Raw genomic sequence first — 57,671 nt, 5'->3', positions numbered from 1 at the left:
TTCTGGCGTTGAATAAAGTGTTTCACCTTTTTCAAATTTAGACAGCGCTAGATTTTCAAACTGTTCCTGTAACTCAGCAGCAGATTTATTGCCAAAGGTCATAAATACAGCATTACTTGGATGGTAATGCGTTTTATAGAAGTTCACCAGCTCTTCATAAGTCAGGTCTGGAATATCTTTAGGATCGCCGCCTGAGTTGTAGTGATAAGTGGTGTCCGGGAATAAGTGATGCGCCAAAGTATGATAAAGCTGATCTGAAGGTGAGCTCATTGCCCCTTTCATTTCATTAAATACCACGCCTTTATATACCGGTTCGCCATTTTCCAGTTCAATACGAATACCTTCCTGAGCAAAATCCAGCGGATTCAGGTTCGCAGCGAAAGCCGCATCCATATACACTTCTAATAAGTTCTGGAAGTCCTTATCATTTTGAGTTGCGAATGGATAAGCCGTCCAGTCTGCCGCTGTAAAGGCATTCATAAAAGTATTAAGCGAACGGCGAATCATCAAGAAGAACGGATCACGTACCGGGAATTTTTCTGAGCCGCACAGTGCAGTATGTTCCAGAATGTGCGCTTCACCTTTCGAATCCATTGGCTGAGTGCGAAACGCAACAAGAAAAACATTTTCATCATGATTGGTCGCCAGATGATAATGGGTGGCGCCAGTCACTTTATGCTTATATTCAGACACTAAAATGTCTAAAGCTTCAACATGTTGTTGACGTACCAACTGAAACGCAGGATGTACAGTTTGAGAAATGGTTTCAGTGACATCTACAGTCATGCGATCTCCTAATGCTTAAATTAAAAAATTATTATTCGCATTATAGCTGTAGTTGTTTGAATTATTCACGCAGAAAACCGAGGATTTTGATCGAATTAAGTAAACCTGATCATCTGATTTTTAAATGATCAGGTTTGGCAATGATCTCTAGATCATATACTTGAAATAGTTATAACTCGGGTGGTTTTCAACAAAGACATAGTTCTGTTTTTGATAGAAACTGGCGGCCAGTTTGGTATCGGTCTGTAAACAAAGTGCTGAATAAAATGGTCGTGCCAACTGCTCCAGATAAGCTAGAAGCTGCTTACCTACACCATGTTGACGATATTTTGGATGCACATAGAAGCGACGTACCCGGCCAATTCTTTCTTCAATGCCGTTATCGCCCCATTGCTGGTTTAAGCCGCCACAGGCAATCAGTTTATTGCCATCATAGGCACAGGCCAGAAATTCATTATTTTGACTGAAACAGTTTTTTCCAGTGCGGTATTCTTCAATTAACTTATCAATCAGGTCATAACCTTCTTTACGCGCCAGTGTCGCTAAAGTGTCAATCTGATCAGGGAGCTGCTCGGCTGTTACAATCTTAATATCCATATACCCACACTGTTTTAGATGATTGTTCAAATGTCGCACCAGTATAACTGCTTGGTACTCTAATCTTATAAATAAAATCCAACCTTTAAATCAATGGCTGCACTCGCTACCGTTTAAAAATAAATCAATTCTTAGACCAAAGATTCAAGCTGAATAAGTTACAGTATTTTTTAAAGTATTCTGAAAATGTTTCAGTGAACTACAGCAAACCCGAGCAATCGTGTAAACTTAGCACTTTCATTTTTAATGTGATATTTGGATATGTCTACTGTTGACCTTTTTGCGATTGGCAATGCGCTGATTGACCAGGAATTTAAAGTTTCTGATGAGTTTTTAACTGCACATCACTTGCAAAAAGGCACCATGCAACTTGCGGATGGTGAAGCTCAGGCTACTCTGTATCAAAACTTAAAAGCAACTCAAACTTATAAAGGTCAGGCTTCAGGCGGTTCAGCAGCCAATACTACAGTTGCATTTGCAGCTTTGGGCGGCTCTGCATTCTATGCCTGCCGTGTCGGTAATGATGATTTGGGTCATATCTATCTGCATGGCTTAAACGAAGCGGGCATCAAAACTACAACCCAATCGATTAGTGAAGGCGTAACCGGCACCTGTATGGTTCTGGTCAGTCCAGATTCTGAACGTACCATGCATACCTATTTAGGTATTACTGCTGAACTGACAGATGAACAGATTGATTTCCAGCCTTTAACAACCGCTAAATGGCTCTATATCGAAGGCTATCTATCCACTTCAGAAACAGCGCGTCAGGCCGTAAAACAAGCACGTGAAATTGCCAAAGCCAATGGGGTTAAAATCGCATTCACTCTTTCTGACCCTGCGATGGTGCAATATGCCCGTGCCGGTCTGGATGAAATGATTGCAGATGGTGTAGATCTCTTGTTCTGCAACCAGCAAGAAGCATTGATGTATACCGAAACAGATACCATCGAAGCCGCTCTGGTTAAACTTAAAGAATTAAGTCAATACGTTGTCATTACAATGTCAGCTGAGGGTGCGCTTATTTCCAATAATGGTGAAACCTTTACTGTGCCGGGCCGTGCTGTAACTGCAGTGGATGCCAATGGGGCTGGCGATGCTTTCGCGGGTGCTTTTTTATATGCACTTAATGCGGGTCTTGGCTTAAAAACAGCAGCAGAACTGGCAATTTTGGTGTCTAGTCAAGTGGTAGCGCAATTTGGGCCACGACTGGCGGTTTCAGAATACACCGCATTATTAAAAGATGTTCTTAAGGAATGTGCTTAATGTTTAAAATTTGCATGACTGACGATATTCCAGAGCGTGAAGCACGCTCTTTTGAACTTCCGAATGGGGATACAATTTTTATTACCCAGCGTGATGGTTCGTTTTATGCTTACCAGAATATTTGTCCACATTTACAGGTAGAACTGGAATTTCTGGAAAACCAGTTTCTGGACCGTGATCAGGAGTTTATTGAATGCTCTACTCATGGCGCGCTGTTCGTTGTAGAAAGCGGTGAATGTATTTCTGGACCTTGCCAAGGTCAATCACTTGAAAAAGTTGATATTACCGTGCATTCTGATGGCGGAATTTATCTTTCAGAATAATAGCTAAAACGGATTTTGCCATGCCTGAGTTTTTACTTGACTATAACCTGATGCCATTTCATCTCAGTTTATTGTTCATCATTCTGCTTGGTATGGCAAAAACAGTTGCCTTCTATTTTAAGCTTAAACCCAGTCAACTCCTGAAACGCATTTCCCCATATGACTTTCAGAATGTTGAATGGCTAAATGTTAAATTTTCCAAAACCCTGATTGTTTTTTTCTTCTTGATGAATTTTAGCTTTGCCGGCTATTTGCTTCAGTTTCTGATCTATTCACAGGAATATCATTTCTTACCTGCCTATTACATCATTCTACCGGCATTGATCATTGCGATTTTCTTTACCGTATTTATGATTCATTGTCTGGATCAGGTCATTCCACCTAAATATAAAAAGAATGATGTAAACCTGTTAGGCCGTTTAGCCACAATTTCGAGCGGTAATGCCCGACCCGGGTTTTCTGCCCAAGCGCGAGTTCGGGATGAGTATGGTCAGTTGCACTATGTTCAGGTCGAACCTGAATTTGGCGAACTGGAATTTCAGTCTCAGATTATTTTAATCCGTCTTAGAAAATCGCATTATGTGGCCAAGAAGATCTGTAAATCCAACCGACTCTTTAGTTTGAATCTGGAAGAAGCTTAAAGAATTCAATAGAAAAAATCCCGGCTAAAAGTCGGGATTTTTTATTGGATAGATAGATTTATTTTTTAAACAAGCCTGAGACCATATTCAATACATTCTGAATATCATTATTGGCTTCCTGCTTGCTGGTTTGCTCACCTTGTGGTGTCAGTGAATCAATAATCTGCGGCAAGACCTGAGAAATGGCGCTATAGACATCCTGTTTAGGCACATGGGTCTGTTCTGCGACCTGTTCTACTTCCTGGTCATCAAACAGGTTTTGTACCTGCTGCGGATCAACATTGGCATTTTCACCCGGGCCAGTAGAGACCCAGTCATCGACCTGGCTATTTAAACCTTGTCCTTTGAGTTTGTCCAAGGCTCCTTGCAAACCGCCCTGTTTCTGAATCCAGGCCAAGACCAAGGGCAAGACAGCAATCAATAAAGTCTTTGTCGTTGAACTGCCACCCAGTCCAGAATTCGGTCGAGCGGAAGATTGGCTCCCACCTCCGAGCTGACTGAGTACAGAACCTAAAATTGCGCCTAGACCATTTTGCTTGTTTTGCTGTTGTGAGTTTTGATGCTGCTGATTTGAATTCTGGTTTTGCTGACTGGCATTATTGATATGACCCAATACTGATCCAAGAATATCTGCCAATCCCCCTTGCTGGGATGAACGCTGCTGGGATTGCGACTGGTTATTTCCCAAGGCTTGCTTGGCCAGCATTTCCACAATACTACTAAGATTGGTCATAACTCATTCCTGTATACGACTTCTCTACAGAATAGAGTCTTGGCTCCTATTTTCCATGCAGGATTTTGTTAATATTTGCAATACTGATATAAGACCTTATCAGCCCTCCAGTTTTACCAGCGATATTTATCCCAGTTTTCAGGGTTAGCCCAGAATTTAGAGTTAAACCAGTCTGGCACATGTTTATAAGTCAAAATATTGAATTGCCAGAGTGCAAAATCTGCCCCATGAACTGTCTTGTCAATCAGCTGGGTCAGACCTAAAGACCTGAGCAGTTTTTCATCCTGCAAGCGACTCACCACCACCAGACGTTTTGCAAATAAATCACGCATTTTAACCAGAATTTGACTCTTCTGCTGTTCTGACAATGCCAAAGTTTCAGGAGTATCCAGCATCGCTACTGCCAGGTCATAACGCTGTTGAAAAGGCAGATTTAAAACCTCAGATACGTTAAAATAGTGCCATTGAATAGATTGCTGAAATTGAGATTGGGTTAAATCTTGCCCGATACAAATAGCAGTATGAATTGACTGTTCCTTAGCGAAATCGTCTAGCATTGAAGTGATGACATTCTGTTCAGCCATGACTGCATCCTTATGATTTAAGTGAGTAATTTTTTATGGAACTTCAGGGCATTTGCCATAAAATGCACGTCGGTCTTACAGACCTTAGTGTAACTGATCAAAATACCCAGCGGGCAAATGTTGAATATAAATTAATATTAGATGGATCAGAAATTAACCTTCCATTCCAGTTAGGTCAGGAAATCGAGATTGAATGGACAGGAAATATCTATTGTGTTTCTTGCGGCAAAAAAACTTCTAAATCATTCTCACAAGGCCACTGTTTTAAATGTTTTAAAACTAAAGCTTCATGTGATATGTGCATCATGAAACCGGAAACCTGCCATTATCATTTAGGTACCTGCCGGGAAGATGAATTTGCACAGAATGTCTGCTTCCAGCCACATATTGTTTATCTGGCCAATTCCAGTGCCTTAAAAGTTGGAATTACCCGTATCAATCAAATGCCGACTCGTTGGCTGGATCAAGGTGCAACTCAAGCCCTTCCTATCATGAAAGTGGGTTCTCGCCGTCTTTCCGGTAAACTGGAAGTGATGTTTGGTACTCAGGTCGCAGATAAAACTGACTGGCGTAAATTACTCAAAGGCGAAGCGGAACCTTTAAATCTGATTGAGGTTCGCGATCAGCTGATTGAAGAATTTGCACCAAAAATCCAAACCATTCGTGAAGAGTTTAATCAGAATTTGCAGTTTAATGAGAATATTGAAGTACTGGACAAGGAATTACCGCGTGAGTTCATTTATCCGGTAGAGCAATATCCAGACAAAATCAAATCTCACAATCTGGATAAAACTCCAGTGATCCGAGGCAAATTACAAGGAATTAAAGGTCAATATCTGATTCTAGATACTGGCGTGATTAATATCCGAAAATATACAGGTTATGAGCTGATTTTTAGAGCGGAATAAAATAGCCGGATTTTAAAAGAAAGCTATATGCTCTCTTTTTTATTTTCGATATGATTTATTTCACTACTCAGAATAATAAAAAAACCAGCCCTCAGGCTGGTTTTTTTCAATCGAATCTTATTTGATTTTTGCGTGAGATTTTAAGTAACGCGTATAGTCATCAAATTCTTGTTGACCACGAAGCTGTTGATATAATTTCACCAGTTCACTACGTTGCTCTGCACTTAAAACATCGATCGGATTTTTCTTCACTTCAGAAACTGCCACAACAACCAATTCATTTGGCATATTTGCTGTCGTTACTGACCAGTGACCTGCTTTAGGCGCTGGTACGCTAAATGCTGCACGTTGTACATCACGCTTAAGCAGACCTTCTGCGCGTGTATAGATGCCTGCATCTTCAAATACCAGTTTACCTTTCGCAACTGATGCTGCAGGCTTGGTTTTAAACTCATTTAATGCAGTTTGCACTTCAGCTTTAGCCGCAGCAAATGCTTTATCTTGAATCAGTTTCGCTTTTACTGCTGGTTTAGCTTCTGCCAGTGTCTGCTCACCCGCTGCATGATAATTGCGAACTTTTACCCAAGCCACATCACCATTGGCTAACTGAATGCTTGACGATGCATTACGGTCGCCATTTTTCACGTCATCATTAAATAGTTTAGCTTTGACAGCTGCATTACTTAGCAATGGATCACGTGTCGCAAGGGTCACACCATTTGCTTTCTGGACCTGAACACCCTTCACTTCCTGAGCAACAACATCCAGCGAGTCCGCACTTACGACCATGTCATTCAGACTGTTTACCGTATCAGAGAATGCATTAGATTTTTTTGCTGCCAATACTTCTTCAGATAAACGTGCTTTTTGAGATTCAAAAGATGGAACTGCCACGTCAGGCAATTGGACTGAAATAATATGGTAGCCATAATCTGTTTTAACAGGCGCTGAAACTTGACCAGATTTTAAAGATGCAACAGTCTGATCAAAAGTAGTACCGAACACGCCTTTTTCATACACAGCAATAGCACCGCCTTTAGATTTAGATTCAGGATCTTCAGAGTATTGAGCTGCTGCTTGTGTAAAAGTGGTACCGGCTTTGATTTTAGCTGCAATTTCGTTTGCCAGTTTTTTGGCTTCAGCATCGCTACGACTATCAGCAGTCACCAGAATATGTTTAACCTCTGGTTTCACATTCTGCTTCTGGTCAGCCACAAATTTATTATAGGCTTCCTGCAATTCTGCATCACTAACCGCTACATTGGCAGTATCAATATTGCTTGCCTTGATCACCACATAATCCACATCAACGCTAGTTGGTTGCTTGAACTGGGATTTGTGCTTTTCATAATATGTTGCAATATCAGCTTCTGATACTTTTACTGCTTTTTTATAGCTGTCCAGATTCACGCTAGCGATATGAATATGACGCTGTTCAGTTTGCAGATCTGCAATTTGCTGCATTTCTACCGGACTGACCAGTGGATAATCCATAAAAGTAGAAGACAGCATTTTCAGTGCATGGTCTTTACGTAAACTTTCTACTAAAGCATTGTTGGTCATGCCAATTGATTTCAGATAATTTTCATATAAAGCATTGGAAAATTTGCCATTCTCCTGGAAAGAAGGCTGCTGTGAAATCATTTGTGCGATCTGCTGGTCACTCAGGCTAATTCCCAGTTTTTCTGCCTGTTGCAAAAGCAAGGTACGCGCAATTAGGGTATCCATCGCTTTTTGATCGATGAAGCTTTGATTTAATAAGGTTTCATCACCATTGGCATAACTTAAGTATTGTTGTTTGAATGATTTTGTCAGTGACTCTAATTCTTGTTTAGAGATATCAGTTCCATTGACTGATTTTGCTGCATCAGAATTCCCGCCGCTAAAATATCCTTCAATACCTACAAGCGCTAAAGGGGTTAAAAACAGAACGAGCAAGACCTTGCCCAACCAACCCTTAATAACTTTACGAAAAGATTCCATAAGTATTCCAATATTTTATTTGCAGAGGATTTTAACCGAAAAAACCCATTGAATGAATGTGTTAATCAAAACAATTAAATCTATCAATAAAAAACGCGCCAAAGAAGGCGCGTTTTAGGATTGAAGCAGCTTAAGCAACAGCGTCTTTTAAGCCTTTACCTGCTTTGAAGCTAGGTACTTTGCTTGCTTTAATTTCAAGAGTAGCCCCAGTTTGTGGGTTACGGCCAGTACGTGCAGCACGCTCTTTAACGCCGAAAGTACCGAAACCAACTAGAGTTACTGTATCACCCGCTTTTAAAGCTTCAGTAACAGAAGCAATTGTAGCATCTAAAGCTTTACCTGCGTCAGCCTTAGATAATCCCCCTTTCTCTGCAATTGCATCAATTAATTCTGATTTATTCATGAAAACTACGTCCTCTTAATATCGTTTATTTAAGGTCCAAGAATTTGTTTAAACTACCATAACGCCTTTATAGCAATGCTTTAGGTATAAACGCAATACTTATAAACCTCTTTTTTTTCAAAATATATGCGAAAAAAACATTGAATTATGAAGAAAGTCATTTTGTGTGTATTTTTTCCGATAATTCTTTCTGTATTTTTTCTTGCTGCAAGGTCAATTCATCAACCTTGGCATGCAACTGAAGAATTAAACGCTCCAGATGTTGTACATCCTTCAGTGTTACTAATCCTATACGATTCAAGGAATGATGAACAGAGTTGTCGATCAATTTTTCAACCTTATCTTTGGTATCTGTCACAGATTCACGTGCTTTTTCGGAGACTTTTTCCACAGTTTGATCTGCAATATCGACTGTTTTGGATTCCAGCTCTTCTCCGACCTTGACCAGCGAGTCAAACAGTTTATTGCCTTCTTCCTCCGCCCGGGAAAATGCCCCAAGGCCAGCTAACCAGATCTGCTTGGTATATTTGCGAAAGTCCAGCATCGAACGTCGCTCGGAAGCAGACTTTGACTTACTCTTCACTGGTTTTTCAATCAATTCCTGATCTGTATCTTGTGTCGTTTTTGTTTTATCCATGTACACGACTCCTGCTTATTCTCTATGCAAATATCATAAAATTATCTACAAAATCACCGCATAATAGCAAATTTAGGGCTTGATAGATTTGCTAAACTGTTCTACAAAGCACTTTATTTCAAGTCTAATTTGATTTAACCCTGAAATCTTTTACTCAGCAGGATGCTTTTTCATTTTAATTTTCAGGTAAGGATTGGTTGTATATATGAGTGAATCGCAACAAAGTCAAAATCAACCACATTTGTTGCTTACGATGACTTTGATCGTTTTAGAAACAATATTCACGTTTATTCTCAAACATGACCGTGTTGTTGCACTTCAGGCGAAGAAGTTTGTAGATGAGAATATCACAATAAAAATCAATAGTTATATTCCATATTTTGATTTCTATGTTCAGTTTACCAAAGACGGGCTGTTATTTGACTATAAAGCACCAGGCAGAGTTATTGATCTGGATGTTCGTACCACTTTAATGGATCTGATTAAAATTTTTATCTTTGGCAATCGCAGAAGCATTCGTGCGATGCGTATTGACGGCAATCAGGTTTTAAAAGACGAGTTCCGGGATTTACTGACTTTATTTGCCTTACCTAAAGTATTGTCCGACTGGAAACACTGGTTATCTGAACCACCAGCAGATGAGACCGATATTGTTTCATCAAGAAAACGTATTGCGCCTTTATTAAAGAAAATTGAAGATCAACGTTCTAAAATTAATAGCCTGCAAGTTGAAGTTAAACAGTATCGCAACCGCATTAAACGTATGGAACACCGTCAAAAGCAGATCAATATGGCCTTTAGTATAATCACAGTACTTTTGATTGGATTATTAGTATATAATTGGATCAGCGCGTAATTCTTTCAATTTCAGAAAATTAAATACGCTCGCCATTCACAAAAATAACTTGACTAATTTAGTCGGGATTCATAAAATCTACACATCTAGTCTAACCATGTGTATCGAATCATGCGCCTAACCACTCGCGGTCGCTACGCAGTGACTGCTCTACTTGATTTAGCTTTGCAGCCATCTGAACAAACGATCACGCTTGCTGAAATTGCAGCACGTCAAACTATTTCTGTTGCTTATCTCGAGCAGTTATTTGCGAAACTAAAACGTCATGGTCTAGTTTCGAGTATTCGCGGTGCCAATGGTGGATACCATTTAGCACGCAGTGCAGATGAAATTACTGTGTTAGCAATTATTGAAGCTGTAAACGAAACAGTTGATGCGACTCGCTGTGACCATAAAGGCAACTGCCAAAATGGCGCGATGTGCTTGACTCATGATTTATGGCAAGAACTCTCCCACCACATTGCCGATTATCTCGCAAAAATCACCCTTGCTGACCTTGTAGCCCGTGACAACGTACAAACTGTGTCATTACGCCAAAATTCAGCAAACATTGATTCAGCCCTTTTATCGGTTACAGGTATTTGACATGAAACGTCCGATTTATCTTGACTATGCAGCAACAACTCCGGTAGATCCTCAAGTTGCAGAACGTATGATGGAATGCTTAACTTTCGAAGGCACCTTCGGTAATGCAGCATCTCGTTCACATGCTTATGGCTGGCAAGCGGAAGAAAAAGTTGAATACGCCCGTGAACAAGTGGCGAATTTAGTAAAAGCTGATCCGCGTGAAATCGTATGGACTTCAGGTGCAACTGAATCTGACAACCTTGCATTGAAAGGTGTAGCTCAATTCTATGCATCTAAAGGCAAACACATCATTACTTCTAAAATTGAACATAAAGCAATTTTGGATACATGTCGTGAGCTAGAGTCTGAAGGTTTTGAGATTACTTATCTTGAGCCGCAACCAAAAACTGGCTTAATTACCCCAGAAATGGTTGAAGCAGCGATTCGTCCGGATACCATTCTTGTTTCCCTGATGATGGTAAACAACGAAATCGGCACGACAACTGATGTTGCTGCGATTGGTGAAATCACCCGTGCGAAAAAGATTTTCTTCCACGTTGATGCTGCACAGGCTGCGGGTAAAGTTGAAATCGATCTTTCTCAATTAAAAGTCGATTTGATGAGCTTCTCTGCACATAAAATCTATGGTCCCAAAGGTATTGGTGCCCTGTTCGTACGTCGTTCACCACGTGTACGTCTAAAAGCACAAATGCATGGTGGCGGTCATGAACGTGGTATGCGTTCAGGTACTCTTGCAACTCACCAGATCGTTGGTATGGGTGAAGCATTTGAACTTGCAGGTAAAAATTTACAGTCTGAACAAACTCGTTTACGTGTACTTCGTGACAAGCTTTGGAATGGCTTACAAGGTCTTGAACAGGTATTCCTGAACGGTCACCCAACTCAAAACGTTGCAAACTACTTAAACGTAAGTTTCAACTTTGTTGAAGGTGAATCATTGATGATGGCACTGAAAGATGCAGCGGTATCTTCAGGTTCAGCATGTACATCTGCAACACTTGAACCATCTTATGTACTTCGTGCATTAGGTCTTTCTGATGAGCTTGCACACAGTTCGATCCGCTTCAGCTTCGGTAAGTACACCACTGAAGAAGATATCGATCACGTTTTAAATATCACTAAAGCTGCTGTTGAGAAATTACGTGAACTTTCTCCGCTTTGGGATATGTACAAAGAAGGTATCGACCTTTCTACAGTTGAATGGGCTGAGCACTAATTTTTGACTTTGAGATAGTTGTATTTATACCGCTATCTCATTGATAAAAAAATTTTAATCCCCATATTTATATTAAGGCTGACCCCGAGTTTTGGAGAAGCAACATGGCTTATAGCGAAAAAGTAATTGATCATTACGAAAACCCACGTAACGTTGGTGTTTTAGACAAAAATGCAGAAAACGTTGGTACTGGTATGGTCGGTGCACCTGCTTGTGGTGACGTAATGCGTTTACAGATCCAGGTTAATGATGAAGGCGTGATTGAAGAAGCACGTTTTAAAACTTATGGTTGCGGTTCTGCAATTGCATCAAGTTCATTAGTGACTGAATGGTTAAAAGGTAAAACCCTAGACCAAGCACAAGCGATCAAAAACATTGATATCGCAAATGAATTGGCTCTTCCACCAGTAAAAGTGCACTGCTCTGTATTGGCTGAAGATGCAATTAAAGCGGCTGTTGAAGACTACCGTAACAAGAAGTCTAAAGCTTAATCATTCGTTTTTTGAAGAAAGATTCACGGAGTTTTCATGATCCACTTAACTGAAAATGCAGCAACTCATATTAGCAATTACCTCAAAAGTCGCGGTAAGGGTGAAGGCATTCGTGTTGGTGTGAAAACTTCAGGCTGTTCTGGTCTTGCTTATGTTCTTGAGTTTGTCGACGAAGTCGATACTCATGACCAGGTCTTTGAACAGTTTGGTGTTAAAGTTTTCGTAGACCCAAAAAGTCTGGTTTATCTCGAAGGTCTAGAAATGGACTACGTGAAAAATGGCTTGAACGAAGGCTTCGAATTTAATAACCCAAATAAAAAAGGCGAATGTGGTTGTGGTGAGTCATTCACTGTCTGATTGCAACAATTATTCTCTTTTTTCAGCATTAAAACAGTGTGAAATACACTGTTTTAATTGCATTTAGGCAGTTATTTTAATTGTAATCAAGCTTAATCATTTTTGCATATTAATCGCGGACTCTATCTCCCATGAATCATTTTGAGTTGTTCAATCTTCCTGTAGCACTCGATATTGATTTAGCCACTTTAAAAGCAGAATTTTTAAAGTTGCAGCAACAATATCACCCCGATAAAGCTGAAGATAAAGATCAGGCTTTGATTAAATCAAGCGAGATCAACCAAGCATTCAAGGCTTTGTCAGCGGTTGATAGCCGTGCAGCTTATTTACTGTCTTTAAAAAAACAGGACTATCATCTGGATCAGTCTATTAGCGATTTTGAATTTCTTCAGGATGCGCTGGAAATTCGCGAGCAATTAGATGAAGCCTCATCTGCTGAAGATCTTTCTTCTCTGAAAGTTGAAGTTCAGCAATGGATTGATGGTCTGGTTCGTGAGTTCAAAATCGACTATGAAGATGAAGACTGGGGTGAAGCTCGCGATACCGTGCGTAAACTGCGTTTCTTTGTTAAAGTCATGGCGGACATCGACAAAGCGGAAGACCGTTTCCTGGATGATGACAGCTTTGATCTTGATGATGAATTTTAATTTTTCTATTTAATTTTAACGTGCAAAGGATGTAACACTATGGCTCTCTTGCAGATTGCAGAACCAGGTCAATCAAGTGCACCACATGAACACCGCATTGCGATTGGTATCGATTTAGGCACCACCCACTCTTTGGTTGCCACGGTTCTTTCAGGTCAAGCCAAAGTACTCAAAGATGAACAAGGTCGTGTGTTACTTCCTTCTATCGTTCATTATGCAGCACAAAGCACTGAATATGGCGATGATGCCAAACCTTTTATTACCACCGATCCTAAAAATACGATTGTATCCGTAAAACGTTTTATGGGTCGCTCCCAAGCAGATATTAAATTCCAGCATCCTTATGCCTTGGTGGGCGAAGCGAATGAAATGCCGGCATTTGAAACTGCGCAAGGCCGTAAAACGCCAGTTGAGATTTCTGCGGAAATTTTAAAGCAGCTTAAAGAACGTGCTGAAGCCAGCTTAAAAAATGAGATTAATGGTACCGTGATTACGGTTCCTGCATATTTCGATGAAGCACAGCGTCAGGCAACACGCGATGCTGCGCAACTGGCTGGTTTAAACGTTCTGCGTTTACTGAATGAACCAACGGCTGCTGCGGTAGCTTATGGATTGGATCAGGAAACCAACTTGAGCACAGATCGCAACTATGTGATTTATGACCTGGGTGGCGGTACCTTTGACGTTTCAATTCTGCGTTTCTCTCAAGGTGTGTTCGAAGTATTAGCGACTGGCGGCCATACTGCCCTGGGTGGTGATGACCTGGATCGTCTGATTTTAAAATGGGCTAAAAAACAGCTTAATATCGAAACCCTAGATGATGCTGAATATGCGCATTTCATTACTGCTGCGCGTAAAGCTAAAGAAGCATTATCTGATGCTGACTCAGTTGAATTAAAGCTGCTTGACCAAAGCCTGACTTTAGATCGTCCAACCTTTGAAGAAATCATCAAGGTTGCCTTGGATAAAACCATCAGTGTATGTAAGCGTGTCATGCGTGATGCCAAACTGGAACTGGATGATATTCAAAACGTGGTTCTGGTAGGTGGTTCTACCCGCTCCTATGCCGTTCAGAAAGCAGTGCGTGAAGTGTTCAACCAAGAACCTCTATGTACCATCAATCCAGATGAAGTAGTTGCAATTGGTGCCTCGATTACTGCGAATCAATTGATTGGTAATTCAACCGACGGTTCATTATTATTAGACGTAACACCATTGTCTCTGGGTCTTGAAACCATGGGTGGTCTGGTAGAACGTCTGATTTCACGTAATACTGCGATTCCTGTGGCACGCCGTCAAGAATTTACCACCTATCAAGATGGTCAGACCGCGATGTTGATCCATGTAGTTCAAGGTGAACGTGATCTGGTAGAACATTGTCGTAGCTTAGGCCGTTTTGTACTGCATGGTATTCCTCCAATGACTGCAGGTCAAGCACGCATTGAAGTGACTTTCCAAGTGGATGCAGATGGCCTGTTAACCGTTTCTGCCAAAGAAATGACTTCAGGTGTGACTGCACAAATCGATATCAAACCATCTTATGGTCTGTCGAGTGAAGATACTGAACGTCTGCTGTTAGAAGGTTATCAGTTTGCTGAAGAAGATAAAAATCTTCGTCATCTGCAGGAAACCAAGGTGGAAGCACAACGTGAACTTGAAGCACTGGTTCAGGCACTGAAAGTAGATGCTCAATTGATGAATGAACAGCAATTGGCAGAACTGACTGTTGCGCAAGCACGACTTGAGTCCGAGCTACAAGGTACAGATATCAAAGCCATTGAATCTGCAGTAGAACAGCTTAAAATACATAGTGATGCATTTGCTGCTCTGCGCATGAATCAACATATTGATGCTGCCCTTAAAGGCACTAAACTCGACGATTGGTCAAACTCAAACTAATTTAAGGTAAAGACTATGCCACGTATTAAAGTTCTTCCACATGCGCAAATTTGCCCTGAAGGCGCTGAGTTTGAAGTTGAACAAGATGCCAATCTATGTGAAAGCATGCTGAAAAACGGAATCAAGATTGAACATGCGTGTGATATGTCATGTGCATGTACCACTTGCCACGTAATTGTCCGTCGCGGTTTCGACAGCCTTGAAGACATGAATGATGTCGAAGCTGACTTGCTCGATCGTGCTTGGGGTTTAGAACCCGACTCTCGTCTGTCTTGCCAAGTGAAGATTGTAGATGAAGATCTGGAAGTTGAAATTCCAAAATACACCATCAACCATGCTTCAGAAAATCATTAAGATTCAAAATCAAAAAACCACGCTTAGGCGTGGTTTTTTATGGTCTTTATTATTTATTTAAATCATAAAAATTAGATGACTTTTGATCGTTCAGCTGCTCGAAATGCTTCATCAGTAGATAAAGGCTCAATCACTTCATCTTCAAGTTTTAATTTCACAATTCCTTGAGAGTTGGTCAGTTGCTGCTGGGTTTGAATGCGTTTAATCATTTTCTCCAGTACATGCAATAACTCTGGATAATCATAGTTTTGCACTTCATCCAGATTTAACAGTAAATGGAAACCTTTATATTCATAATCAAACCAGCGCTGATATTCAACTTTCTGGAAGGCATATTTTTCCATCACTTGCCAAGTGCGAACCGGCGCCTTGATCCCTTTTAGGAAAATTGGCTCTTTAGGTGCACATAGATAGTCATTTTTGATCAGGTTATGGGTATCTTCAGAAATCAGGATTTCATCAACTTCCGCAGCACTTTGTAAGCGTGCAGCCAGATTGGCATCACGACCAACAATCGTATAGGCCATACGGTGATTGGCGCCATAGTTCCCCACGTGGCAATAACCGGTTGAAATCCCCATACGGATATGTAATGGCGGATAACCCATTCTGATCCAGCGTTCGCGTAACAATTTCATTTGCTGACGCATTGAAATTGCCATTTCCAGACAGTTTTTAGCATCCTGCTCTACGCCATCTGAATGCGGATCGCCAAAGAAGATCAGGATGGCATCACCCATAAACTTATCGACTGTTGCTTCATATTTCTTAGCGATTTCAGTCATATGACTTAAATAGTCATTCAGCAGGAAAGCCAAGTCATCCGGAATCAGAGTTTCAGAAAGCTCTGTAAATCCCTGAATATCCGAAAAGAAAATCGTGAGTTTTTTACGTTTGTATTCGATCTTAGCTTCAGATTCGCCTTTCATGATGGATTGCCATAATTGTACTGGCGCATAACGGCTGAGCTGATTGGCGAATTCCATATAACGGTTCATCTGGTCGAAATAATGGTTTTTCTTTTGGGTCATATATTGCATACGACCGCTTTGATAGAAATTTCCAACACCAAAATAAGTAATCAGACAGATGAAACCTAGTACGGTGAGTTCGGTACTGGTTGGACTGAAATAGCTGGTAAATCCAAAAATGCCAATGGTAGACAGATAAAAGATCATCGTGCCAATCAGGCCAGCCAGTGACACCATCATGAATGAAATCTTGTTATTAATGGCAGTATACAGCAATGTGACCACTGCCAGCAGGGACAACACCAGATCCAGATGCACAGCTGCAAGTACAACCGATACGATAATCACATCTAGAACAAAGAAGAAATTACGTTTTAAATTATAGTCGTATTTATAAATCATCCACCGGGATAATTTCGGTGTGATCACCAAGACCAGTGCCAGAAACAACGGAACGAAAATCTGGTAATTGGTATCCGGCTCCGTATAGTGATAGACGATCAGAACCAGAGACAGCATGATATATCCCATCATCCGATGGAAATATTCAAACTGTTTCGGTTCCTGATGAATCCAGTCGTCTAATTGCACTCAATTACTCTCTTAAAGTCCAGAATCCTGAATGGACCATAAAATGTATGTCAACGCTTAGTCCATACGCCAGTCAAATGGCATATCCCCTTGACCGCGTAAAGCCAGCATCAAGGTTTGACGCATATGTGCCAATACTTCACTGCTATAAGGAACTGCTGGAGTACCCCATACCGGCTTAGGCCATGCTACATCATTTTGATAACGCACCACATGATGAAAATGCAGTTGTGGCACCATATTGCCCAAAGCTGCGACATTCATTTTATCGGCACGGAATACACGCGCTAACTGGCTAGATAACCAGCTTGATTCACGTAAAAACTGTTCTTGGTCAGCTTGGCTCAATTCATATAATTCGGTAATGCCTGGTACACGCGGAACCAGAATCAACCATGGAAATTGCATATCATTCATCAAACGACATGTTGATAAAGGAAAGTCGCCTACAAAAAACGTATCTTGAGCAAGTTGTGGATGCAAACTAAACATATCTTTATAAATGATGCAAAATTAGAATGATGGCTAATACTACCATATACAATTGCGACTGAGTATTGTAAGCGGGCGCTTTAGGGCAATTTTGTATGAATTGTGAAGGACAAAACGGCAAACTATTAGCTTAAATAATTTCATATGAAAACAAGCTGATATTCACACTATATTTATAAAAATGAAATATAGCGTGAATATTCATATTCCATGAAATCTAAAAATATTAATTTAGCTCTTTTAATAGGCTATCCAGTAAATCGCTGATGAACTGGATTCGTTTTTGATAATCTTCCAGCATCACCATCACTTTTAATCGCTGGCCGCCTTCCATCCTGAAATATGTCGGATGTTTCTGCATCATCTGGATAATACTCATAGCCTGAACTGGCGTATCTGGCGCAAACTCGATATGGCCACCCTGCCCACCAATGTCAATTTTAGTGATGCCCAATTGCTCGGCTTTAAGACGTAGCTGATGCACAGCAAATAATTGTTTCACCGGTTGCGGCGGAATGCCAAAACGGTCAATCAGTTCCATACGGATATTATCGAGTTTTTCCTGAGTATCAGTATTACTGATGCGTTTGTAGAACAGCAAGCGCTGATGTACATCACCCAGATAATCGTCTGGAATCAGGGCTGGCATATGCAGGTTGATTTCCGCAGTTAAAGACAGTGGCGTATCAAAATTCGGCGTTTTACCTTTTTGAATGGCTTTGGTGGCTTTTTCCAGCATTTCCATATACAGGCTATAACCTATCGCCTGCATCGAACCACTTTGCTGTTCACCCAAGAGTTCACCTGCACCCCGGATTTCCAGATCTTCGGTTGCCAGCATAAAACCCGCGCCCAGATTTGAAGCCCGTTGAATCGCATCTAGGCGTTTTTCAGCATCGCCCTTTAAACCTTTTATCGATGGAACCAAGAGATAAGCATACGCCTGGTGATGGGAACGACCAACACGCCCCCGCAACTGGTGCAACTGGGCCAGACCGAGCTTATCCGCACGTTCAATAATGATGGTATTGGCACTCGGCACATCGATCCCGGTTTCAATAATAGTCGAGCACACCAGAACATTGTATTCCTTGTGATAGAACTGCTGCATGACCTGCTCCAGTTCACGTTCACGCATTTGCCCATGGGCAACAATGACACGCGCTTCTGGGACCAATTCACGCAAATTTTCTGCGGCGCGATCAATGGTATCCACTTCATTATGCAGGAAATAAACCTGACCACCACGCAGCAATTCACGCAGAATCGCTTCTTTAATGGTGTCATTGGTCTGTTCCTGCACAAAGGTTTTTACTGCCAGACGGCGTGCTGGTGGTGTCGCGATTATTGAAAGATCACGCATACCACTAAAAGCCATATTTAGGGTACGGGGAATTGGTGTTGCGGTCAGGGTCAACATATCTACATCAGCACGTAGCGCCTTAATACGTTCTTTGTCCCGCACCCCGAAACGGTGTTCTTCATCGACAATCATCAGGCCAAGATTGTTGAATTGGACATTTTCCTGCAAAATTTTATGCGTACCAATCACAATATCCACTTTGCCTTCTGCCAGGTCATCAATCGTTTTAGTATGTGCCTTAGAAGAACCGAAACGTGACAACACTTCAATGCGTACTGGCCAGTCCGCAAAGCGGTCTTTAAAGGATTCATAGTGCTGTTGTGCTAACAAAGTGGTTGGGACCAGAACTGCGACTTGACGGTTATTCTGCACCGCCACAAAAGCAGCACGCATTGCGACCTCAGTTTTCCCAAAGCCCACATCACCACAAACCAGACGATCCATTGGTTTGGCCTGCTGCATGTCATATAAAGTTGCTTCAATGGCATTGGCTTGATCTAACGTTTCTTCATAGGCAAAACCGCTGGCAAACTGCATATACAGGCTTTGATCCAGCTCAAAACTGATTCCGGGCTTGGATGAACGTCGTGCCTGTATATCTAGTAATTCGGCTGCGACATCGTGAATCTGTTCCAGTGCCTTACGTTTTGCTTTGCTCCAGGCATCTGTTCCGAGCTTATGTAGTGGTGCCAGATCAGGATCACCACCACTATAACGGCTGATCAGATGCAGGTTGGTCACGGGTACATAAACCTTGGCATCATCAGCATAATCCAGCTGCAGGAATTCATGATCCTGATCGTCAATGCTCAGGGTAATCAGGCCGGCATAACGTCCTACACCATAATCAATATGTACGACTGGCGCACCAATGGTCAGCTCAGTCAGACTGCGGATCAGGAATTCTTCGGAGACTTCCTGTTGACGCTTGCGACGGCGCTGCACCACGCGATGTTCATAGAGCTGGTTTTCCGAGATCACACTGATGCGATCCGTCAAGACCAGACCACGCTCTAAAGGTGCGCTGGTAATGGCAATCGCATGTAATGATGCGACAAAGGCATCAAAATTCTCGACGGTCGGGATATCCCCCAGACTTGGACGCAGTGCATCTTTTAGTGTTTCTCGGCGACCTGCACTTTCAGCCACGAGTAGAACAGGATGATTAGCTGCATCGATATATTTTTTGACTTCGGTAAAGGGCTTTTCACGTTTTGGATCAACAGGCAAGCGTGGTGGTAACTGGGTATCCAGATTAATCACGCCGGCTTTCTCATCAAAAGCTTCTTGTGCCGCAATGATGCGACTAAACTGATTTAGCTGTTCTAAAAGCTGATTGGTCGGACAGAACAGTGCTTCAGGCGGCAGAATCGGCTGATCAATATTATGGCGGCGATCTTCATAACGGCGAGTTACGTCCTGCCAGAACTGTTCTAAACTCTGCTCCAATGCCTTATCTGTAATGACAATGCCATTCTTTGGTAAATACGAAATCAAGGTACTTTGCCCTTGCATCGCTTCATGACTAAAGAATAAAGGCAGGTAGAACTCAATTCCAGGTGAAGCAATGCCATCCATCACATCCTGATAAATTGGATTTTTCTTTGGATTAGCTGTCGGGAAAAATTCTGAATAACGGTCACGGAAAGTAGCACGACCTTCCTTAAGGGGAAATTCTTGTGCGGGTAATACCGTAAATTGTTCTAGAGTTTGCGTAGTACGCTGGGTTTCCGGATCAAAAAATTTCAGGGTCTCAATTTCGTCATCGAACAGGTCAATCCGGATCGGTGCATCCTGACCTGAAGCATATATATCGATAATGCTACCGCGAACTGCAAATTCACCATGGTCATAAACGGTATCGACCAGATGATAACCAGCCTGAATCAGTTTTTTCTTTTGCTGTTCCAGATCTAGCTTTTGTCCAACTCGAATATCGAAGTGTTCACCCAGCACCCATGAAGTAGGTGCAACACGCTGTGCCAATGTAGAAGCTGCCAGCAACAATACGCCACTTTGAGGCATATTAGATAAAATTGCCAGACGTTCAGAAACGATATCCTGATGCGGTGACAGACGGTCATAAGGCAAAATTTCCCAATCTGGAAATATGGTTGGTTTAATCCCATAAAATTCCAGTTCGCTTTCCAGTTGACCCAAATGCTGGTTATTACGTGCAACAATAACAAATAGGCGCGATTGCTGCTGCTTGATAATTTCTTTCAGCAATAATGCAGTAGACGAGCCTTGCAGATTGCCTAGCCAGCGTTTCTCGCCTGCCTTGAGCTTGGGTAAATTAAGTTGGGAAATTTCTTGTTGGAACATGTATATAGCTTTAAAGTCTAAACAACATGAAGCTTATACTATCACGATGATCTGGTGCTATTTCGTTATTTTTATGCAGTCGTTACAGATTGACTGCACAGGATAAAATCAGCCTATGATTCATCTATTTTTTGTCGCGTAAAAAGTTACGATAATAGTCATTTAACTTTTTCACAATCATTTTAAATTGCAGCAAGTTTTCTTCAGTATTTCCTAATCTTGCATTAAAACGTTGATTGGCAATTTCCAGATCAATTTTTTCATTAATGATCATTGCAGTTGAATATAGCGATTTTAAATCATCAAATGTTTTCATACGTCGGTTAGACAAGTATTCCAGCCGCTCACCCAGCTCCTGATTTAAATTAATTCCCTCCACAATATAACCAGTCCCTTCTATATATTGGATATGATTCTCTTCCAAAAAAGCCTGAGCCGGATCAGGTTTGTTTGATTTAAATAAGTTACTGATTTTATCAAACATGCTATACACTCAATTCATCGTATGATCGATATAGTCTAGATGAAAATGCCCCAAACCCACAGACGGGATTTGAGGCAAATGGTTAAAATCAGCACGAATCTATATTCGGCTCATCTTTAAGCTTTCAGGATACCTGTTCCCATTGATTCATCATTGGGACTTCTGAAACCAAATTTTCAAAGGCAAAGATTTCATCCAGCTGAATTTCACTCAACAAACCCAGCTCCAGCACCACTTCGGGTACAGTTTTATTTTCACGAATACATTGCTTGCCAATTTCGTCGCAAGTGGCATGACCTAAAAGTGGCTCCAGTAAGGTGATAATCCCGATACTACGCATCACTGCATTTAAACAGTTCTGTTCGTTGGCCTGAATCCCGGCAATACATTTTTGTTGTAGGGTCTGCATACCTTGAGTTAATAATTGGATGGATTCATTTAAGGATACTGCAATGACAGGTTCCATGACATTGAGCTGTAATTGCCCTGCTTCTGCTGCCATCGTTATAGTCAAGTCATTGCCAATCACGCGAAACGCAATCTGATTGACTACTTCCGGAATAACCGGATTGACCTTGGCTGGCATGATAGAAGAACCTGCCTGCAATTCTGGCAAACGGATTTCCGCCAGACCGGTACGTGGGCCAGAACTCAAAAGACGCAAGTCATTACAGATCTTGGATAATTTAACAGCCAGACGTTTCAGACTGCTCGATAGAATAATAAACACACCACAATCGCTGGTCGCTTCGACATAATCTTCCGCGCCTTTTAAAGGTAGGCCAGTAATTTTCGCTAAAGTGTGTACTGCATGTTTGGCATAACCATCTGGAGTATTCACGCCGGTTCCAATGGCTGTCGCACCCAGATTCACTTCCAGCAACAACTGACGCATTTGCTCAATCAGCTTCAGGTCTTCCTTTAATAGAGTCGCGAAAGCACGGAATTCCTGTTCCAGGGTCATTGGAACCGCATCCTGTAACTGGGTACGCCCCATCTTGATCACATACTGAAACTCTGATGCCTTGCTATATAAAGTATCAATCAACGATTTTTGCACATGAAGCAGTTCATCCAGACGTGTATATGTCGCTAGACGTAGTGCCGTGGGATAGACATCATTGGTCGATTGCGAAGTATTCACATGATCATTCGGATGCAAGATATGGTAATCGCCTTTACGATGCCCGAGCAATTCTAGCGCCCGATTTGCAATGACCTCGTTTGCATTCATATTGATAGAAGTACCGGCTCCACCCTGATAAGGATCAAGCGGAAATGCTTCCTGCCAATCCTCAGGTTGATGAATCAACTCATCACAGGCTTGTTGAATAGCAGTACTTTGTTGTTCTGATATTTTCTGAAAATGTAAATTCGTTTGTGCTGCTGCTTTTTTAACTTGCGCCAGTGCGCGAATAAAGTGTGCTTGCTGGCCTACTGCCAGACCTGAAATCTGAAAATTCTCAATCGCACGCAAAGTATGAATACCATAATAGCTGTGCTGGGGAATCTGCTTCTTACCCAATAAATCCTGTTCAATTCGGCTTGATTCTATTTGCAACATATTGTCCATGTCATATTACTCTTAGCGATGATGCGCCATTCAGAATGGCATTACTGTACTATGAAGAGAGGCTCTAAAAACAAATAGAAGGGATTTAAGCAGGATTTGAAACAAAATATGACTAATTCGAGCTTGTTGTTAGTTTTGTAAATTTGTGTAATTAAAATACAAAATTTCAATGAATTTAACCGTTTATTAAAATTACCTATTTTTCTTCAAAACCATGTGTAACTTTGCATTTTACGACCCTCTACTAATTCTGCATTTTTATGAGAAAACCCTTAATTTACACAAAATATACATAAAAGCTGATCAACTGTTACAGAGTGTAATTTTTAAACCGTGTTTGAATCACTGCCCTGTAAACGCAGTTCAAAAAATCATCCCGGATGATGATGTTCAAAATTTAAGGATACTCTGCCTATGAGCTCGCTAAACCCGACACTGATTACTTTTATGTTTTATATCGTCGCCATGATTGGGATCGGTTTATACGCCTATCGTGCGACGTCCAATTTTGATGAATATATTCTGGGTGGGCGAAGTCTGGGCAGTGTAGTGACTGCACTATCCGCAGGTGCTTCCGATATGAGCGGCTGGTTGCTGATGGGTTTACCCGGAGCCATTTATCTGTCTGGCCTGTCTGAAGTCTGGATTGCGATTGGCCTGATTATTGGCGCCTGGCTGAACTGGTTACTGGTTGCTGGCCGTCTACGGGCGCATACCGAGTACCAGAACAATGCCCTGACCCTGCCGGATTATTTCACCAGCCGTTTTGCGGATAAGAAACGAATTTTACGCTTACTATCAGCCATTGTGATTTTGGTGTTCTTTGCAATTTACTGTGCTTCCGGCATGGTCGCAGGTGCACGTCTGTTCGAAAGCCTGTTTGGCTGGGATTACACCACGGCGCTCTGGCTTGGTGCAGTGGCTACGATTCTATATGTGTGTATTGGCGGCTTCCTGGCAATCAGTTGGACCGATACTTTCCAGGCAGGATTGATGATCTTTGCCCTGCTCATTACACCGATCATTACCTATTTGGCATTGGGTGATAATGCTCAACAAGTAGGTGCTCTATTAGAAACCGCCCGTCCACATGCATCCAATATGCTGGAAGGTCTGAGTTTTGTGGCAATTATTTCCAGCCTAGCTTGGGGCTTAGGCTATTTTGGTCAGCCACATATTCTGGTGCGCTTTATGGCGGCAGATTCGGTTAAAACCATTCCTGCTGCACGCCGGATCGGGATGGCCTGGATGATTCTGTGTCTGGTGGGTGCGATGTCTGCGGGCTATATCGGAATTGCTTATTTTGCGGCAAATCCTGACCTTCCTGCTGCTGCAATCGTGAACCAGAATCCTGAAACCGTGTTTATGGAACTGACTAAAATTCTGTTTAATCCCTGGATTGCAGGCATTATATTGGCGGCAATTCTGGCTGCGATTATGAGTACGTTAAGCTGTCAGTTGCTGGTTTGTTCGACCACCCTGACTGAAGATTTATACAAAGGCTTTCTGCGTAAAAATGCGTCGCAAAAAGAACTGATCTGGGTGGGTCGTGGCATGGTGATTGTGATTGCCTTGATTGCAATTTCCTTGGCCATTAATCCGAATAGTAAAGTTCTGGGTCTGGTAGCTTATGCGTGGGCTGGCTTTGGTGCTGCCTTTGGTCCACTGATCATTTTCTCATTGTTCTGGAAACGCATGACCCTCAATGGCGCGATTATCGGAATGGTAGTTGGTGCTGTAACCGTAATTGTCTGGAAAAATTATATGGGTGATACCGGTCTGTACGAGATCATCCCGGGCTTTATTCTGGCAGCGTTAAGTATTGTGATTGTGAGCCTATTGGATAAAGCGCCAAGTCACGATGTCGTTAATCGTTTTGAACTGGCGAAAGCTGAATATCAAAAAGAAATGGCTGAAATGAATAAATAATCTTTCTATTTCAAATTAAAAAGGGACTTTATGTCCCTTTTGTTTTGTCTGAATTTATACCTTAGCTTTAGCCGGCATTTTCAACTTGATCTGCTGGGTTTCCTTGATCACTTCCATGACCGGATAACTACGGGTTTCTTTTACCCCCGGTAATTGCCACAAAATATCACCGGAGATTTTTCGGAATTCATCCATATTGGCACAGCGAATTTTCACTACGAAATCAAAGCCGCCGCTAATCATATGACATTCCACAATATCCGGAATATGCTGCACTGCCTCGGAAAATTCTTCCAGCACATTCGGTGTGGTTTTATCCAGCAGGATTTCAACAAAGACCACAAAACCGTTATTCAGCATGATCGGATTAAGCCGCGCTTCATAACCGAGAATAAATCCCTCCTTGGTTAGTTTTTGTACACGCGCCAGTACCGCAGTTGGTGATAGATTCACCATTTCTGCCAGTTTAATATTGGAAATTTTCGATTCAGACTGCAGCAAATCAAGGATGCGAATATCTATTCGGTCAAGGCTTAAATAAGGGCTATTCATTAGAATTATTCTCTAAAAATGATACAAACTATAGTGAGATATTCGTCAATTATTTTGGGATTATAGATTAAAACTCATTCAACTCAAAGAACCGTTTGACGCAGTACAGGAAGTCACTATGTCCACCACCCTACGCCCAAATTCGCACTCGAATGCCATGCAGCAGTCGAATTATATTGCTGAATTTAAGGATAAAAATGAATATGAACAGCGCATTAATTCTGCATGGCGACGTGCAGAATCCGAGTGCGTGGAAACCCTGCTGGAACATAGTGAAATTTCCTCTGAACTGACGGACAAAATCCAAAACCTGGCTTTTGATCTGGCGCATTCCTTGCGTGAACGTAAAGGTTCAGGTGGCAAGGCCGGCATTGTACAAGGGCTATTACAGGAATTTTCGCTGTCTTCTCAGGAAGGTATCGCATTGATGTGTCTGGCAGAAGCTTTGCTGCGTATTCCGGATACGGCGACCCGCGACCTGCTGATTCGTGACAAGATCAATCAGGGCAACTGGAAAGAACATCTCGGGCAAAGCCAGCTGATGTTTGTCAATGCTGCGGCCTGGGGACTGATGCTGACCGGAAAGCTGATGGAAACCCCACAACAGAAAAGCCTGTCAAGTCTGTTAACTGGCCTTTTGGCACGCAGTGGCCGTGGCATTATCCGCAAGGCGGTCGATGTGGCGATGCGTATGATGGGTGAACAGTTTGTGACTGGCGAAACCATTGATGAAGCACTGAAAAATGCCGAACGTCTGGAAGAAAAAGGTTTCCAATATTCTTATGACATGCTGGGTGAAGCAGCACTAACCGATCCGGATGCAGAACGTTATTATCAGGATTATCAAAATGCAATTCATGCCATCGGTCAGGCATCAACAGATAAAGATGTTTATAATGGCCCGGGTATTTCCATTAAACTGTCTGCGCTGCATCCACGTTATCAACGCTCACAGATGGATCGTGTGAATGATGAACTGTATAGCAAAGTACTGAATCTGGCGGTTCTGGCGAAAAAGTACAATATCGGTCTGAATATCGATGCGGAAGAAACCGAGCGTCTGGAAATTTCCTTAGAGCTTTTAGAACGCCTGTGTTTTGAACCTGAACTCAATAACTGGAAAGGCATTGGTTTCGTGATTCAGGCTTACCAGAAACGCTGCTTCTATGTCGTGGATTACATCATTGATCTGGCTAAACGCAGCCAGAAACGCCTGATGATTCGTCTGGTGAAAGGCGCTTACTGGGATAGCGAAATCAAGAAAGCTCAAATTGAAGGCATGTCAGATTATCCGGTATTTACCCGTAAAGTGCATACTGACCTATCCTATATTGCCTGTGCACGAAAACTATTAGCAGAACCGGACTATATCTACCCGCAATTTGCGACGCATAATGCGCAGACTGTTGCCACTATTTACCAACTAGCCAATCCAGAACGTTATTATACCGGTCAATACGAATTCCAGTGTCTGCATGGCATGGGTGAACCACTATACGAAAATGTGGTAGGTGACAAAGCTGCTGGAAAACTCGGTGTTCCATGCCGGATCTATGCACCTGTCGGGAACCATGAAACTCTACTGGCTTATCTGGTGCGTCGTCTGTTAGAAAATGGCGCCAATACTTCATTCGTGAATCGCATTGCCGACAAAAATTTAAAAGTCGAAGACCTGATTGAGAATCCACGTCAAACCATTTTAAAAGCAGCCCAACAGGAAAATGCCTTAGGTGCTAAACATCCGAAAATCCCTTATCCAAAAGATTTATACGGTGCTCTGCGATCAAATTCGTCCGGATTGGACCTGGCCAATGATGCAAACCTGCAAGCCTTAAATGAAGTTGCAACAGACTTAGCGAATAGTCAATTCCAGGCTGCTGCAATGGGTACTGCTTTCTCAGAAATCGATAGTAGTCATCCAGTACAGATTATCAATCCAGCACAGCATCAGGACGTTGTTGGTACTGTCTATGAAGCCACCACTGAACAGGCAGAAATTGCCCTGACTCAGGCAGTGAATGCACAAAGTTTTTGGAGTAATCTGCCAAAGAATGAACGTGCTGCTTGCCTAAACAAAGCCGCCGACCTGATGCAACAACGTTTACTGCCACTGATGGTTCTACTGTCTCGTGAAGCCGGTAAAACCTATGCCAATGCGATTGCCGAAGTTCGTGAAGCGATTGACTTCCTACGCTACTATGCTGGCCAGATGCTGGACCTGTCTAATGATGTACATATTCAGCCTTTAGGAACTGTACTCTGCATTAGTCCTTGGAACTTCCCGTTAGCGATCTTTACCGGACAGATTTCGGCGGCATTGGTTGCTGGCAATACAGTCATCGCAAAACCTGCTGAACAGACTCCGTTGATTGCCGCTCAAGCTGTGCAGATTCTCTGGGAAGCGGGTATTCCACAAGATGTACTGCAATTATTACCGGGTCGTGGTGAAACCATTGGTGCTCAACTCAGCCAAGATTCACGCATCCAGGGCATCATGTTTACCGGTTCAACCGAAGTAGCGAAGATTCTGCAAAAAACTGTCGCAGCACGCCTGAATCAGTTTGGCGAAAGCGTCACTTTAATTGCCGAAACTGGTGGTCAGAATGCCATGATCGTAGATTCGTCTGCGCTCACCGAACAGGTTGTGCTGGATGTAGTTAACTCAGCCTTTGACAGTGCTGGTCAGCGCTGTTCTGCCCTGCGTGTGCTCTGCGTACAGGAAGATAATCTAGATACCGTACGTAAGATGCTAAAAGGTGCAATGCAGCAATTGCGAGTCGGTAATCCGGTTCTACTCAAAATGGATATCGGTCCTGTGATTGATGCCGAAGCACAGCAAAACATCCAGGAACATATTGAGCAGATGCGCAGTAAAGGTCATAAAGTTCATCAACTCATGTTTAATCAGGATGCTTTTGATCTAGCTCAAGGTACCTTCATCCCACCAACTTTGATTGAACTGCCGAATTTGAATGATCTTGAACGTGAAGTCTTTGGTCCAGTGCTGCATCTGATTAGCTGTAAAGCCGGTGAGCTGCCACAACTTCTAGATCAGATCAATAGTAAAGGTTATGGCCTAACCATGGGCCTACATACCCGGATTGATGAAACCATGCAAACCGTGATTTCAAAAGCGCATGTCGGGAACTTGTATATCAACCGCAATATTGTCGGTGCTGTGGTGGGTGTACAACCCTTCGGTGGTGAAGGTCTGTCTGGGACTGGTCCTAAAGCTGGCGGTCCACTTTATATCTACCGTTTAATGCATCAGGTGTCTGAGAAGAAACTGGCTCAGCCTTATGCCATGCAGCCTGCCCAAGCTTCCTTTGGAAATCCGGTGTTAGAGGACTTTAAGGCCTGGGTAAACAAGACTTTCCCAAGAGTTTCTTTGCAAGCTCCTGCTCAGATTACAACGGTACATAGCTTTAGCCTACAAGGTCCAACGGGTGAAGAAAACCAGTACTTGATCTTGCCGCGTGAGAGTGTGTTATCACTAGCAGAAAATGATATGGATCAGATTCAGCAAATCTTGTCAATTTTATCGGTCGGTAGCCGTCCGGCTGTACTGGCAGACAATACTTTTATACTCAAGTATCTGCAAAGTATGCCCGCGAGTGTGGTGAAGGCCATTAAAGTTATCAAGGATATTGAATCAGGTGATTTTGAAGCTGTACTGCATCATGGCAAGACCTCTGCATTGATGGATTTGCAGCAACGTATTGCAAGACGACAAGGAGCTATTGTAGGTATCACGCATTTAAGCTCAGGAAATTATGAGATTCCAGTGGAGCGTTTCGTGATTGAACGTGCAATCAGTATCAATACCGCAGCTGCAGGTGGTAATGCCAGTCTCATGACCATGTCAGGTCTGTAAAAAGCTTTAGTACTGAGATTATTTTAATCCCTTTCCTCTTATGGCCAAATCTCTCCCCTTTGAAGATTTGGCCTTTTTTTAACTGCTTTTCCAGCCTGTTTCCCTGAATAGTCTTAGGCAGAACAGCAAATTTTTGCTACCATCTTGGCTTTCAAAATATTTGCGATTTTTTACTGCATATGACCTCATCTTATCAGCAACAACTGGATGCCAAAGTTGAACGCATTAGCGCACAATTTGCCGAATATCAACCACCTGCCCTTGAAGTATTTGAGTCACCTGAACAGTACTATCGCATGCGTGCTGAATTCCGGATCTGGCATACTGAAGATGACCTGTTCTATGCCATGTTTGAGCGTGATGAGAACAATAATAAAAAAGTGATCCGTATTAATGAATTCCCTGTGGCTGACCGCAGTATTAATGACTTAATGCCGCAATTACTAGAAGCCTTCAAAGCCGATGCAACGCTGGGTCACCGCCTATTTGAAGTGCATTTCCTGGCAACACTAAAAGGTGAAGTACTGGTTTCCCTGATCTATCACCGCAAGCTGGATGAAAGCTGGGAACCTGCAGCTAAAGCAATAGCTGAAAAATTAAAGATCAAGCTGATTGGTCGTAGCCGTGGCCAGAAATTTGTCTTGAGCGATGAGTTTGTCGTAGAAGAACTCAGTGTATTTGACCGCAAATATCAGTACAAACAGATCGAAAGCAGCTTTACTCAACCCAATGCGCAAGTCTGCCAGAAAATGCTGGAATGGGCATGTAATGCCGCGCAGCAGTCTGATAAAGACCTGTTAGAGCTTTACTGTGGCAATGGTAACTTTACCCTGCCATTGTCTACCCGTTTCCGTCGTGCATTGGCAACTGAATTGGCCAAGTCATCTGTGTATGCGGCTGAATGGAATATCGAGCAGAACGGTATCGACAATATTCAGGTAGCACGTCTATCTGCGGAAGAATTTACACAAGCTTTTAATGGTGATCGTACTTTCCGCCGTCTACAAGAAGCCAATATTGACCTGTCGACTTATGACTTCGATACGGTATTCGTCGATCCCCCACGTGCAGGGATCGATGATGAAACATTGAAACTGCTACAGCGCTTTGAACGAATCATCTACATTTCTTGCAATCCGGACACATTACATGACAATCTGAAACAACTGTCCCAAACCCATAAAATTACCAAGTTTGCCCTATTCGATCAGTTCCCTTATACCCATCATGTAGAGTCCGGAGTACTGCTGGAAAAACGCTAAAAATATTGTTTCAATTTATTTTTTTGTTACATAAATGGAGCTTTTGTTAGCTCCATTTTTTATACATAAAATTAGTAACTTATCCATGAATTATCTTGTTTCAATCAAATAATATCGTTCAAAATCTCTTCTACAATCGAAAATTTAAAATACTGACTGCTGCTTTTATCACATAGGGCCTATTGCTTTATTTATTAAATTGGATATATTTCACCCTATGTTAGGTTGTGTATGAAGGCTCTATGAGTTTCTGGCAGAAGTTGTTTTCAGATGAACAACAAAATGAACACAAGAACCAGATTGCTTGTGTTGAAAATGATTGCTCTTGCAAGACAAATGAACAGCTCCTTGAAGCACTGTCTAAAGCAACTGATGAAGATATCATTATCGGAATCAAAAAAGTTCTAGCTTCTCGCGGTTACAGCCGTAAAGAACTCAATGAACTTCAGCACCTGCCGCTGCAATAAGCAGCTTAGGTCTTGATAAAAAGCATTTGCATACGCAAATGCTTTTTTTATATCTATCATTTGGATTTTTGCCTACCCCTCTTTGCTTTCAATCAAATTGAACCTACTCCTTATATCTAAACCTAAGTGTCTATGTGTCTATATCTTTACTTCTTTTCAAATATGCAGATAAATGACTTTTCATATTTGCTTAGGCTATTTAGACATTATAATTTTAGATTTGCCTTAATCAGTTCACATACAACATTTATAAGGTTTGAGAAATTTAAAGATGACTGTCTAGACAACGAATTCTGGATAGAATTAAGCCCTAAAACATCGATTAATTCACAAAAAAACAGTACACTTGCTGTTTAAAATACACTTGTTATTAAATGGCTTAATCTTTACATGCAGCGAACTAAACGGTTTCCCATAGGTGCGCATCTTATGGTTAAACATTTCGGTTATACTCATCACGGGATTTATGCCGGGCGTGGTCGTGTCATCCACTATTCCGGTTTTGCACATTTATTTAAGAAGCATCCAATTGAAATCACCTCAATTGAGAAATTCAGCAACGGCAAACTGATTCAGATCCAGTATTATGCCTCAGCAAAATATAAAGGCCGTAAAGTCGTGCGTCGTATGCGTTCCAGAATGCATGAAAATAACTATCACCTGATTATTAATAATTGTGAACATCTCTGTACTTGGGCAATCACTGGTATAGAAAGCAGCCCACAAGTCATTCAGATGATGAATCGCCTAACGACGATCGGTTATATCAGCTCCATGATGAGCTTTATGAATAGCCTTTTCCTGACCTTGACGACCACCTGTTTCGCTCTAGCCCTCTATATCAAGAAAAAGCTTCGTGACAAGGCCAAACAACGTTTAGAGCAATATCGTGAGCTACATGAGCAGGTCAAAAACAATAGCCCAGATCTTGGCAATCATTTAAAACATCGTTAAGGTTTTAGTTTTTTGCTATTAAAGTTTTTAAGATAGCTATTTAAAAATAATTTAAAAATAAGATAACTTTCATTTGATTTATTTAATGATTAGCCTTTCAATAAAATCAGTTTAAACCTAAGTTAAATAAGCTTTTTGGACTTTAATCGCTTCAGGTAGTTCTTGTCCTAAAGAACTCAGGGTTTCACGTTCGATCAATCTCACAATAGAGTCTAAAGGCAGATCATTATCCTGAAGCCCAAAAGGCTCTTCCAGTTCCGCACTCAGCTCATCTAACCCTAACAGCATATAAGCAATCAGGCCGACTAGAATCGGAGTCCATAAACCAAGACTGGCTTCCAGACTAAATGGCAGGATAAAACAGAAAGAATAAACAGCACGATGCAACAGCACCGAATAGGAAAATGGTAACGGCGTCGACAGGATCCGGTCACAACCCGCCTGTATATCGCCTAAAGCCACTGTATGCTGATTCAGGTTGTTATAAATAATATCTGTGATTTTGCCCTGTTTATAGAGCAGAACCAAATCTTTCTGGATCTGTTCCAGTACCCATTGTGATGCATTGATATGCGTGGGCAATTGTTCATATGTAGCAGCTTCAAAACCAGTGTGGGCCTGGTAATGCTGAATACTTTGCTGTTGCTGTCTCAAACGGTCACGTAATAAATGAGTGAACAGCATCATTCGATACAACAGGATTTCACGTGACTGATCATCAAGGACGTAACTATCACGACATAAATGACGTGTCGTAGCAATCAGCGCTCCCCACAGCTTGCGTCCTTCCCACCAGCGGTCATAACAGGCGGTATTACGAAAGCTGAGAAAGATCGACAGAATCACCCCGAAGATGGTAAAGCCAATGGCTGGCACTGCAGGAAAGCTAAAAAAATGCGCCTGACGCAGATAAACTAGCAAGCCTGAAAGAAAAATTACCAGTCCCAAGGCAGGCAAAACTTTAGGCAAAATTGTGCCATGCCATGCAAACAGCAGACTAAAGCTATTACTTTTATCACGAACAATCATTCATTCTTCCCTGCCACGATTGAAAAAGCCCAATCGGAGTTGGGCTTTTTAGAGATTTAGCTTAAATTATTTGCCAGGTTTAAAGCTGTCTTTCAGATCCAGAATACGGTTGAATACTGGTTTGTCGCTTGTATGATCATATTGATCCGCTACAAAATAGCCTTCACGTTCAAATTGGAAACGATCTTCCGGTTTTGCCTGAGCCAGTGCAGGCTCAATAACTGCTTGAACCACTTTCAATGATTCAGGATTCAGATTCGCCAGGAAGTCATCACCAGTTTCTGGATCAGATTCAGTGAACAGACGATCGTAAATGCGAACTTCAGCAGGAACACCTTTGCTTGCAGATACCCAGTGAACCACACCTTTTACCTTACGGCCTTCAGGATTTTTACCTAAAGTTTCAGGATCGATTGAGCACTTCAGTTCAACTACTTCACCGTTCGCATCTTTAATCACTTCATCACATTTGATGACATAAGCATGACGAAGACGCACTTCACCGCCCGGAATCAGACGTTTGAAGCCTTTAGGTGGCTCTTCCTCAAAGTCTTTACGGTCGATATAGATTTCTGAAGTGAGCGGAATAATACGTTCGCCCATATCCACGTTTGGATGACGTGAATGAGTAAGATCCATATCCGCTGGCAGATTGGTTAAAGTCACTTTTAATGGATTCAATACTGCCATACCGCGAGCTGCAGTATTTTCTAAAGATTGACGGATGCAATATTCAAGCATTGCTACATCAACGATACTGCCATCGACTTTAGACACACCTACACGCTTACAGAAATCACGCAGACCTTCAGGGGTGAAACCACGACGGCGCATACCCACAACAGTCGGCATACGTGGATCATCCCACCCATTGACATAACCACCTTCAACCAGCTTGCGCAGCTTACGTTTAGAAGTGATGGTGTAATCAACATTCAGGCGGCTAGATTCGTACTGACGTGGCACAGATGGCGATTTAACTTTTTCCACCACCCAGTCATAGAATGGACGGTGATCCTGGAATTCTAGTGTACATAGTGAATGCGTAATGCCTTCAATCGCATCTGATAATGGATGCGCATAGTCATACATTGGATAAATTTTCCATTTATCGCCAGTCTGGTGATGCGCAGAATGCAGAATACGATACAGAATCGGATCACGCATATGCACATTTGGCGAGTTCATATCTATCTTGGCACGCAATACCGCTTCGCCTTCAGCATATTCACCAGTGCGCATTTTTTCGAAACGCTCAAGGTTTTCTTCCATCGTCGCATCGCGTTGTGGCGAGTTTTTACCTGGCTCTACGAAGTTACCGCGGTTTAGCTTGATCTCTTCCGGAGTTTGCAGATCCACATAGGCATCGCCCTGTTCAATCAGTTGAATTGCCCATGCATATAACTGGTCAAAATAACTTGATGCATAGCGTGGTTCACCATTCCACTGAAAGCCCAGCCATTTCACATCATTGGCAATACCATCCACATATTCCTGCTCTTCTGCATCCGGGTTGGTATCATCAAAACGCAGGTTGCATAGGCCACCAAATTCTTCAGCAATACCGAAGTTCAGGCAGATCGCTTTTACATGACCAATATGTAAATAACCATTTGGTTCAGGCGGGAAACGGGTGACCACTTGCTGGGTACGGCCAGCCGCTAGATCGTCAGTAATCACCTGACGTACAAAGTCTAAGCCTGGTTGTTGTTCCTGCTGCTGCACTGAATCGACTGCATTCTTATTTTGGGTCGGGTTGTCGGGCAGAGACGTCACAACATCATTTGGCTTCATGATTAATCATTCACTTCTAAAGTTAAAAAGGGATTAATGAATATGCAGTAGCTCACGCGTTCTAACTGTATTCACTAAATAAAGGTTCTTTAGTTTAACTATAGGTGAATGATCTCTCAACCGTTAACTTAGGTATTTGATTTCAATTCGTTCATTTTCAAATTGGAAAATACAATAGCTTACCAAATCGTAAAATATCCGCTTTTGACTGAGCCAGCAGATCAGTGCATGCTCTTAGAGTCAGACAAGCTTTATGAAGACGCATGATCTCGAAGAAATGACTTTGTAAATCAATGCATAAATAAGATACGATTTTTATGTTTTTAACAAAGAAAATTATGTTTTTGCTTGCCTTGTCGATTGTAGTTTGCTTATGCTTCCTTCATTCAGAAAAAACCATGGCATTAGTCCATGATTAGGAGATTACACAATGAGTTTTCCTCAAGTCGAATTAAACACCAATAAAGGTCGTATTGTTCTTGAATTAAACGCTGAAAAAGCACCTAAAACAGTAGCTAACTTCTTGCAATATGTACGTGACGGTTTTTATGACGGCGTAATTTTCCACCGCGTTATTGATGGTTTCATGATTCAGGGCGGCGGCATGGATGAAAACTTCAAAGAAAAAGCAACACGTGATGCGATTGAAAACGAAGCTGACAACGGTTTAAGCAACGATGTAGGTACCATTGCAATGGCACGTACTCAAGCACCTCACTCTGCTTCTGCTCAGTTCTTCATTAACGTGAAAAACAACTCTTTCCTTAACCACACTGGCAAAACTGCACAAGGTTGGGGTTATGCCGTATTTGGTAAAGTAGTTGAAGGCATGGACGTTGTTGATGCAATCAAAGGCGTTCGCACTGGCAACCGTGGCTACCACGCTGACGTTCCTTTAGAGAACGTTGTGATCGAATCTGCAAAAATCATTTCTGAGTAATTTTAAATCCTCCCTAACCCTCCTTTAATAAAGGAGGGAACCACCATTTTTAAAGATGGTTTTTCTCCTCACTTTTGCAAAGGGAGGTCGGGAGGGATTAAAAAATAAGGAAAAGATTCGTGACCTATCTGTTTATCTCAGATTTACATTTGTCACCTGATCACCCTCGACTTGTTCGGGGGTTTTTAGATTTATTGGCAGCTTATCAGCATAAAAATACCCAACTGTATATTTTGGGCGACTGGTTCAATGCCTGGATTGGAGATGACTACACTGCTCCCTGGCTGGATGAAATCGTCAGTACTTTAAAACAGTTTAATCAAGCCGGCAATCAAATCTATTTTCTCATCGGTAACCGTGACTTTGCCTTAGGCCAAGATTTTCTGGATCAATTTTCCGGACAGCTTTTACCTGAAATGACCAGCTTAAATATCGGTTCACTCCGATATCGGATCGAACATGGTGATGCACTTTGTACCGATGATGTGTCCTATCAGCGTTTCAAAAAAGTCATCCGTCATCCCTGGATATTAGGCTTTTTAAGAAAAATGCCACTTAGCTTTCGTGCCAGACTCGCTAATGGTTTCCGCAAGAAAAGCCATGAAGCACAGCAATTGAAAAGCTATGAAGTTATGGATGTAAATCCAATTGCGGTAGAAACTGCTCTCAAAGAAGCAGATGTACTGATTCACGGACATACTCACCGCGCAGCAATCCATGATATAAATGGTAAAAAAAGAATTGTTTTAGGAGATTGGAAAGCTGATTATGCTGAGATTTTAGAGCTGAGTAGCTCTGATATTGATATTCATAACATTCAGCTAAAAATCTGGTATTACCCATAAAAAAAGCAACTGCGAACAGTTGCTTCTTATATTTTATTTAACTTAAACGGTATAACTGGTTAAAACCAGTATAGAAACTTTTACCATCCAGATTAAATGGATATTGTTCACCGTTTTCAAGTTCAATCATCTTGCCCACATTGACCATAATCATACCATTGATGGTATTTTGCTGGCGTTGCATTGGTACAACTTTGACTTGAATTTCACAACCATTAATGGCGGTCGCGATAGACCATGTATTTAAATTTTTCAAAATATTCACTCATAATATGAGCTTTTTGTGATTAAACAAGGAGAGCTATAGACTAAAAATAAATCTTATTTCTGGGTTTGCTAGAGTTTTTTTAACAGTAAAACCTGTCTTTCGTGTATCACAATCAGCTAAAAATAAACCAGCGAAAACAGTATTCGCTTTAAAGTTATTATCTTATAACTCTTTTTTGACCAAATAGAAAAATTACATTGTAATGACATATGTCAAAAGTAGTATTTTTTAGATGCTTTTTCGCATATCTTAATGTCCAGTAAAGAAATATTTCACGATATAAAACAAACCGATCAATATCATGACACTAAAACCAGAGATCAAATCACCTGAATCAAGAAAGTTTAAAACTGTCAGATATCCAGTAACCAATGTATAAATCAGCATAAAGACTAAAAGATACGTTACCCTAAACGATAACGTTGTTGCTTTTTTGCTCATGGATCTGTTTTTGCTGCTCATAAAATACATCAATTTCTTCTGGTTTCATTTTTCAATCCCCACCCATATTATTTTTAAATTACTATAGTTAAAGTAGATAAAAAAAACTCTGACAAATCATAGCTTTTATAAAATATCTTTTGTTTAAGTAATAAATATTGAGAAATCATAATTTACGACTCTCAGATATTTTTATGATCAATAACCGCCTTCTGACTTGATGACTTCAGCATCAGGTTTATATTTCGCCAAAAGTTCACGAAGCGAATTCATTAGCACACTGGTATCAACACCCACTGCAACGAACTCAGTTCCAAGCGCCAGATATTTCTCGGTAGCTTCATGCTGAGTCGATAAAATCCCAGCAACCTTACCAGATGCACGAATCCGCTGAATGGCATCTACTACTGCTTTTTGTACTTCAGGATGGTTTGGATTCCCCTGATAGCCCATAGTCGCTGAAAGATCTACCGCCCCAATAAATACACCATCAATCCCCTCGATCTTGAGGATTTCATCCAGATTTTCTAGACCTGTCACTGATTCGATCTGAATTAATAAACAGATATTTTCATGAGCAGTCTGGTAATAATTCGGGATACTGTTCCAGCGTGTCGCACGTGCTAATGCAGCACCCACACCACGAATTCCTTCTGGTGGATAGCGGACTGCTTTGACCATTAATTCGGCCTGCTCCACAGTTTCTACCATAGCAATCAATAAGGTCCGTGCGCCAATATCGAGTAACTGCTTGATCAGTTATACACTGCCTATTGGGGGGCGTACTACAGCTTGCGATGGATAAGCTGCGATACTCTGTAATTGAGAAAGCGTTGTTCTTAAATCGCTTGAGGCATGCTCACCATCAATCAAGAGCCAGTCATAGCCTGCATTTGCCGCAATTTCTGTCCCATACGCGTCAGCTAGTCCGACCCACAAGCCAATTTGCTGCTGCGTCTTTAATTTACGTTTAAAGTAATTGGTATATTGCATCGGCCCACCTATCTTGCATGCTATTGCCTGAAGTTCTTATTAAACTCCTGTTACTAGAAACTGCCAATATACAAAAGCTTGCTTTTTATCTGATTTAACTCTTAGTTTTTCATAAAATTTTACTCAAGATTATATAAATATAGACTTTGCCGATGATGTTTTAATTGTAATAATCTTTTGATCAGAAAAATCTAGATGCCTAAAGCATATTTCTAAACGCCTTATCAAAAGATTGGAGTCCACTAATGGATTTACTCAAGATCGCTCAAACCCGTTATACCACTAAAGCTTATGACCCTAACAAGAAGATTCCAGCAGAACAATTTGAACGTTTATTAGAAATCTTACGCTTGACCCCATCTTCGATTAATATTCAGCCTTGGCATTTTTTTATTGCCGACAATGATGCCGCTAAACAGCGTATTGCCAAAGCACTAGTTAGAACTTATGCCTACAATGCTCCCAAAGTGCTGGACTCTTCACATACTATTTTATTTTGTACCAAAGCCGATATTGACGAGTTACATCTGGACAACCTGTTAAATCGTGATGATCTGAGTGGTCGTTTTAAAGATGAGAGCGCCAAAGAAGGTCAAAAGAATACCCGTACCGGCTATGTACATTATTATCGTAATGAAAAAGGTGATATTCAGCGCTGGGCAGAAAACCAGACCTTTATTGCACTGGGACAGATCTTACTGGCTGCAGGAAGTGAAGGTATTGATGCCACACCGATCGGTGGTTTTGATGAAGACATTCTGAGTGAGGAATTACAGTTAGCTGAACAAGGCCTGATTCCATCAGTATTGCTTACTTTAGGTTATCGCAGTGAAAATGATTTCAATGCCAAATTGCCGAAATCCCGCCTGCAAGCTGAAGATATTTTCACCAAACTGTAAGCATTTTATGTTATAAAAGGGGCCTAGTGCCCCTTTTCTTGTCAATTCGGGTCTAATTTTTGCTTTATTCTCCAAACATCCAACTAGAATAACAATTAGAGGTACCTATGTCTGTTTTACCAGCCAGCTCTTTAAAATTCGAATGCAAACACTGCGATAAGATCTATTTACATCATTATGCTAATGCCCAGCATCGTTACCCACATTGTCCAGACTGCAAACAGGCCGGTTTACTGCTTGGACGGGCTGAAAAAGAAGACCTGTTACGTTATCCGCTTGAATTTGCATCTTCCTATGTTAAACAGACATTGCATATGCTAGGCAAACAACACTAATCACGCCTAGAATCAGCCCGATTGTACTTGCAGGTTTGAGTCGTTCTTTAAAGATGATCAAACCTGCAATCGCACCAAAAATCACCACCAGAATATTCATGCCCGCAAATACAATCGCTGGCGTATCTTTGAGCATCATGTGTGCTTTGACGTAAAAGGCGATATTGGCAAAGTTCAACGCACCTAATAACAGACCAAAACTAATATCCTTGCCAGAACCCAGATGACGATATTGCAGCAGCAGATAGATCATCGACAGAATCATGGCGCAGATAAACATCAAGTTCAGTGCCACAGCAAATTGCAAACCGAGGCTGGTCGTATATTTCAATAAGACATCAATCAGTGCATAACCAAACCACACCAGGCCTAGAAAAAACATTCCCTGCTTGGAGCTTTCTGATGCCTGACGGTGTGAAAATAGAATGCACAGTACGGAACTTATGCCTAAGACAATACCCAGTATCTTGAGCTGGTTAAATTGTTCCTGAAAAATGAAATAAGCAGCGGCTAGTGATAATACCACTGATAATCGCTGGGCAATTTCAGTTTTTAAGATTCCTGCTGTTTGTAATGATTTGGCCAGAAATAGAAATACACTCGGTAATAAAACGCCAAGCGCCAGAATCAGTAGCCATGGAGTCTGACTCATGGAAATATGCTGGATGTCTGGTTTGAACCAAAAAAAACACAATATGCTAGTTGTGACATAATTCCAGCTAATCATGTGGATTGGACTCATGCCTCTATTTTTAGCAATTTTTAAGAGTATTGAGACTGCAACACTACATAATGCTGCAATAAAAATCAGTTCCATATGCTGCTCTTATTCTTCATCTTGATTTATATATAAAAAAGCCCACATTCGCTGTGGGCTTTTTTTATAAATTATTCACAATGAATTATTTATAACGCTCAACCATTTTCTCTAAAGAGATTGGACGAATCTTGTCTGCATTACCTGCAGTACCAAATGCTTCGTAACGGTCGATACAAATTTGCTTCATTGCATCTACAGTTGCGCTGAAGAATTTACGTGGATCGAATTCGCTTGGTTTTTCAGCCATCATACGACGCATTGCACCAGTAGAAGCTAAACGTAAGTCAGTATCGATGTTGATTTTACGAACACCGTGTTTGATCGCTTCAACCAGTTGCTCAACAGGAACACCATAAGTTTCTTTGATGTCGCCGCCATACTGGTTAATCACAGCCAGCCATTCTTGCGGCACAGAGCTAGAACCATGCATTACAAGGTGAGTATTTGGCAGTGCCTCGTGAATTTCTTTAATACGGTCAATTGCAAGAATATCGCCTGTAGGTGGACGAGTAAACTTGTATGCACCATGAGAAGTACCCACTGCAATGGCTAATGCGTCAACATTGGTATCTGCAACGAATTGACGAGCTTCTTCAACTGAAGTTAGCAGTTGAGAATGGTCAAGTACGCCTTCAGCGCCTACACCATCTTCTTCGCCTGCCATACCTGTTTCAAGGCTACCCAGACAACCAATTTCACCTTCAACAGAAACGCCACACGCATGCGCCATTTGTACCGTACGACGAGTGACATCGACGTTGTATTCATATGAAGTTGGTGTTTTACCGTCTTCACCCAAAGAACCATCCATCATCACTGATGAGAAGCCTAACTGGATAGAACGTTGACATACGTCAGGGCTGGTACCGTGGTCTTGATGCATTACCACTGGAATGTGTGGCCATTCTTCGATTGCTGCCAAAATCAGATGACGCAAGAACGGTGCACCTGCGTACTTACGTGCACCCGCAGATGCCTGTACGATTACAGGTGAATTTGTTTGGTCTGCTGCCAACATAATGGCACGCATTTGTTCTAAGTTGTTTACGTTAAATGCTGGTACGCCATAAGCATGTTCGCCGGCGTGATCCAAGAGCTGGCGCAATGAAATAAGAGCCATAATATCCTCCCAGTGAATGCCACATATTCTACATGCACAAAGGTTTCAATTCAGCAACAAATAACACTATTTAAAAAAAATCCCTGCATTTGCAGGGATTTTGTCTCACATTGACCTAATTAAGGTGCCACAGCTTCCGAAGTTGCTGCGACTGAGTCGTCTGCAGTCGCTGCATCTGCAGGTGCATTGGCAATTTCAGCCGGAACATCTGTATTTTTTTCATCCAGAACCGGTTTATCAATCGCATCAATCGCTGCTTGCTGTTCTGGCGTTACAGTCTCATCTGCAACGGCTGCCGAAGCTTCTGCTTCAGCTGCTGGGACATTTTCCTGTTTCGCACATGCAGTCAGTGCCAATGATGCTGCCAATAATGCCGCTAAAGTTAACTGTTTTTTCATCACGTAATCTCGTCATTTGGTGATTTAATGTCTGCATCTTATGACAGATTTATTGCATTTTAATGACGGAGCCATGAATGGTAAGTTTCTGCTGTCAAAAAAAAGACATAAAAAAGCTGGCACTTGGCCAGCTTTTTTAGGCTAAAACATGCAATTAAGCGCGTTCTAGGAGTACCGCAACTGCAGGAAGGGTTTTGCCTTCGACAAATTCAAGGAATGCACCACCACCCGTCGAGATATAACCGATTTTATCAGCAACGTCGTATTTATCAATCGCAGCAAGCGTGTCACCACCACCTGCAATCGAGAAACCTTCCGATTCAGCAATCGCTAACGATAGAGTTTTCGTGCCTTCACCGAATTGATCTACTTCGAATACGCCCACTGGACCATTCCAAAGAATCGTTTTAGACGTTTTCAAAATTTCAGCAAATGCTTTTGCAGTTTCTGGACCTACATCAAGGATCATATCGTTGTCAGCAACATCTTCAACTTTTTTCACAACCGCTTTAGCAGCAGCCAATGAACCCAGGAAGTCATCAAAGTTGATTTCAGATGCATCAGCAACCACAACATCAGTAGGAAGTGGAACTGAAACTTTTGCGGCAATGGCTTTCGCTGTGTCGATCAAATCACTTTCACACAGTGATTTACCTACATTGTAACCAGCAGCTGCAAGGAACGTGTTTGCGATACCACCACCAACAATCAATTGATCACAGATGTCAGACAATGAAGTCAAAACATCAAGCTTGGTAGAAACTTTAGAACCCGCAACGATCGCAACCATTGGTTTTTCAGGCGTTTTCAATGCGCGGCCAAGAGCATCTAACTCAGCTGCCAATAAAGGACCCGCTGCTGCTACTTTAGCTAAACGAGCGACACCTTCAGTTGATGCTTCTGCACGGTGTGCAGTACCGAACGCATCCATCACGAATACGTCACAAAGGGCTGCATATTTTGCTGCAAGTTCAGGATTATTTTTCTTTTCACCTATGTTGAAACGGCAATTTTCCAGTAAAACCACTTGACCCGGCTGAACTTCAACACCATTTAGATAGTCTGTGAAAAGTTTTACTTCCTGACCCAATGCTTCAGTCAGATAAGCTGCTACAGGTGCAAGAGACTGTTCAGCCTTCGGCTCACCTTCAACTGGACGACCAAGGTGAGAATACACCATGACAGCCGCGCCCTTTTCTACTGCAGCTTTAATTGTTGGTAATGCAGCACGTAGACGCGCATCGCTAGTGATTACACCATTTTTAACCGGTACATTTAAATCTTCACGGATCAGAACACGTTTACCCATCAGGTCAAGGTCAGTCATACGCTGAAAGTTCATTGTAGAGCTCTCTTTATAGATATTAAAAACGAGGCGATTTTAAATGATTATGCAGAAAAAGGTTAGCATCTTTTGCAGAAAACATTATGAATGCCAAAGTTTTGTTATGATAGAAAAAAGCTTCTTCCAGATTCAGTACCTATGTCGATACATCCTGATCCTAATCTTAACCGTCTCAATGTTCTGGGCGAGCCTTTGGCGAGCTGTTGTTTTGATCCTATTACTGGGTATTTCCGTAATGGCTTTTGCCATACCGCACCTACCGATCTGGGACAGCACACTGTCTGTGCACAGATGACCTCTGAATTTCTGAATTTTTCCCAGAAAGTGGGCAATGACCTGATTACACCATTACCAGAACTGGGATTTCCTGGACTGCAACCTGGTGATTTCTGGTGTATCTGCGTCACACGTTGGGTAGAAGCTTATGAAGCTGGACAAGCACCACCGATCAAGCTGCAAGCCTGTCACAAAGCTGTCCTCGCTTATGTTCCTCTCCATATTTTAGAAGAATACGCTGTCTAATGAATACCGCAAAAATCATCTTGGCTTCTTCAAGCCAGACCCGTAAAGAACTGATGAATCGTTTACGCCTTGATTACGTATCGGTCGTCCCGGACATAGATGAATCACCCCAAGGTGAAAATCATGCGGACGAATTAGCCAAACGCCTGGCTTTTGAAAAAGCTCGTCATGTCGCTGAGCAACATCCTGATGCGATTGTGATCGGTTCTGATCAGGTAGCCTGGCGTGAAGGCGCACCAGATATCTTTATGGGTAAGCCTTTAACAATAGAAAAGGCCATTCGCCAGCTGCAGGCCAATTCGGACAAGATTGTGTATTTCAGTACGGCTCTTAGCGTTCAGCAGAAATCTACCGGTTTTGAACGTACGCTGGTAGAACATTATAAAGTCAAATTCCGCAAACTGTCTCAAGCGGAAATTGAGCGTTATGTAGAGATCGAACAGCCGCTGCATTGTGCGGGTAGTTTTAAATGTGAAAGCCTTGGGATCAGTCTGTTTGAAACCATGATCGGTCAGGATCAAACTACCCTGATGGGTATGCCGATGATTCAGCTATGCAATATTCTGCGTGAGCTAAAGATTTTAGTTCCTTAATCTCCTTTATTTTAGGCTTTATTTATGTCCCTACCTCTAGACGTTTTAGGCGGTATTACCGCTGAACAATTCCTTGCCGAATACTGGCAAAAAAAACCGCTGCTGGTACGTAATGCCATGCCTGAAATCGCAGGCCTGCTAGAGCCTGATGATGTGATGGAGCTAGCACTTGAAGAAAATGTCACTGCACGTCTGATCAAGCAGAAAGATCGTGATCCAAATCAGTGGTCGGTCAAGACATCTCCTTTATTAAAAGCTGACTTCCAGAAGATGCCTAAGCTTTGGACTTTACTGGTTCAGGCTGTGGATCACTATTCTTTCGACCTGTCTGAACTCTGGAAAAAGTTTGCCTTTATCCCTCAATGGCGTCGTGATGACATCATGGTGTCTTATGCACCTCAAGGCGGTTCAGTCGGTCAACATTTCGACTTTTATGATGTTTTTCTGGTTCAAGGCTATGGTCATCGCCGCTGGCAACTGGGGCAAATGTGTGATGCCGAGACCGAACTTGTACCGGGGCAGCCATTAAAATTATTGCCAGAAATGGATGTGCATTTTGATGAAGTTCTTGCACCCGGTGATTTGCTGTATATTCCACCCGGTCTGTCTCATTACGGCGTAGCAGAAGATGACTGTCTGACTTTCTCTTTTGGTTTCCGTATGCCAAATGTCAGTGACATGATGGACCGTGTAGGCGATAAATTTTCGGAAAATGAAGTCTTACGCAATCCATTGACTGACATCATTCGCGATCATATCAGTGCTGCGGGTGAAGTCACAGGCAATGAACTTGAATATCTGAAAGGCAAAATCATGGAGCAGTTGCATAACTCCAATGTGCTTGAAGATGCCATCATGAGCCTGATGTCAGAACCAAAATATGAAGAGAATATTCCGGAAGCTGAAGAAATTGGTACAGGTGATCTGGAAGAAGCACTTGATCAGGGCTATAGCCTGATGCTTGAACCCGCTTCACGCTTACTCTATACAGAAGAAGATGGTGAAACCTTATTCTGGGCCAATGGTGAGGGAATCTGTATTTCTGAAGCATTTACTTCAAAACTGAAGCAGATTGCTGATGGTGCGCGTGTCTTATTGGATGAAGATTTCGCTGACGAAGATATACTGGAGGATGTTGCTGAGCTATTGAATGATTCTGTACTGATGCTAGTGCCACCGGCTGAAGAAGAGTAAGTTTTTATATCTCGGTCATTTTAAGTCTATAAAAAAAGAGGATCATATGATCCTTCTTTTTTATGTATGTATAATTTTGAGATGATTAAGGCTGATAGAGTTCCATCACCACGTGTACGCAAGTATCGCCTTTCGCAGACTGAATATCCAGCATTCCACCCATGCGTTCAATACGCATTTTCATACTGCGCATACCAATGCTCATGCCATTTTTCTGCACCATCTCCGAATTAAAACCGATACCATTGTCCTGAATTTTTAAAGTCAGTTGATGTGATTGTGTATATTCCATACTCACACTCACTTTTGTGGCCTGACTATGCTTGATAATATTGGTCAAGCTTTCTTCTACCACACGGATCAGGGTCAGACATTGTAAAGCCGTAGGTTCACGCTGCCAGACTTTAGGAAATGACCATTCTACGGCGATATCCATTTCTTCCAGCAATTGAGTAAATCGGTAACGTACTGGCGCAATCCAGATCACTGGCGTTTCAGGCACTTTATTGTCAATAGAAGAACCGCTATCGATGATTTGACGCAGGTCATCCCTAAGCAGCTTCAGCATAGATAAAAACTGTCGATTGGAAATGTTTTCGGTACTTTGATCCACCAGAATCATGGAACGCACAATCGAGCCACCTAGTCCATCATGCAGTTCATGTGACAGATTAATCCGTTCCTGCAAACGCACATTATCCAGTTCCAGCTTATGCTGATCACTCAGGCTTTTATTTAGATCTGCACTGACTTGCCGTACTTTGGATTCCAGCTGCGTATTAAATTTTTCGATTTTTTTAATATTACGATTCAGTCGTGTCCCCATAATTAGCACGACAAACAGGATAATAATCGGTGATGTATAAGGTGATAAAGGTGAGAATTCACTAACCGCCGTTTGACCCAGAATGATCAGATCTATAATGACACACAGCAAAATTCCCCACAGACAAAGCATCAGAAACAGATATTCGCCATTTCGAGTTTTAATTGCCCAGTAGCTAACATAGATGACACAACTAATATAAAGCAGCACATAGCAGACAAAAGCAACACTGAGCACTGCTTCTAAATGATCTAAAGAACTGGCTATGATGAATACACTGAATAAAGCAGTCACCCCGATAAATCCCCGCTCCAAACGCTGAAATTTCTGCTTCAAGAACCGAATTAGATACAGACAAAAACAGTGCATATAGACGATAAAAAAAATCAGATTGGCTTTACTGGCCCATATACTGGAGGGAAAAGGAAAATTCTCTGTGGTTAATACATTGGAGATAAACAGAATCCACAATAATGAACTCAGCGCCAGCCAGCCAAAAGTGGTTTCTGAACGTCGGAATAGCCAGATAATCAGGCTAATGACTCCAATCGTACCGGATAGAATCATATTGATCTGAAAGAGCGTACGGCGATCCCAGATCTTTTTTGAGTAATGCTGGTCATTGGCAATAATATTGTGAAATTCAATTCTGCCAAGCCCTGCACCCTGGAAACTATAGCCTCGTACATAAATCAGCAGTTCATTGTCTGTCTGCTTCAAGCCTGCAATAGGCAAAATCCAGTAACGTGGTACATTCCAGCTTTTAGACAAAGGCTCTTGCAGATTTTGATCCGACCACAGCAGATCATCATTCAGGAAAACAGCTCCAGCAGAATTTAGATAGTCAATCCCAAAAACAATGGGTTCAGCCAGACGTATATTGTCCCGACAAGACCAACCCCAGCGAATTTTATACCAGGCACCCCCATTATATTTCGGCCAGTTATTTTTCCAGTTATCCGGCAATGTTACAGGTTGCCAACCTCCCTCCGGAATTTCGAGATGGCTCGGCACTTGAACTTTTTGTTGCTGTTCAATGTTCACCTGACAAAGCTCGTTAATCTGAAAATTATTCTGTGCCAGACTGATGCAAGAGAACAGGCTCAGCCAACTCCCTATCATCAATAGAGCGAAGAACCTTAATCCTTGTCTAAACATCTTGCTAACAGACAGCATTCGCACTAAAGAATACCTAAATGCCGGGCCGTGCTGACTGCTTTGGTCCGCTTGCTGACACAGAGTTTGCGGTAAATATGCTTGATATGACTTTCAACGGTATAACGTGACACACAGAGTTCATCAGCAATTTCACGATTGCTGAGCCCCTGTGCCACCAATGAAAGAATTTCTTTTTCCCGTTGGGTCAGGCTTTCCTGTTCAGGATCAGGTACGATCTGCTCCAAAGAGGAAGATGGCTCTGAACTGGAAATCTGCTTGAGAATTTCACGCGCAATAAAAGGATCAATGGGTGCGCCGCCGCGCAAAATACTGCGAATTGCCAGACTCACTTCTGTATCATCGCGTTCCTTGAGTACATAACCAGTTGCTCCTGCTTTAATTGCTTTTAGCAGACTGTCCTGAGTACTCCAAGCGGATACGACGAGTACCAAAGTTTGTGAACCGAGCTCATGTATTTTTTCAATAATGGAAATGCCATTTCCATCTGACAGTCCAAGATCAATCAGTGCTAAACAGAACGGTTCTTGTTGCAGAAGATATTCGGCTTCCCTGACATTATTGGCGAATAGCAATACCTCATCGCTATACCCTAGATCCTTCAATATGTTCTTTAAACGGCACTGAATGACATATTCGTCTTCAACAATTAATACAGGTACCGGTAGTACGGCATCTTGTGCTGTCATAAGCACACCCCTTATCGTTATTCTTATTACCCCATTGAGATTAAAATATAAACAAAAAAAGAAGAAAAATCATGAGTTTTTTTAACTTTATTGTGAGTAGCTTTATGTATGAATAATTTTGGAAGCAGAGTTCTTGTTCTTGGAAAATTCAAATTTATAAACTATAAAAATGCCATCTATTTTAAGATGGCATTTTTTTGTAGCTTCTAAATATTAAATAGCAGTTTATTTTTTGCTTTTCTTTTCAGAACCGTATTGCTGCTTCAAATACTCCACAATATCTTTAGATTCGAACATCTTGACACCAGTATTTGGATCAACCAGATAAGGAACCTGGATATTATTCCCCATTACTTTTAAGACTTGTTCACGTTTACCCCCCGATAAGGGTTCATATTTACCCGGTTTTAAACGCAATTTTGCTAGACCTTGATCCTGCCAGCGTTCTTTCGCCACATTATGATAGATATAAGGGATTTCAAGTTCAGACAATACGCCCCGGACAATACGGGTATAAGGACTGGCTTCAAAGCCCCATAGTTCAAGAAGCTGTTCAGGTGCAGGGGTATTCTTCGACAACGGTTTAGCCATGCCACCACGTAGCCCATTTACCATCGTACCTGCAATGGCAGCAACCGGTACTTTTGGATAATTTGAATACTTAGCTGGTGTTTTACCCGTCTTGCCATAATGCTTAAACAAGTGATGAATAATATCCTGAGATTCGTATAGCTTATCTCCAGTATTTTCATCTACTAAAAATGGAAACTGAAGTTTGCCACCCTGCTGTTTCACTTCGGGACGAAAGCGTTTACCGCCTCGTGGGCACGGATATACTTCATAATCGAGATTCAGTAAAGTCATGACCTCACGGACACGACGACAAAAAGGTGATCCTTCATATTCATAAAGCTTGAGAGGCTTTTCAGGCTGATTCGGAAATGGTGTACCGGTCGTACCACGTCCACCTTCCAGAAATGCGGATGCCAATGCCTGTGCTACTTTAATCTGATGGCCTAACATATCGTCTGTCCTCTTTATTATTTTCAAACCGTGAAAGCAGCAATCTAAACTGCCTAACTTCCACGGTATAGCTTGTTTTTGTATATTTTCAATAACCGGAATTAGTCCACCAATTGTTCTTTGGACAGGACAATGCCATTGTTATCGGCATAAACGTATTCACCCGATTTAAAGGTCACACCACCAAAATAAAGCGGCACATCAACTTCACCAATTCCCTTGCGGTTACTCTTCTGTGGAATTGAAGCCAGTGCATGCACACCAAGATCCAGCTCTGCAATCGCATCGACGTCACGCACACAACCGTAGATAATCACGCCATTCCAGTGGTTTTTCACCGCAGATTCAGCAATCAGGTCACCCATCAATGCACAGCGCATAGAAGCACCACCATCTACGACCAGAACCTTGCCTGTACCATCTGTCGCTAATAACTCTTTTACGCGAGAGTTATCTTCAAAACATTTTACGGTCACAATCTGGCCGCCGAAGCTTTTACGTGCGCCATAACTTCTGAAGAATTTGCCATCCAGGCATGGGGCGACTACCTGCAGGTCTTTATCCGGATTATCATCAAGCAGGTCACAAGTTACAAATGGTACGCTGGACACGATTTTTTACCCTCATTTCATTTTTTGTATGGCTAAATTATCATAAATTTCAAATTTCACAGTCTGATTAAGCGCTGCATATACCATAGTATGAGCCACCTGCTCTGCTGTCACTGGCTTGTATTTAAAAGAATCGGGGATAAAATGCGAAAACTTGTCAAACAGGTTCTGTGCCGCGTCTTCCAGTAAACGCTGATGATCCCGCTCACCACTCAACAAAGACGGTCGGAACAAGCTGATACGCTCCAGAGACAAGGTCTGGATATAATCCTCTAATTCACCCTTTACCCGGTTATAGAACAGTCTGGATTTTGAATTGGCACCCATCGCACTAATCAACAGATAATGAGCATCCGTTTGCTGCACCAGTTCGGCAAAATGGGCATTGATGGTGTAATCGGTATTATAAAAAGCTTCTTTGGAGCCGGCTTTCTTTAAGGTAGTACCCAGACAGCTAAAGGCATGGGTATGGCCACTGACATCCTGGTCATTGAGCATTAAAAAGTCCTCAATGACCACCTGTTTGACCTTGTGCCATTGTTCAAATTCTGGTTGATGTTTACGCACGATGACGCTAATACGCTTACAACTTGGTTCATTTACCAGCTGTTGCACCAAAGTCTTTCCGACCAAGCCTGTAGCGCCAATCACGATAGGATATGTAATGGTTTTAGTCATTTTTTGTACGATCTCCCTGCTTAGATACTAATCTAACGTTTTCTTTAGAATTTTTCTGCAACTAAAATGTTGTCAAAGCATGTCAAGACTTGACTTAAGCCCATAGTTTCCTCAAAATATGGCACTTGTTTACGGGCTGGTGATAGTTCTTCTGATGTGGTTTTCAGTTGAGTTTCAGCCCGCCCAGACCAATCTATTTCAAGGAGTGCACGAGTGGCAAACTCTGCTCAAGCAAAAAAACGTGCTCGTCAAAACGTTAAAGCACGCAAACACAACGCAAGCTTGCGTTCTATGGTTCGTACATATCTTAAACGTACAGTAGCTGCTATTGCTGCTGGCGACTATGCTGTTGCTACTGAAGCTTACAAAAAAGCTGTTCCAGTAATCGACCGTATGGCTGACAAAGGTATCATCCATAAAAATAAAGCAGCTCGTCATAAGAGCCGTTTGAACGCGCAAGTTAAAGCATTAGCTTCTAACTAATCGCAAATCAAAAGAAGCCCTTTTAGGGCTTTTTTTGTGCCTGAAATTTAATACCAAATCAACAATAAAGAATGATGAATACCAGATTATTCTCAATCCTAGTCATAGAAATCTTTTACTTAGATAAAAACAGAATAAATTATTCATCCTTATCCATAGAATGAGGCGTGGTGGTCTGATCTTGCTGTGCATTGTCTGTATCACGCTGACAGGCAGTTAATCCCAGCATAACGACTAGACTTAAAATTGTGATTATTTTCATGATGACTCCCATGCTTCCAAAATTGGTTTAAATATCAGCATAGTGATATTTCATCGTTACTCTATTTCACTTTCATACGATAAATGTAAAAAACTCAACCTAAATGATTGAGCCTTTGAATTATTTATTTACCTTTAATTCGGTATTCTGAAATTGGGAAATATCCAGCTCATGCACTTTGCCACGCCAAATCCATTTTAGTTTAGATTCCTCAAATACATCGCCTTCAAACCAGACAAACAGACCTTCCATCATTTTCGGCCAGTCTTCACGGCTGACTTCCTGATGTCCCGACATCACTGCAATCATTGCTGCCAGAATGGTGTCATGGCTGACTGCCAGACTGAGCCCATACGGCGTTTTCGGATGAGTGTTATAAATTAATTCAAGCACATCTACTACGCCATTAATTGGATGTTTCATTCCAGGCAAAGCATTATTGACGAAGCTATTGATAAAGCCTAATGCCCCCTGTTTTTTGAAATATGGCCCTGCTTTTTGAATATCCAGTACAAAACTGCCTGGCTCAACCAGCAAACCCTGTTCAACGATTTCAATCTTATGGGTATGCGGTGCTTTATCCGTTGCATCTGCCCCTTCGATCATCAATGCTGCGGTATCTACACAGCGCTGAATCGGACTCGATATACAATGCTGGATATGCCGATCTGTTTGATTGACCAGATAAGCGCCCCATTCCTGCGCCAGATCACGTCCTTGCGGCGTCAACTGCAAATCATAACCTGCCAGCCCCTGACCAGCGACATCTTCACGCAGAGAATGCCGCGTAAACAGAGTCACAGGTGTCTTGGTATCAGGCAATAAATCTATTGCATTGAGCATACTTGATGGAAGCAGTTTTAATGCCACAATCTTGCCAACTGATCTATCAACGGAATCTTCCTCACTATACCATGAACGGCTATGAGCTCAATCATTGTCTTGCATGTCCGCCAGTGCCTGTAAGGCCAGTGCTTTCATGGCTTCATTCTTATAGGCGATAAATCCGCCATTCAGTAAGGTCTTGCGCTGGTTGTAGATGAATGGCCGACCTTCAAGATCAACCAACCCTCCACCAATCCGCTCGAGCATGCATTGACCGGCACTGGTATCCCATTCCGAGGTTGGATGGAAACGAGGATAAATATCTACCCGGTCTTCAAGGATCATGCAGAATTTATAAGCACTTCCTGCCTTGAACTCGGTGTACGCGCTAAGTTTAGCTAGACTTTGCAAATACTCGACATATTTTGGTTTTTGCTGGCTGCTCTGACTCAGACCGATAAAGACATCCTGATGAGCGGTAGCTGACTGATAGCCAAACCATACCTGATTCAGAATATCGTATTTAATTGGCAGGCCCTGTTCAGGACAGAAATAAATTAGCTGCTTTGCAGGAACTGCCAGAATAGCAAAAGTGGTTAAACTACCTCTAACCAGACTGAGATTAATCGTGAATTCTGGGCGCTGGTGCAGAAACTCTTTGGTGCCATCCAGAGGATCAAGTAACCAGAAATCTGTCCAGGCATGGCGTTGATCCTGCTGCCCCTCTTCTGACAGTAAAGGTAATTCTGAAATTTCTGCCAAAGCCTGGGTTAAATAACTATTCACCCGATAGTCTGCCTGGGTCACAGGAGAATCATCACTTTTCTTGACAATATCAAACGCAGCACCTGAACAATAACGCTGATATTCTTCTCGCAAAATTTCACAAGCCTGTGTCAAAATGGGCACAAACTGCAAAATCATCGGATCTTGTGGTGCTATTGTCGCTTTAAACATAGAAAACCTTATATGTCGAATTGCTCAGAAAAACCGCCTGTCATTTTTGATATGGACGGAACTTTACTTGATCTTGCCTACGATGATTTCATCTGGAACGAGTTATTACCGATCCGTTATGCCGAAACACATGGCTGTAGTCTGAAACAGAGCCGCGAAACGCTTTATGCATTCTATCAGCAACATAATCATACCCTAAACTGGTACTCTTCTCGCTTCTGGACAGCTAAAGTCGAAGTCGATGTTCTGGCCATGCAAATTGAGCATAAAGATAAAGTTAGCTTACGCCCTTATTGCCTCGAATTACTCGATTATCTTAAAAATAATGGCTATCCGATCTGGCTTGCCACCAATGCCGACTGTGCCGGTCTAGCCTTTAAACTGGAACATCTCAATCTCAAAAATTATTTTAATGTCATTGTCAGCTCGGAAAGCATTGGGCATGCCAAAGAATTTGTAGAATTCTGGCAAGGCCTGAATGCCCTGCATTCCTTTGATCCTGAGCAGGTCTATTTTATTGATGATACCGAAAAAGTCCTGAATGGCGCCAAGGCTTATGGCATCCAGAACCTGTTCTGCATCCAGCAACCATCTTCCAGTAAAGTTGCGCGCCAGACTTGCAATTACCCGATGCTGCACCAATTAACAGATTTAATCACTCATTTAAATCAGTCTGAGGTAAACAAGCAATATGCGTAAATCGTCTTTACCCGAAGATGCGGTAGGCATGCGTATAGATAAATGGCTGTGGGCGGCACGTTTTTTTAAAACCCGTTCCATTGCCAAGAATGCTATTGAGGGCGGTAAAGTCCATCATAATGGTGAGCGTGTAAAAGTATCTCGCGAAGTCCGTGTGGGTATGGAGTTGACGATTCAGCAAGGTATCGACAAAAAAACCGTAGTTGTAAAAGAACTTTCTGATGTTCGTGGTCCTGCACCTGTGGCACAGAAACTGTATGAAGAAACTGAAGTCAGTATCGCTCGCCGGGAATTGATTGCATCGCAAAGAAAGTTGCATAATCTAGCGCGTCCCGATCATCGACCAAGCAAAAAAGATCGTCGAGACATCAGTCGATTCAAGAATGAAAATAGTCAGAACTTTGATCAACATTGGTCATATAATGATGATTAAATTCAAGCGTCAGCATGTGTCGTAACATTGCTGGATTTTATAGAACACAAGGGAAATTTCTGTCACTATATTCCTGTGGAACGAAGCTCTAATGTAAGACATCCACTTGAGTACTAAGTTTGTGACATCGTATTGAGGTTGTAAGATGGATGAGAATAAAAACAAGGCGCTCAACGCTGCCTTAAGCCAGATTGAAAAACAGTTTGGTAAAAACACAGTGATGCGTCTTGGTGACAATACCGTGCAAGCAGTTGAAGCTGTATCTACGGGTTCTTTAACGCTTGATATTGCACTCGGTATTGGTGGTTTACCGAAAGGCCGTATTATCGAAATTTATGGTCCTGAATCTTCAGGTAAGACCACAATGACATTACAAGCAATTGCTGAATGTCAAAAAGCTGGCGGTACATGTGCATTCATCGATGCCGAGCACGCACTTGATCCTCAATATGCCCGTAAACTCGGTGTAGATATTGATAACCTGCTGGTTTCTCAGCCAGACAACGGTGAACAGGCACTTGAAATCGCTGACATGCTGGTACGCTCTGGCGCAATTGACCTGATTGTAGTCGACTCTGTTGCTGCATTGACGCCTCGCGCCGAGATTGAAGGCGAAATGGGTGACTCGCATATGGGTCTGCAAGCACGTTTGATGAGCCAGGCACTGCGTAAAATTACCGGTAATGCCAAGCGTTCAAACTGTATGGTGATTTTCATTAACCAGATCCGTATGAAGATTGGTGTTATGTTCGGTAGCCCGGAAACGACTACTGGTGGTAATGCACTGAAATTCTATGCTTCTGTACGTCTGGATATCCGCCGTATCGGTCAGGTAAAAGAAGGCGACGAGATTGTAGGTTCTGAAACCAAAGTCAAAGTTGTGAAAAACAAAATGGCGCCTCCATTCAGAGAAGCTCTGTTCCAGATTCTGTATGGTAAAGGTGTTAACCATCTTGGTGAACTGATTGATCTTGCAGTACAGCAAGAAATCGTTCAAAAAGCGGGTGCATGGTATTCATATCAAGGTGACAAGATTGGCCAAGGTAAGAACAATACCATCCGTTACTTGGAAGAACACAAAGAGCTGGCGGATACCATTGAAAAACTGATCCGTGAGCAACTGCTTACTACAGGCAAAGTAGTCGAAGATAAAGACGAAGAAGAACCAGCAGACTTTCTGGATGCATAATCCTTAAACATCATAACAGAGCGCCCTAAGGGGCGTTTTTGTTATTATGAAATAGATATTTTAATCGAGATCAATATGTCAGACGCAAAATTCAGCAAACTTTTGGACTATGATGCGATTAAACAGCAGTTTGGTGATGCTGAAGATTCAGTCACTCCTGCACCTGTTGAGTCACAGGCTTTGCCAGAATTTGATCCGGAAGATAGCTTATTTGGTAACTCTAATAAAGAGCAAAAGAAACCCGGTCTAACCGGCTCCCGTTTGCGTTCTTATGCCTTTGCTGTACTGACTCGCAAGGAATACTCCAAAGCTGAACTCATCGAAAAACTGGCACTTTATGCAGAAGATCGCAATGAAGTGGTCACTTTGGTTGAAGAACTATCTAGAGAAAACTATCAAAGTGATCAACGTGTCGCTGAAATCATGTTGTCGAGCCAAAAGCGTAAAAGCAAAGGCCCCAATCAGATTAAAATGAAGCTAAAAAGCAAAAAGATTGATACTGCCCTGATCAGTGAAGAACTCAAAGAAACGGACTGGGTACAACAGGCTTATGAACTGAAGCTTAGAAAATATGGTCCAGAAGTGACGAAAGACCCAAAACTTAAAGCCAAACAGATCCGTTTTCTAATGTATCGTGGTTTTGAAATGGATGCGATCATGAAAGCGATCAGCCGCAAGGCCAAGGCCGAAGATTAATTCTTTTGTATTTGTGAAAAAATATGCTTAGGCTATTTTTTATTTTCCTCTTAGCCATCCTGCTTAAATAGTTTCCCTTATTACAATTAATCTCAAACAGCAAAAAGCTTTCAAAAGCTCAAATTAAGATAATCTATTTTCATGATTGAATTTTAATGTTCCAAACAATTCAAGTATCCAAGGAAGTGGCATTAGATAGAAATTTAAAAGTAAACATTAAAGAAAGGGAAAATAATGAAGATTAAGATTTAAAAATAAAGAGAGAATAGAGAAATTTTATAATTATAAATCTGGTGGCAACCCTACCAGCAAAGCTCCGGCACATCATAGATCTACTACCGTTGCTACCTTCCGGTCCTGGCGGGGTTCATAGAGTACAATTGCGAAGTAACCGGCAGGGCTACCATTACAGAAACAGAGTATAGAGATTTTTACTGAAGTTGCAAGGGCTGTATTTCAAATTTTCGGCATAAGCTATCCGTTTGATTATTTTAAAAACAATATGCCCCAAGATGCTGGTTTTTTAATATTCTTCACAATTAATTCATGAATATCGAAATTCACATGATCTTTGTAAAACCTTGTTGCAATTTCTAAAAATGCCGTTTTAAATGTGAAGCTATTAAACGGGTTATCTCTTTTAGAATAAATGAGCTGCGGATACATAATCTCGCCAAAAATCATGGAACTTATATGATGTTTAAGAAACAGGTATTGTGTGCCCTCACTGCACTCTGTACAACCTCTCTTTTTGCTGCGATTCCTATCGAATCACGTGGACTCAGCCAAGGTGCTCAATCAAATAATATCAGCTCTCAATCTGCCATTGCTACAGGTGCAGATGCACCTCAGACCAATACCAGTTGGCAGCTCATGCAAAAAAACCAGCAGCTTGAAAATGATCTACGCAGTTTACGTGGAAAAATCGAAGAACAAGAAAATGAGATCGAGAGATTAAAAAGCGAATTAACCAACCGCTATGCCGATCTGGATCAACGTCTTGAACTGTTGCAGCAAAAAATTGAACCTGCTGAAGATACTCCCGCGGAGGATAACCAACAGGATATTTCTCCCAGTTTAAGCTCTAATGCTCCAGTAGCGACTAATCAGGCATCCACAACGCAACAGTCGAGTGAGCAGGAAAAAGCGGCTTATACTATTGCACTGGATGCCTATAAAAATGGTGGTGCAGCTAAAGCCATTGCGCCCATGCAGAATTTCATCAAGAATAACCCAAATAGCGTCTATATCAGCAATGCTCACTTCTGGTTAGCCGAATTCAACCTGTCCATTGATCCACCGAATTTTAATGAAGCAAAGAAGAATTATCTGATTGTGGTTGACCGCTATCCGAATTCTGCAAAAGCCTCTACTGCCGTTTATCAGCTTTATAATATTAGTAAGGATGTAGAAAAGAATGCTACTCTTGCTTCGCAATATAAAGCGAAACTACTCAAGAACTATCCGAAAGCTGAAGAAGTT

Annotated in this window: 58 protein-coding genes, 1 other RNA gene and 1 pseudogene (2 of these 60 cut by a window edge); 30 read left to right on the top strand and 30 right to left on the bottom strand. The window is 41.9% G+C overall.

Annotated elements, in window-relative coordinates; genetic code table 11:
• Positions 1-786 carry the 5' portion of an insulinase family protein gene (locus RJ01_RS05925; protein WP_034170351.1) on the bottom strand. Its footprint begins 2,154 nt before the window's first position, so the window shows 786 of its 2,940 coding nt (coding positions 1-786); it begins with the start codon at positions 784-786; the stop codon falls past the left edge of the window.
• A gap of 147 nt (positions 787-933) precedes the next feature.
• A complete protein-coding gene (locus RJ01_RS05920) occupies positions 934-1,383 on the bottom strand; it encodes a GNAT family N-acetyltransferase (RefSeq protein WP_034170350.1) in 450 nt (149 codons plus the stop codon).
• A 261-nt stretch (positions 1,384-1,644) separates the two neighbouring features.
• Between RJ01_RS05920 and RJ01_RS05915 the strand changes: the two genes are divergently transcribed.
• Genes RJ01_RS05915 through RJ01_RS05905 form a run of 3 tightly spaced genes read left to right on the top strand, consistent with a single transcriptional unit; the run spans position 1,645 to position 3,613 of the window.
• A complete protein-coding gene (locus tag RJ01_RS05915; RefSeq protein WP_034170349.1) occupies positions 1,645-2,649 on the top strand; it encodes an adenosine kinase in 1,005 nt (334 codons plus the stop codon).
• A 14-nt stretch (positions 2,650-2,663) separates the two neighbouring features.
• A complete protein-coding gene (locus tag RJ01_RS05910; RefSeq protein WP_373684488.1) occupies positions 2,664-2,972 on the top strand; it encodes a Rieske (2Fe-2S) protein in 309 nt (102 codons plus the stop codon).
• Between the two features lie 20 nt (positions 2,973-2,992).
• The gene (locus RJ01_RS05905) at positions 2,993-3,613 is read left to right on the top strand and encodes an OB-fold-containig protein (protein WP_005235372.1); all 621 of its coding nucleotides are present in this window, start codon (positions 2,993-2,995) and stop codon (positions 3,611-3,613) included.
• A gap of 58 nt (positions 3,614-3,671) precedes the next feature.
• Here the strand turns inward: RJ01_RS05905 and RJ01_RS05900 are convergent, their stop codons facing one another.
• Together RJ01_RS05900 and RJ01_RS05895 are read right to left on the bottom strand one after the other, a co-directional pair.
• Positions 3,672-4,346 (bottom strand): YidB family protein, encoded by a 675-nt coding sequence (locus tag RJ01_RS05900; RefSeq protein ID WP_034170348.1) that lies wholly within the window; start codon positions 4,344-4,346, stop codon positions 3,672-3,674.
• A 113-nt stretch (positions 4,347-4,459) separates the two neighbouring features.
• On the bottom strand, positions 4,460-4,930 hold the full coding sequence (locus RJ01_RS05895) for a DUF6231 family protein (protein WP_034170347.1): 471 nt from the start codon (positions 4,928-4,930) through the stop codon (positions 4,460-4,462).
• Between the two features lie 35 nt (positions 4,931-4,965).
• Between RJ01_RS05895 and RJ01_RS05890 the strand changes: the two genes are divergently transcribed.
• Positions 4,966-5,838, top strand: coding sequence for a DUF2797 domain-containing protein (locus RJ01_RS05890; RefSeq protein WP_034170346.1), 873 nt, complete (start codon positions 4,966-4,968; stop codon positions 5,836-5,838).
• 117 nt (positions 5,839-5,955) lie between these two features.
• Here the strand turns inward: RJ01_RS05890 and RJ01_RS05885 are convergent, their stop codons facing one another.
• The 3 genes from RJ01_RS05885 to RJ01_RS05875 form a co-directional block, all read right to left on the bottom strand.
• Entirely contained in the window at positions 5,956-7,821 is a 1,866-nt protein-coding gene (locus tag RJ01_RS05885) for a SurA N-terminal domain-containing protein (protein WP_034170345.1), read from the bottom strand.
• A gap of 130 nt (positions 7,822-7,951) precedes the next feature.
• The gene (locus RJ01_RS05880) at positions 7,952-8,224 is read right to left on the bottom strand and encodes an HU family DNA-binding protein (protein ID WP_004786051.1); all 273 of its coding nucleotides are present in this window, start codon (positions 8,222-8,224) and stop codon (positions 7,952-7,954) included.
• Positions 8,225-8,381: 157 nt separating this feature from the next.
• Positions 8,382-8,861: a phasin family protein gene (locus RJ01_RS05875; RefSeq protein WP_034170344.1), complete on the bottom strand. Its 480-nt coding sequence runs from the start codon at positions 8,859-8,861 to the stop codon at positions 8,382-8,384.
• 205 nt (positions 8,862-9,066) lie between these two features.
• Between RJ01_RS05875 and RJ01_RS05870 the strand changes: the two genes are divergently transcribed.
• From RJ01_RS05870 to fdx, 8 genes are all read left to right on the top strand, one after another.
• Positions 9,067-9,717, top strand: coding sequence for a hypothetical protein (locus tag RJ01_RS05870; RefSeq protein WP_034170343.1), 651 nt, complete (start codon positions 9,067-9,069; stop codon positions 9,715-9,717).
• Between the two features lie 111 nt (positions 9,718-9,828).
• Entirely contained in the window at positions 9,829-10,302 is a 474-nt protein-coding gene (locus RJ01_RS05865; RefSeq protein WP_034170342.1) for an Rrf2 family transcriptional regulator, read from the top strand.
• A 1-nt stretch (position 10,303) separates the two neighbouring features.
• Positions 10,304-11,521: an IscS subfamily cysteine desulfurase gene (locus tag RJ01_RS05860; RefSeq protein ID WP_004786059.1), complete on the top strand. Its 1,218-nt coding sequence runs from the start codon at positions 10,304-10,306 to the stop codon at positions 11,519-11,521.
• Between the two features lie 104 nt (positions 11,522-11,625).
• Positions 11,626-12,012, top strand: coding sequence for a Fe-S cluster assembly scaffold IscU (iscU, locus tag RJ01_RS05855; protein WP_004786061.1), 387 nt, complete (start codon positions 11,626-11,628; stop codon positions 12,010-12,012).
• Between the two features lie 36 nt (positions 12,013-12,048).
• A complete protein-coding gene (gene iscA, locus RJ01_RS05850; protein WP_004786063.1) occupies positions 12,049-12,369 on the top strand; it encodes an iron-sulfur cluster assembly protein IscA in 321 nt (106 codons plus the stop codon).
• Between the two features lie 131 nt (positions 12,370-12,500).
• The gene (hscB, locus tag RJ01_RS05845) at positions 12,501-13,016 is read left to right on the top strand and encodes a Fe-S protein assembly co-chaperone HscB (protein ID WP_004786065.1); all 516 of its coding nucleotides are present in this window, start codon (positions 12,501-12,503) and stop codon (positions 13,014-13,016) included.
• A 39-nt stretch (positions 13,017-13,055) separates the two neighbouring features.
• Positions 13,056-14,915: a Fe-S protein assembly chaperone HscA gene (gene hscA / locus RJ01_RS05840; protein WP_034170341.1), complete on the top strand. Its 1,860-nt coding sequence runs from the start codon at positions 13,056-13,058 to the stop codon at positions 14,913-14,915.
• A gap of 15 nt (positions 14,916-14,930) precedes the next feature.
• Entirely contained in the window at positions 14,931-15,269 is a 339-nt protein-coding gene (gene fdx, locus RJ01_RS05835; RefSeq protein WP_004786069.1) for an ISC system 2Fe-2S type ferredoxin, read from the top strand.
• 71 nt (positions 15,270-15,340) lie between these two features.
• Here fdx and RJ01_RS05830 read toward each other — a convergent pair whose 3' ends face one another.
• The 5 genes from RJ01_RS05830 to aspA form a co-directional block, all read right to left on the bottom strand.
• Positions 15,341-16,831 carry an adenylate/guanylate cyclase domain-containing protein gene (locus tag RJ01_RS05830; protein WP_034170340.1) on the bottom strand — a complete coding sequence of 497 codons (1,491 nt, stop codon included), beginning with the start codon at positions 16,829-16,831 and terminating at the stop codon, positions 15,341-15,343.
• A gap of 57 nt (positions 16,832-16,888) precedes the next feature.
• On the bottom strand, positions 16,889-17,323 hold the full coding sequence (locus tag RJ01_RS05825; RefSeq protein WP_004786072.1) for an HIT domain-containing protein: 435 nt from the start codon (positions 17,321-17,323) through the stop codon (positions 16,889-16,891).
• A 226-nt stretch (positions 17,324-17,549) separates the two neighbouring features.
• Positions 17,550-21,011: a transcription-repair coupling factor gene (gene mfd, locus RJ01_RS05820; RefSeq protein WP_034170339.1), complete on the bottom strand. Its 3,462-nt coding sequence runs from the start codon at positions 21,009-21,011 to the stop codon at positions 17,550-17,552.
• A 124-nt stretch (positions 21,012-21,135) separates the two neighbouring features.
• On the bottom strand, positions 21,136-21,495 hold the full coding sequence (locus RJ01_RS05815) for a hypothetical protein (RefSeq protein WP_034170338.1): 360 nt from the start codon (positions 21,493-21,495) through the stop codon (positions 21,136-21,138).
• A 124-nt stretch (positions 21,496-21,619) separates the two neighbouring features.
• Positions 21,620-23,068: an aspartate ammonia-lyase gene (aspA, locus tag RJ01_RS05810; protein ID WP_034170337.1), complete on the bottom strand. Its 1,449-nt coding sequence runs from the start codon at positions 23,066-23,068 to the stop codon at positions 21,620-21,622.
• A gap of 414 nt (positions 23,069-23,482) precedes the next feature.
• Between aspA and putP the strand changes: the two genes are divergently transcribed.
• Entirely contained in the window at positions 23,483-24,997 is a 1,515-nt protein-coding gene (gene putP, locus RJ01_RS05805; protein ID WP_034170336.1) for a sodium/proline symporter PutP, read from the top strand.
• A gap of 54 nt (positions 24,998-25,051) precedes the next feature.
• Here the strand turns inward: putP and RJ01_RS05800 are convergent, their stop codons facing one another.
• Positions 25,052-25,549: an Lrp/AsnC ligand binding domain-containing protein gene (locus RJ01_RS05800; RefSeq protein WP_004786082.1), complete on the bottom strand. Its 498-nt coding sequence runs from the start codon at positions 25,547-25,549 to the stop codon at positions 25,052-25,054.
• Between the two features lie 118 nt (positions 25,550-25,667).
• On the opposite strand from RJ01_RS05800, the gene putA reads away from it, so the two are divergent.
• From putA to RJ01_RS05780, 4 genes are all read left to right on the top strand, one after another.
• Positions 25,668-29,423, top strand: a complete 3,756-nt coding sequence (gene putA, locus RJ01_RS05795; RefSeq protein ID WP_034170335.1) for a trifunctional transcriptional regulator/proline dehydrogenase/L-glutamate gamma-semialdehyde dehydrogenase — start codon at positions 25,668-25,670, stop codon at positions 29,421-29,423.
• A 179-nt stretch (positions 29,424-29,602) separates the two neighbouring features.
• Complete coding sequence (gene trmA / locus RJ01_RS05790; protein WP_005235344.1) at positions 29,603-30,685, top strand: tRNA (uridine(54)-C5)-methyltransferase TrmA; 1,083 nt, start codon at positions 29,603-29,605, stop codon at positions 30,683-30,685.
• 242 nt (positions 30,686-30,927) lie between these two features.
• Positions 30,928-31,152, top strand: coding sequence for a hypothetical protein (locus RJ01_RS05785; RefSeq protein ID WP_004786091.1), 225 nt, complete (start codon positions 30,928-30,930; stop codon positions 31,150-31,152).
• A gap of 390 nt (positions 31,153-31,542) precedes the next feature.
• Positions 31,543-32,106, top strand: a complete 564-nt coding sequence (locus RJ01_RS05780; protein WP_034170334.1) for a lecithin retinol acyltransferase family protein — start codon at positions 31,543-31,545, stop codon at positions 32,104-32,106.
• Between the two features lie 117 nt (positions 32,107-32,223).
• On the opposite strand, the gene RJ01_RS05775 is transcribed toward RJ01_RS05780, so the two are convergent.
• Both RJ01_RS05775 and RJ01_RS05770 read right to left on the bottom strand, forming a co-directional pair.
• Positions 32,224-33,135, bottom strand: a complete 912-nt coding sequence (locus RJ01_RS05775; RefSeq protein WP_005235340.1) for a bestrophin family protein — start codon at positions 33,133-33,135, stop codon at positions 32,224-32,226.
• 66 nt (positions 33,136-33,201) lie between these two features.
• Entirely contained in the window at positions 33,202-34,929 is a 1,728-nt protein-coding gene (locus RJ01_RS05770; RefSeq protein WP_004786096.1) for a glutamine--tRNA ligase/YqeY domain fusion protein, read from the bottom strand.
• Between the two features lie 430 nt (positions 34,930-35,359).
• Between RJ01_RS05770 and RJ01_RS05765 the strand changes: the two genes are divergently transcribed.
• A complete protein-coding gene (locus tag RJ01_RS05765) occupies positions 35,360-35,869 on the top strand; it encodes a peptidylprolyl isomerase (protein ID WP_004786097.1) in 510 nt (169 codons plus the stop codon).
• A gap of 119 nt (positions 35,870-35,988) precedes the next feature.
• Positions 35,989-36,714: a UDP-2,3-diacylglucosamine diphosphatase gene (locus tag RJ01_RS05760; protein ID WP_034170333.1), complete on the top strand. Its 726-nt coding sequence runs from the start codon at positions 35,989-35,991 to the stop codon at positions 36,712-36,714.
• Between the two features lie 37 nt (positions 36,715-36,751).
• On the opposite strand, the gene RJ01_RS05755 is transcribed toward RJ01_RS05760, so the two are convergent.
• Positions 36,752-36,970, bottom strand: a complete 219-nt coding sequence (locus RJ01_RS05755) for a hypothetical protein (protein ID WP_004786100.1) — start codon at positions 36,968-36,970, stop codon at positions 36,752-36,754.
• Positions 36,971-37,621: 651 nt separating this feature from the next.
• Positions 37,622-38,416 (bottom strand): annotated as a pseudogene (hpaI, locus tag RJ01_RS16100) (4-hydroxy-2-oxoheptanedioate aldolase).
• A gap of 245 nt (positions 38,417-38,661) precedes the next feature.
• Between hpaI and nfsB the strand changes: the two are divergent.
• Positions 38,662-39,315 carry an oxygen-insensitive NAD(P)H nitroreductase gene (gene nfsB, locus RJ01_RS05745; RefSeq protein ID WP_034170332.1) on the top strand — a complete coding sequence of 218 codons (654 nt, stop codon included), beginning with the start codon at positions 38,662-38,664 and terminating at the stop codon, positions 39,313-39,315.
• A gap of 107 nt (positions 39,316-39,422) precedes the next feature.
• On the top strand, positions 39,423-39,650 hold the full coding sequence (locus RJ01_RS05740) for a hypothetical protein (RefSeq protein ID WP_005235329.1): 228 nt from the start codon (positions 39,423-39,425) through the stop codon (positions 39,648-39,650).
• On the opposite strand, the gene RJ01_RS05735 is transcribed toward RJ01_RS05740, so the two are convergent.
• The 4 genes from RJ01_RS05735 to RJ01_RS05720 form a co-directional block, all read right to left on the bottom strand.
• Positions 39,613-40,467, bottom strand: coding sequence for a DMT family transporter (locus tag RJ01_RS05735; RefSeq protein WP_034170331.1), 855 nt, complete (start codon positions 40,465-40,467; stop codon positions 39,613-39,615). The genes RJ01_RS05740 and RJ01_RS05735 overlap by 38 nt on opposite strands.
• Before the next feature lie 85 nt (positions 40,468-40,552).
• Entirely contained in the window at positions 40,553-41,590 is a 1,038-nt protein-coding gene (gene fba / locus RJ01_RS05730) for a class II fructose-bisphosphate aldolase (protein ID WP_004786117.1), read from the bottom strand.
• 119 nt (positions 41,591-41,709) lie between these two features.
• Complete coding sequence (locus RJ01_RS05725) at positions 41,710-41,988, bottom strand: hypothetical protein (protein ID WP_034170330.1); 279 nt, start codon at positions 41,986-41,988, stop codon at positions 41,710-41,712.
• 154 nt (positions 41,989-42,142) lie between these two features.
• Positions 42,143-43,330 (bottom strand): phosphoglycerate kinase, encoded by a 1,188-nt coding sequence (locus RJ01_RS05720; protein ID WP_034170329.1) that lies wholly within the window; start codon positions 43,328-43,330, stop codon positions 42,143-42,145.
• Between the two features lie 141 nt (positions 43,331-43,471).
• On the opposite strand from RJ01_RS05720, the gene RJ01_RS05715 reads away from it, so the two are divergent.
• From RJ01_RS05715 to RJ01_RS05705, 3 genes are read left to right on the top strand one after another with little or no spacing between them, the layout of a single operon-like run.
• Positions 43,472-43,855 carry a DUF2237 family protein gene (locus RJ01_RS05715; protein ID WP_034170328.1) on the top strand — a complete coding sequence of 128 codons (384 nt, stop codon included), beginning with the start codon at positions 43,472-43,474 and terminating at the stop codon, positions 43,853-43,855.
• The gene (locus tag RJ01_RS05710; RefSeq protein ID WP_034170327.1) at positions 43,855-44,448 is read left to right on the top strand and encodes a nucleoside triphosphate pyrophosphatase; all 594 of its coding nucleotides are present in this window, start codon (positions 43,855-43,857) and stop codon (positions 44,446-44,448) included. Before RJ01_RS05715 ends, RJ01_RS05710 begins: the two co-directional genes overlap by 1 nt.
• Positions 44,449-44,472: 24 nt before the next feature.
• On the top strand, positions 44,473-45,642 hold the full coding sequence (locus RJ01_RS05705) for a cupin domain-containing protein (RefSeq protein WP_034170326.1): 1,170 nt from the start codon (positions 44,473-44,475) through the stop codon (positions 45,640-45,642).
• An 85-nt stretch (positions 45,643-45,727) separates the two neighbouring features.
• Here the strand turns inward: RJ01_RS05705 and RJ01_RS05700 are convergent, their stop codons facing one another.
• The 5 genes from RJ01_RS05700 to RJ01_RS05680 form a co-directional block, all read right to left on the bottom strand.
• A complete protein-coding gene (locus tag RJ01_RS05700) occupies positions 45,728-47,590 on the bottom strand; it encodes an ATP-binding protein (protein WP_034170325.1) in 1,863 nt (620 codons plus the stop codon).
• A gap of 59 nt (positions 47,591-47,649) precedes the next feature.
• Entirely contained in the window at positions 47,650-48,333 is a 684-nt protein-coding gene (locus RJ01_RS05695) for a response regulator transcription factor (RefSeq protein WP_034170324.1), read from the bottom strand.
• Positions 48,334-48,558: 225 nt separating this feature from the next.
• Positions 48,559-49,356, bottom strand: coding sequence for a glutathione S-transferase N-terminal domain-containing protein (locus RJ01_RS05690; RefSeq protein WP_004786134.1), 798 nt, complete (start codon positions 49,354-49,356; stop codon positions 48,559-48,561).
• 101 nt (positions 49,357-49,457) lie between these two features.
• On the bottom strand, positions 49,458-49,967 hold the full coding sequence (gene rraA / locus RJ01_RS05685) for a ribonuclease E activity regulator RraA (RefSeq protein WP_004786136.1): 510 nt from the start codon (positions 49,965-49,967) through the stop codon (positions 49,458-49,460).
• 12 nt (positions 49,968-49,979) lie between these two features.
• Positions 49,980-50,645 (bottom strand): NAD-dependent epimerase/dehydratase family protein, encoded by a 666-nt coding sequence (locus tag RJ01_RS05680; protein WP_034170323.1) that lies wholly within the window; start codon positions 50,643-50,645, stop codon positions 49,980-49,982.
• 213 nt (positions 50,646-50,858) lie between these two features.
• On the opposite strand from RJ01_RS05680, the gene rpsT reads away from it, so the two are divergent.
• Entirely contained in the window at positions 50,859-51,128 is a 270-nt protein-coding gene (rpsT, locus tag RJ01_RS05675) for a 30S ribosomal protein S20 (protein WP_004786139.1), read from the top strand.
• Between the two features lie 139 nt (positions 51,129-51,267).
• On the opposite strand, the gene RJ01_RS16525 is transcribed toward rpsT, so the two are convergent.
• The 3 genes from RJ01_RS16525 to RJ01_RS05665 form a co-directional block, all read right to left on the bottom strand.
• Positions 51,268-51,390: a hypothetical protein gene (locus RJ01_RS16525; RefSeq protein ID WP_004786141.1), complete on the bottom strand. Its 123-nt coding sequence runs from the start codon at positions 51,388-51,390 to the stop codon at positions 51,268-51,270.
• A 120-nt stretch (positions 51,391-51,510) separates the two neighbouring features.
• Complete coding sequence (locus tag RJ01_RS05670; RefSeq protein WP_034170322.1) at positions 51,511-52,260, bottom strand: histidine phosphatase family protein; 750 nt, start codon at positions 52,258-52,260, stop codon at positions 51,511-51,513.
• A gap of 60 nt (positions 52,261-52,320) precedes the next feature.
• Positions 52,321-53,172, bottom strand: a complete 852-nt coding sequence (locus RJ01_RS05665; protein ID WP_005235306.1) for a 3'(2'),5'-bisphosphate nucleotidase CysQ — start codon at positions 53,170-53,172, stop codon at positions 52,321-52,323.
• Between the two features lie 12 nt (positions 53,173-53,184).
• On the opposite strand from RJ01_RS05665, the gene RJ01_RS05660 reads away from it, so the two are divergent.
• The 4 genes from RJ01_RS05660 to RJ01_RS05645 all read left to right on the top strand — a co-directional run bounded on the left by RJ01_RS05660 (position 53,185) and on the right by RJ01_RS05645 (position 56,189).
• Entirely contained in the window at positions 53,185-53,871 is a 687-nt protein-coding gene (locus RJ01_RS05660) for an HAD hydrolase-like protein (RefSeq protein WP_005235305.1), read from the top strand.
• Complete coding sequence (locus RJ01_RS05655) at positions 53,864-54,304, top strand: RNA-binding S4 domain-containing protein (RefSeq protein ID WP_004786147.1); 441 nt, start codon at positions 53,864-53,866, stop codon at positions 54,302-54,304. Before RJ01_RS05660 ends, RJ01_RS05655 begins: the two co-directional genes overlap by 8 nt.
• A gap of 145 nt (positions 54,305-54,449) precedes the next feature.
• Positions 54,450-55,493 (top strand): recombinase RecA, encoded by a 1,044-nt coding sequence (gene recA / locus RJ01_RS05650; RefSeq protein ID WP_004786150.1) that lies wholly within the window; start codon positions 54,450-54,452, stop codon positions 55,491-55,493.
• A gap of 75 nt (positions 55,494-55,568) precedes the next feature.
• A complete protein-coding gene (locus tag RJ01_RS05645; RefSeq protein ID WP_034170321.1) occupies positions 55,569-56,189 on the top strand; it encodes a regulatory protein RecX in 621 nt (206 codons plus the stop codon).
• Between the two features lie 300 nt (positions 56,190-56,489).
• On the opposite strand, the gene ffs is transcribed toward RJ01_RS05645, so the two are convergent.
• Positions 56,490-56,586: signal recognition particle sRNA small type (gene ffs / locus RJ01_RS15770), an RNA gene on the bottom strand.
• Positions 56,587-56,882: 296 nt separating this feature from the next.
• On the opposite strand from ffs, the gene RJ01_RS05635 reads away from it, so the two are divergent.
• Positions 56,883-57,671, top strand: partial view of a YbgF trimerization domain-containing protein gene (locus tag RJ01_RS05635; RefSeq protein WP_005235301.1) — the 5' portion only. It continues 15 nt past the right edge of the window; only the first 789 of its 804 coding nucleotides appear in the window; the start codon lies at positions 56,883-56,885; its stop codon lies off the right edge, out of view.

This window comes from Acinetobacter sp. YZS-X1-1, assembly GCF_000804305.1.
Taxonomy (GTDB): domain Bacteria; phylum Pseudomonadota; class Gammaproteobacteria; order Pseudomonadales; family Moraxellaceae; genus Acinetobacter; species Acinetobacter variabilis.
Note: the sequence above shows the minus strand (reverse complement) of the source record. Positions and strands in the feature narration are given on the sequence as shown.

Excerpts from the sequence above, each read along its gene's own strand:
- RJ01_RS05905 (WP_005235372.1), top strand. The coding sequence starts at position 2,993 with ATGCCTGAGTTTTTACTTGACTATAACCTGATGCCATTTCATCTCAGT.
- RJ01_RS05710 (WP_034170327.1), top strand. The coding sequence starts at position 43,855 with ATGAATACCGCAAAAATCATCTTGGCTTCTTCAAGCCAGACCCGTAAA.
- RJ01_RS05915 (WP_034170349.1), top strand. The coding sequence starts at position 1,645 with ATGTCTACTGTTGACCTTTTTGCGATTGGCAATGCGCTGATTGACCAG.
- RJ01_RS16525 (WP_004786141.1), bottom strand. The coding sequence starts at position 51,390 with ATGAAAATAATCACAATTTTAAGTCTAGTCGTTATGCTGGGATTAACT.
- hscB (WP_004786065.1), top strand. The coding sequence starts at position 12,501 with ATGAATCATTTTGAGTTGTTCAATCTTCCTGTAGCACTCGATATTGAT.
- RJ01_RS05665 (WP_005235306.1), bottom strand. The coding sequence starts at position 53,172 with ATGTTTAAAGCGACAATAGCACCACAAGATCCGATGATTTTGCAGTTT.
- RJ01_RS05920 (WP_034170350.1), bottom strand. The coding sequence starts at position 1,383 with ATGGATATTAAGATTGTAACAGCCGAGCAGCTCCCTGATCAGATTGAC.
- RJ01_RS05660 (WP_005235305.1), top strand. The coding sequence starts at position 53,185 with ATGTCGAATTGCTCAGAAAAACCGCCTGTCATTTTTGATATGGACGGA.
- recA (WP_004786150.1), top strand. The coding sequence starts at position 54,450 with ATGGATGAGAATAAAAACAAGGCGCTCAACGCTGCCTTAAGCCAGATT.
- RJ01_RS05780 (WP_034170334.1), top strand. The coding sequence starts at position 31,543 with ATGCAGCGAACTAAACGGTTTCCCATAGGTGCGCATCTTATGGTTAAA.
- RJ01_RS05705 (WP_034170326.1), top strand. The coding sequence starts at position 44,473 with ATGTCCCTACCTCTAGACGTTTTAGGCGGTATTACCGCTGAACAATTC.
- fba (WP_004786117.1), bottom strand. The coding sequence starts at position 41,590 with ATGGCTCTTATTTCATTGCGCCAGCTCTTGGATCACGCCGGCGAACAT.
- RJ01_RS05715 (WP_034170328.1), top strand. The coding sequence starts at position 43,472 with ATGTCGATACATCCTGATCCTAATCTTAACCGTCTCAATGTTCTGGGC.
- RJ01_RS05655 (WP_004786147.1), top strand. The coding sequence starts at position 53,864 with ATGCGTAAATCGTCTTTACCCGAAGATGCGGTAGGCATGCGTATAGAT.
- RJ01_RS05690 (WP_004786134.1), bottom strand. The coding sequence starts at position 49,356 with ATGTTAGGCCATCAGATTAAAGTAGCACAGGCATTGGCATCCGCATTT.
- mfd (WP_034170339.1), bottom strand. The coding sequence starts at position 21,011 with ATGTTCCAACAAGAAATTTCCCAACTTAATTTACCCAAGCTCAAGGCA.
- RJ01_RS05680 (WP_034170323.1), bottom strand. The coding sequence starts at position 50,645 with ATGACTAAAACCATTACATATCCTATCGTGATTGGCGCTACAGGCTTG.
- aspA (WP_034170337.1), bottom strand. The coding sequence starts at position 23,068 with ATGGACAATATGTTGCAAATAGAATCAAGCCGAATTGAACAGGATTTA.
- RJ01_RS05775 (WP_005235340.1), bottom strand. The coding sequence starts at position 33,135 with ATGATTGTTCGTGATAAAAGTAATAGCTTTAGTCTGCTGTTTGCATGG.
- RJ01_RS05900 (WP_034170348.1), bottom strand. The coding sequence starts at position 4,346 with ATGACCAATCTTAGTAGTATTGTGGAAATGCTGGCCAAGCAAGCCTTG.
- RJ01_RS05860 (WP_004786059.1), top strand. The coding sequence starts at position 10,304 with ATGAAACGTCCGATTTATCTTGACTATGCAGCAACAACTCCGGTAGAT.
- RJ01_RS05740 (WP_005235329.1), top strand. The coding sequence starts at position 39,423 with ATGTCTGTTTTACCAGCCAGCTCTTTAAAATTCGAATGCAAACACTGC.
- RJ01_RS05770 (WP_004786096.1), bottom strand. The coding sequence starts at position 34,929 with ATGAAGCCAAATGATGTTGTGACGTCTCTGCCCGACAACCCGACCCAA.
- RJ01_RS05800 (WP_004786082.1), bottom strand. The coding sequence starts at position 25,549 with ATGAATAGCCCTTATTTAAGCCTTGACCGAATAGATATTCGCATCCTT.
- iscA (WP_004786063.1), top strand. The coding sequence starts at position 12,049 with ATGATCCACTTAACTGAAAATGCAGCAACTCATATTAGCAATTACCTC.
- putP (WP_034170336.1), top strand. The coding sequence starts at position 23,483 with ATGAGCTCGCTAAACCCGACACTGATTACTTTTATGTTTTATATCGTC.
- RJ01_RS05645 (WP_034170321.1), top strand. The coding sequence starts at position 55,569 with ATGTCAGACGCAAAATTCAGCAAACTTTTGGACTATGATGCGATTAAA.
- putA (WP_034170335.1), top strand. The coding sequence starts at position 25,668 with ATGTCCACCACCCTACGCCCAAATTCGCACTCGAATGCCATGCAGCAG.
- RJ01_RS05695 (WP_034170324.1), bottom strand. The coding sequence starts at position 48,333 with ATGACAGCACAAGATGCCGTACTACCGGTACCTGTATTAATTGTTGAA.
- RJ01_RS05865 (WP_034170342.1), top strand. The coding sequence starts at position 9,829 with ATGCGCCTAACCACTCGCGGTCGCTACGCAGTGACTGCTCTACTTGAT.
- RJ01_RS05885 (WP_034170345.1), bottom strand. The coding sequence starts at position 7,821 with ATGGAATCTTTTCGTAAAGTTATTAAGGGTTGGTTGGGCAAGGTCTTG.
- RJ01_RS05895 (WP_034170347.1), bottom strand. The coding sequence starts at position 4,930 with ATGGCTGAACAGAATGTCATCACTTCAATGCTAGACGATTTCGCTAAG.
- RJ01_RS05875 (WP_034170344.1), bottom strand. The coding sequence starts at position 8,861 with ATGGATAAAACAAAAACGACACAAGATACAGATCAGGAATTGATTGAA.
- RJ01_RS05785 (WP_004786091.1), top strand. The coding sequence starts at position 30,928 with ATGAGTTTCTGGCAGAAGTTGTTTTCAGATGAACAACAAAATGAACAC.
- RJ01_RS05765 (WP_004786097.1), top strand. The coding sequence starts at position 35,360 with ATGAGTTTTCCTCAAGTCGAATTAAACACCAATAAAGGTCGTATTGTT.
- RJ01_RS05735 (WP_034170331.1), bottom strand. The coding sequence starts at position 40,467 with ATGGAACTGATTTTTATTGCAGCATTATGTAGTGTTGCAGTCTCAATA.
- trmA (WP_005235344.1), top strand. The coding sequence starts at position 29,603 with ATGACCTCATCTTATCAGCAACAACTGGATGCCAAAGTTGAACGCATT.
- hscA (WP_034170341.1), top strand. The coding sequence starts at position 13,056 with ATGGCTCTCTTGCAGATTGCAGAACCAGGTCAATCAAGTGCACCACAT.
- nfsB (WP_034170332.1), top strand. The coding sequence starts at position 38,662 with ATGGATTTACTCAAGATCGCTCAAACCCGTTATACCACTAAAGCTTAT.
- RJ01_RS05910 (WP_373684488.1), top strand. The coding sequence starts at position 2,664 with ATGACTGACGATATTCCAGAGCGTGAAGCACGCTCTTTTGAACTTCCG.
- RJ01_RS05825 (WP_004786072.1), bottom strand. The coding sequence starts at position 17,323 with ATGTTTAGTTTGCATCCACAACTTGCTCAAGATACGTTTTTTGTAGGC.
- iscU (WP_004786061.1), top strand. The coding sequence starts at position 11,626 with ATGGCTTATAGCGAAAAAGTAATTGATCATTACGAAAACCCACGTAAC.
- RJ01_RS05870 (WP_034170343.1), top strand. The coding sequence starts at position 9,067 with ATGAGTGAATCGCAACAAAGTCAAAATCAACCACATTTGTTGCTTACG.
- RJ01_RS05815 (WP_034170338.1), bottom strand. The coding sequence starts at position 21,495 with ATGTTTGATAAAATCAGTAACTTATTTAAATCAAACAAACCTGATCCG.
- RJ01_RS05700 (WP_034170325.1), bottom strand. The coding sequence starts at position 47,590 with ATGATAGGGAGTTGGCTGAGCCTGTTCTCTTGCATCAGTCTGGCACAG.
- RJ01_RS05720 (WP_034170329.1), bottom strand. The coding sequence starts at position 43,330 with ATGAACTTTCAGCGTATGACTGACCTTGACCTGATGGGTAAACGTGTT.
- RJ01_RS05880 (WP_004786051.1), bottom strand. The coding sequence starts at position 8,224 with ATGAATAAATCAGAATTAATTGATGCAATTGCAGAGAAAGGGGGATTA.
- fdx (WP_004786069.1), top strand. The coding sequence starts at position 14,931 with ATGCCACGTATTAAAGTTCTTCCACATGCGCAAATTTGCCCTGAAGGC.
- RJ01_RS05890 (WP_034170346.1), top strand. The coding sequence starts at position 4,966 with ATGGAACTTCAGGGCATTTGCCATAAAATGCACGTCGGTCTTACAGAC.
- RJ01_RS05725 (WP_034170330.1), bottom strand. The coding sequence starts at position 41,988 with ATGAAAAAACAGTTAACTTTAGCGGCATTATTGGCAGCATCATTGGCA.